Source organism: Bradyrhizobium sp. LHD-71 (genome assembly GCF_031157255.1).
GTDB lineage: Bacteria > Pseudomonadota > Alphaproteobacteria > Rhizobiales > Xanthobacteraceae > P52-10.
In genome coordinates, this window is sequence record NZ_JAVIFX010000011.1 from 57,672 (window position 1) to 113,476 (window position 55,805).

General features: G+C 62.7%; 57 protein-coding genes (1 of these 57 only partly in view). 43 read left to right on the forward strand and 14 right to left on the reverse strand.

Going from position 1 to position 55,805, the window contains the following annotated elements; translation table 11 throughout:
* Positions 1–115: 115 nt before the first annotated feature.
* From secG to RCO31_RS13790, 7 genes are all read left to right on the forward strand, one after another.
* Positions 116–520 carry a preprotein translocase subunit SecG gene (gene secG / locus RCO31_RS13760; protein ID WP_308968970.1) on the forward strand — a complete coding sequence of 135 codons (405 nt, stop codon included), beginning with the start codon at positions 116–118 and terminating at the stop codon, positions 518–520.
* Positions 521–697: 177 nt separating this feature from the next.
* Positions 698–2,329, forward strand: a complete 1,632-nt coding sequence (locus tag RCO31_RS13765; protein ID WP_308968971.1) for a CTP synthase — start codon at positions 698–700, stop codon at positions 2,327–2,329.
* A gap of 209 nt (positions 2,330–2,538) precedes the next feature.
* Entirely contained in the window at positions 2,539–2,865 is a 327-nt protein-coding gene (locus RCO31_RS13770) for an NIPSNAP family protein (protein WP_308968972.1), read from the forward strand.
* A 22-nt stretch (positions 2,866–2,887) separates the two neighbouring features.
* Complete coding sequence (locus tag RCO31_RS13775; RefSeq protein WP_308968973.1) at positions 2,888–3,769, forward strand: VOC family protein; 882 nt, start codon at positions 2,888–2,890, stop codon at positions 3,767–3,769.
* Between the two features lie 31 nt (positions 3,770–3,800).
* The gene (gene kdsA / locus RCO31_RS13780; protein WP_308969102.1) at positions 3,801–4,673 is read left to right on the forward strand and encodes a 3-deoxy-8-phosphooctulonate synthase; all 873 of its coding nucleotides are present in this window, start codon (positions 3,801–3,803) and stop codon (positions 4,671–4,673) included.
* 40 nt (positions 4,674–4,713) lie between these two features.
* Positions 4,714–5,883 (forward strand): MFS transporter, encoded by a 1,170-nt coding sequence (locus RCO31_RS13785; protein ID WP_308968974.1) that lies wholly within the window; start codon positions 4,714–4,716, stop codon positions 5,881–5,883.
* A gap of 188 nt (positions 5,884–6,071) precedes the next feature.
* Positions 6,072–7,286: an MFS transporter gene (locus RCO31_RS13790; protein ID WP_308968975.1), complete on the forward strand. Its 1,215-nt coding sequence runs from the start codon at positions 6,072–6,074 to the stop codon at positions 7,284–7,286.
* Positions 7,287–7,296: 10 nt separating this feature from the next.
* Here the strand turns inward: RCO31_RS13790 and queF are convergent, their stop codons facing one another.
* The 3 genes from queF to RCO31_RS13805 are packed head-to-tail and all read right to left on the reverse strand — an operon-like array spanning position 7,297 to position 9,154.
* Positions 7,297–7,749, reverse strand: a complete 453-nt coding sequence (gene queF, locus RCO31_RS13795) for a preQ(1) synthase (RefSeq protein ID WP_308968976.1) — start codon at positions 7,747–7,749, stop codon at positions 7,297–7,299.
* 38 nt (positions 7,750–7,787) lie between these two features.
* Complete coding sequence (locus RCO31_RS13800) at positions 7,788–8,108, reverse strand: hypothetical protein (RefSeq protein WP_308968977.1); 321 nt, start codon at positions 8,106–8,108, stop codon at positions 7,788–7,790.
* A gap of 50 nt (positions 8,109–8,158) precedes the next feature.
* Positions 8,159–9,154: a lyase gene (locus RCO31_RS13805; RefSeq protein ID WP_308968978.1), complete on the reverse strand. Its 996-nt coding sequence runs from the start codon at positions 9,152–9,154 to the stop codon at positions 8,159–8,161.
* Between the two features lie 168 nt (positions 9,155–9,322).
* On the opposite strand from RCO31_RS13805, the gene eno reads away from it, so the two are divergent.
* The 12 genes from eno (at position 9,323) to RCO31_RS13865 (ending at position 21,714) form a co-directional block, all read left to right on the forward strand.
* Complete coding sequence (gene eno, locus RCO31_RS13810) at positions 9,323–10,603, forward strand: phosphopyruvate hydratase (RefSeq protein ID WP_308968979.1); 1,281 nt, start codon at positions 9,323–9,325, stop codon at positions 10,601–10,603.
* 155 nt (positions 10,604–10,758) lie between these two features.
* The gene (locus RCO31_RS13815) at positions 10,759–11,313 is read left to right on the forward strand and encodes an NADPH-dependent FMN reductase (protein WP_308968980.1); all 555 of its coding nucleotides are present in this window, start codon (positions 10,759–10,761) and stop codon (positions 11,311–11,313) included.
* Positions 11,314–11,378: 65 nt separating this feature from the next.
* Positions 11,379–11,696, forward strand: a complete 318-nt coding sequence (locus RCO31_RS13820; protein WP_308968981.1) for a septum formation initiator family protein — start codon at positions 11,379–11,381, stop codon at positions 11,694–11,696.
* Positions 11,697–11,846: 150 nt separating this feature from the next.
* Complete coding sequence (pdhA, locus tag RCO31_RS13825; protein WP_308968982.1) at positions 11,847–12,869, forward strand: pyruvate dehydrogenase (acetyl-transferring) E1 component subunit alpha; 1,023 nt, start codon at positions 11,847–11,849, stop codon at positions 12,867–12,869.
* Between the two features lie 15 nt (positions 12,870–12,884).
* Positions 12,885–14,270 (forward strand): pyruvate dehydrogenase complex E1 component subunit beta, encoded by a 1,386-nt coding sequence (locus RCO31_RS13830; protein WP_308968983.1) that lies wholly within the window; start codon positions 12,885–12,887, stop codon positions 14,268–14,270.
* A 191-nt stretch (positions 14,271–14,461) separates the two neighbouring features.
* A complete protein-coding gene (locus RCO31_RS13835; protein ID WP_308968984.1) occupies positions 14,462–14,884 on the forward strand; it encodes a VOC family protein in 423 nt (140 codons plus the stop codon).
* Positions 14,885–14,899: 15 nt separating this feature from the next.
* Positions 14,900–16,318: a pyruvate dehydrogenase complex dihydrolipoamide acetyltransferase gene (locus tag RCO31_RS13840; protein ID WP_308968985.1), complete on the forward strand. Its 1,419-nt coding sequence runs from the start codon at positions 14,900–14,902 to the stop codon at positions 16,316–16,318.
* A 67-nt stretch (positions 16,319–16,385) separates the two neighbouring features.
* Entirely contained in the window at positions 16,386–17,807 is a 1,422-nt protein-coding gene (gene lpdA / locus RCO31_RS13845; RefSeq protein ID WP_308968986.1) for a dihydrolipoyl dehydrogenase, read from the forward strand.
* Between the two features lie 117 nt (positions 17,808–17,924).
* The gene (locus RCO31_RS13850; protein WP_308968987.1) at positions 17,925–18,524 is read left to right on the forward strand and encodes a DUF4337 domain-containing protein; all 600 of its coding nucleotides are present in this window, start codon (positions 17,925–17,927) and stop codon (positions 18,522–18,524) included.
* A gap of 85 nt (positions 18,525–18,609) precedes the next feature.
* Positions 18,610–18,885, forward strand: a complete 276-nt coding sequence (locus RCO31_RS13855) for a GlsB/YeaQ/YmgE family stress response membrane protein (RefSeq protein WP_308968988.1) — start codon at positions 18,610–18,612, stop codon at positions 18,883–18,885.
* Between the two features lie 251 nt (positions 18,886–19,136).
* Entirely contained in the window at positions 19,137–20,861 is a 1,725-nt protein-coding gene (gene ilvD / locus RCO31_RS13860) for a dihydroxy-acid dehydratase (RefSeq protein WP_308968989.1), read from the forward strand.
* Complete coding sequence (locus tag RCO31_RS13865) at positions 20,848–21,714, forward strand: tetratricopeptide repeat protein (RefSeq protein WP_308968990.1); 867 nt, start codon at positions 20,848–20,850, stop codon at positions 21,712–21,714. The genes ilvD and RCO31_RS13865 overlap by 14 nt, the downstream gene beginning before the upstream one ends.
* 43 nt (positions 21,715–21,757) lie before the next feature.
* Here the strand turns inward: RCO31_RS13865 and xth are convergent, their stop codons facing one another.
* Complete coding sequence (gene xth, locus RCO31_RS13870) at positions 21,758–22,552, reverse strand: exodeoxyribonuclease III (protein WP_308968991.1); 795 nt, start codon at positions 22,550–22,552, stop codon at positions 21,758–21,760.
* A 250-nt stretch (positions 22,553–22,802) separates the two neighbouring features.
* Between xth and RCO31_RS13875 the strand changes: the two genes are divergently transcribed.
* Positions 22,803–23,945 (forward strand): efflux RND transporter periplasmic adaptor subunit, encoded by a 1,143-nt coding sequence (locus RCO31_RS13875; protein WP_308968992.1) that lies wholly within the window; start codon positions 22,803–22,805, stop codon positions 23,943–23,945.
* A gap of 4 nt (positions 23,946–23,949) precedes the next feature.
* Positions 23,950–27,075, forward strand: coding sequence for an efflux RND transporter permease subunit (locus RCO31_RS13880; protein ID WP_308968993.1), 3,126 nt, complete (start codon positions 23,950–23,952; stop codon positions 27,073–27,075).
* A 7-nt stretch (positions 27,076–27,082) separates the two neighbouring features.
* Here RCO31_RS13880 and erpA read toward each other — a convergent pair whose 3' ends face one another.
* Positions 27,083–27,412: an iron-sulfur cluster insertion protein ErpA gene (erpA, locus tag RCO31_RS13885; protein ID WP_308968994.1), complete on the reverse strand. Its 330-nt coding sequence runs from the start codon at positions 27,410–27,412 to the stop codon at positions 27,083–27,085.
* Between the two features lie 105 nt (positions 27,413–27,517).
* On the opposite strand from erpA, the gene RCO31_RS13890 reads away from it, so the two are divergent.
* The 13 genes from RCO31_RS13890 to RCO31_RS13950 all read left to right on the forward strand — a co-directional run bounded on the left by RCO31_RS13890 (position 27,518) and on the right by RCO31_RS13950 (position 40,931).
* Positions 27,518–28,720 (forward strand): deoxyguanosinetriphosphate triphosphohydrolase, encoded by a 1,203-nt coding sequence (locus tag RCO31_RS13890; RefSeq protein WP_308968995.1) that lies wholly within the window; start codon positions 27,518–27,520, stop codon positions 28,718–28,720.
* A gap of 13 nt (positions 28,721–28,733) precedes the next feature.
* Positions 28,734–30,524 carry an arginine--tRNA ligase gene (argS, locus tag RCO31_RS13895; RefSeq protein ID WP_308968996.1) on the forward strand — a complete coding sequence of 597 codons (1,791 nt, stop codon included), beginning with the start codon at positions 28,734–28,736 and terminating at the stop codon, positions 30,522–30,524.
* A 101-nt stretch (positions 30,525–30,625) separates the two neighbouring features.
* On the forward strand, positions 30,626–32,134 hold the full coding sequence (locus tag RCO31_RS13900; protein WP_308968997.1) for an SPOR domain-containing protein: 1,509 nt from the start codon (positions 30,626–30,628) through the stop codon (positions 32,132–32,134).
* Between the two features lie 48 nt (positions 32,135–32,182).
* Positions 32,183–33,211 (forward strand): beta-N-acetylhexosaminidase, encoded by a 1,029-nt coding sequence (nagZ, locus tag RCO31_RS13905; protein ID WP_308968998.1) that lies wholly within the window; start codon positions 32,183–32,185, stop codon positions 33,209–33,211.
* Entirely contained in the window at positions 33,208–34,026 is an 819-nt protein-coding gene (locus RCO31_RS13910) for a ScpA family protein (RefSeq protein WP_308968999.1), read from the forward strand. Before nagZ ends, RCO31_RS13910 begins: the two co-directional genes overlap by 4 nt.
* 18 nt (positions 34,027–34,044) lie before the next feature.
* Positions 34,045–34,758, forward strand: a complete 714-nt coding sequence (scpB, locus tag RCO31_RS13915) for an SMC-Scp complex subunit ScpB (protein ID WP_308969000.1) — start codon at positions 34,045–34,047, stop codon at positions 34,756–34,758.
* Between the two features lie 206 nt (positions 34,759–34,964).
* Positions 34,965–35,207: a twin-arginine translocase TatA/TatE family subunit gene (locus tag RCO31_RS13920; protein WP_308969001.1), complete on the forward strand. Its 243-nt coding sequence runs from the start codon at positions 34,965–34,967 to the stop codon at positions 35,205–35,207.
* Positions 35,208–35,255: 48 nt separating this feature from the next.
* The gene (tatB, locus tag RCO31_RS13925; RefSeq protein ID WP_308969002.1) at positions 35,256–35,675 is read left to right on the forward strand and encodes a Sec-independent protein translocase protein TatB; all 420 of its coding nucleotides are present in this window, start codon (positions 35,256–35,258) and stop codon (positions 35,673–35,675) included.
* Positions 35,672–36,481 carry a twin-arginine translocase subunit TatC gene (gene tatC / locus RCO31_RS13930; RefSeq protein ID WP_308969003.1) on the forward strand — a complete coding sequence of 270 codons (810 nt, stop codon included), beginning with the start codon at positions 35,672–35,674 and terminating at the stop codon, positions 36,479–36,481. Before tatB ends, tatC begins: the two co-directional genes overlap by 4 nt.
* A gap of 144 nt (positions 36,482–36,625) precedes the next feature.
* Complete coding sequence (gene serS / locus RCO31_RS13935; RefSeq protein WP_308969004.1) at positions 36,626–37,963, forward strand: serine--tRNA ligase; 1,338 nt, start codon at positions 36,626–36,628, stop codon at positions 37,961–37,963.
* A gap of 6 nt (positions 37,964–37,969) precedes the next feature.
* Positions 37,970–38,752: a 5'/3'-nucleotidase SurE gene (gene surE, locus RCO31_RS13940; RefSeq protein ID WP_308969005.1), complete on the forward strand. Its 783-nt coding sequence runs from the start codon at positions 37,970–37,972 to the stop codon at positions 38,750–38,752.
* 63 nt (positions 38,753–38,815) lie between these two features.
* A complete protein-coding gene (locus RCO31_RS13945) occupies positions 38,816–39,463 on the forward strand; it encodes a protein-L-isoaspartate(D-aspartate) O-methyltransferase (protein WP_308969006.1) in 648 nt (215 codons plus the stop codon).
* 112 nt (positions 39,464–39,575) lie between these two features.
* The gene (locus tag RCO31_RS13950) at positions 39,576–40,931 is read left to right on the forward strand and encodes a peptidoglycan DD-metalloendopeptidase family protein (RefSeq protein ID WP_308969007.1); all 1,356 of its coding nucleotides are present in this window, start codon (positions 39,576–39,578) and stop codon (positions 40,929–40,931) included.
* A gap of 51 nt (positions 40,932–40,982) precedes the next feature.
* On the opposite strand, the gene RCO31_RS13955 is transcribed toward RCO31_RS13950, so the two are convergent.
* The gene (locus tag RCO31_RS13955) at positions 40,983–41,951 is read right to left on the reverse strand and encodes an ATP-binding protein (protein WP_308969008.1); all 969 of its coding nucleotides are present in this window, start codon (positions 41,949–41,951) and stop codon (positions 40,983–40,985) included.
* A gap of 195 nt (positions 41,952–42,146) precedes the next feature.
* Here RCO31_RS13955 and yajC point away from each other — a divergent pair, with 195 nt between their 5' ends.
* The 5 genes from yajC (at position 42,147) to RCO31_RS13980 (ending at position 46,477) form a co-directional block, all read left to right on the forward strand.
* Positions 42,147–42,488, forward strand: coding sequence for a preprotein translocase subunit YajC (yajC, locus tag RCO31_RS13960; RefSeq protein ID WP_308969009.1), 342 nt, complete (start codon positions 42,147–42,149; stop codon positions 42,486–42,488).
* A 102-nt stretch (positions 42,489–42,590) separates the two neighbouring features.
* Positions 42,591–44,192: a protein translocase subunit SecD gene (gene secD, locus RCO31_RS13965; protein ID WP_308969010.1), complete on the forward strand. Its 1,602-nt coding sequence runs from the start codon at positions 42,591–42,593 to the stop codon at positions 44,190–44,192.
* Between the two features lie 13 nt (positions 44,193–44,205).
* Entirely contained in the window at positions 44,206–45,216 is a 1,011-nt protein-coding gene (secF, locus tag RCO31_RS13970) for a protein translocase subunit SecF (RefSeq protein ID WP_308969011.1), read from the forward strand.
* Positions 45,213–45,602, forward strand: a complete 390-nt coding sequence (locus RCO31_RS13975) for an Mth938-like domain-containing protein (protein ID WP_308969012.1) — start codon at positions 45,213–45,215, stop codon at positions 45,600–45,602. The genes secF and RCO31_RS13975 overlap by 4 nt, the downstream gene beginning before the upstream one ends.
* A complete protein-coding gene (locus tag RCO31_RS13980) occupies positions 45,599–46,477 on the forward strand; it encodes a phytoene/squalene synthase family protein (protein WP_308969013.1) in 879 nt (292 codons plus the stop codon). Before RCO31_RS13975 ends, RCO31_RS13980 begins: the two co-directional genes overlap by 4 nt.
* A 122-nt stretch (positions 46,478–46,599) precedes the next feature.
* Here RCO31_RS13980 and RCO31_RS13985 read toward each other — a convergent pair whose 3' ends face one another.
* The 3 genes from RCO31_RS13985 to RCO31_RS13995 all read right to left on the reverse strand — a co-directional run bounded on the left by RCO31_RS13985 (position 46,600) and on the right by RCO31_RS13995 (position 49,393).
* Positions 46,600–47,673, reverse strand: coding sequence for a serine/threonine protein kinase (locus RCO31_RS13985; RefSeq protein WP_308969014.1), 1,074 nt, complete (start codon positions 47,671–47,673; stop codon positions 46,600–46,602).
* Between the two features lie 7 nt (positions 47,674–47,680).
* Positions 47,681–49,114, reverse strand: coding sequence for a methylenetetrahydrofolate--tRNA-(uracil(54)-C(5))-methyltransferase (FADH(2)-oxidizing) TrmFO (gene trmFO / locus RCO31_RS13990; protein ID WP_308969015.1), 1,434 nt, complete (start codon positions 49,112–49,114; stop codon positions 47,681–47,683).
* 126 nt (positions 49,115–49,240) lie between these two features.
* Positions 49,241–49,393 (reverse strand): DUF1127 domain-containing protein, encoded by a 153-nt coding sequence (locus RCO31_RS13995; protein ID WP_308969016.1) that lies wholly within the window; start codon positions 49,391–49,393, stop codon positions 49,241–49,243.
* A 464-nt stretch (positions 49,394–49,857) separates the two neighbouring features.
* Between RCO31_RS13995 and RCO31_RS14000 the strand changes: the two genes are divergently transcribed.
* Positions 49,858–50,202, forward strand: a complete 345-nt coding sequence (locus tag RCO31_RS14000; RefSeq protein ID WP_308969017.1) for a hypothetical protein — start codon at positions 49,858–49,860, stop codon at positions 50,200–50,202.
* Positions 50,203–50,242: 40 nt separating this feature from the next.
* Positions 50,243–51,262 carry a DUF1775 domain-containing protein gene (locus tag RCO31_RS14005; protein ID WP_308969018.1) on the forward strand — a complete coding sequence of 340 codons (1,020 nt, stop codon included), beginning with the start codon at positions 50,243–50,245 and terminating at the stop codon, positions 51,260–51,262.
* A gap of 73 nt (positions 51,263–51,335) precedes the next feature.
* Here RCO31_RS14005 and RCO31_RS14010 read toward each other — a convergent pair whose 3' ends face one another.
* Complete coding sequence (locus RCO31_RS14010) at positions 51,336–52,172, reverse strand: patatin-like phospholipase family protein (protein WP_308969019.1); 837 nt, start codon at positions 52,170–52,172, stop codon at positions 51,336–51,338.
* A gap of 69 nt (positions 52,173–52,241) precedes the next feature.
* Positions 52,242–53,144 (reverse strand): DUF2189 domain-containing protein, encoded by a 903-nt coding sequence (locus RCO31_RS14015; protein ID WP_308969020.1) that lies wholly within the window; start codon positions 53,142–53,144, stop codon positions 52,242–52,244.
* Between the two features lie 339 nt (positions 53,145–53,483).
* Between RCO31_RS14015 and RCO31_RS14020 the strand changes: the two genes are divergently transcribed.
* Positions 53,484–53,885 carry a DUF3597 domain-containing protein gene (locus RCO31_RS14020; protein ID WP_308969021.1) on the forward strand — a complete coding sequence of 134 codons (402 nt, stop codon included), beginning with the start codon at positions 53,484–53,486 and terminating at the stop codon, positions 53,883–53,885.
* Positions 53,886–53,973: 88 nt separating this feature from the next.
* Here RCO31_RS14020 and RCO31_RS14025 read toward each other — a convergent pair whose 3' ends face one another.
* Together RCO31_RS14025 and RCO31_RS14030 are read right to left on the reverse strand one after the other, a co-directional pair.
* Positions 53,974–54,252: a GNAT family N-acetyltransferase gene (locus tag RCO31_RS14025; RefSeq protein WP_308969022.1), complete on the reverse strand. Its 279-nt coding sequence runs from the start codon at positions 54,250–54,252 to the stop codon at positions 53,974–53,976.
* Between the two features lie 271 nt (positions 54,253–54,523).
* Positions 54,524–54,811: a GNAT family N-acetyltransferase gene (locus RCO31_RS14030; RefSeq protein ID WP_308969023.1), complete on the reverse strand. Its 288-nt coding sequence runs from the start codon at positions 54,809–54,811 to the stop codon at positions 54,524–54,526.
* A 235-nt stretch (positions 54,812–55,046) separates the two neighbouring features.
* On the opposite strand from RCO31_RS14030, the gene RCO31_RS14035 reads away from it, so the two are divergent.
* A complete protein-coding gene (locus RCO31_RS14035; protein ID WP_308969024.1) occupies positions 55,047–55,430 on the forward strand; it encodes an SPW repeat protein in 384 nt (127 codons plus the stop codon).
* A 28-nt stretch (positions 55,431–55,458) separates the two neighbouring features.
* Here the strand turns inward: RCO31_RS14035 and RCO31_RS14040 are convergent, their stop codons facing one another.
* Positions 55,459–55,805, reverse strand: partial view of a zinc-binding dehydrogenase gene (locus tag RCO31_RS14040; protein ID WP_308969025.1) — the 3' portion only. 739 nt of this gene lie beyond the right edge of the window; 347 of the gene's 1,086 nt are visible here — the last part of the coding sequence; the start codon falls outside the window, past its right edge — the gene reads right to left on this strand; it ends in the stop codon at positions 55,459–55,461.

The window sequence follows — 55,805 nt, forward strand, 5'->3', positions numbered from 1 at the left end:
GGCGGGGTGGCAATCGCAACCCCGATCGTGTAGAGACCGCGCAAATTTAAATCGTCAGTGGTCAAAGAAAGCCGTTGCGCGCGGCGGCCATGAGGCCTTGCGCCGGACAGGATCGATGCAAACCGTCATTATCGTCATCCATCTCATGATCGTCGCCGCGTTGATCGGCGTCGTGCTGCTGCAACGCTCCGAAGGCGGCGGCCTCGGCATGGGGTCAGGCGGTGGGAGCGGGTTCATGACCGGGCGCGGCACCGCAAATCTGTTGACGCGCACCACAGCATTTCTCGCCGTCGGCTTCTTCCTCACCAGTCTTTTTCTGTCGTGGCTCGCCGGTCTCGACCGAAAACCCACATCGATTTTGGATACGACGACGCCGGCCGCGCCCCAGAGCCAGCCCGGCTCGCCGGCGCCGCCGCTCAGCAGTGGCGGTTCGGGCGGCGTGCTCGACGCGCTGCGTCAGCAGGAACAGCAGCAGAAGCAGGCGCCGTCTGGTGGTCCACAGGTTCCGCAGTCGCAATAGCACAGCCGCCTTGCAACGCCCGTGCGGCGGGATTATGTGAGCCGCATATGAGCGGCGGCGCGCAACCGCTTGAATTTCCTTAGAGCTTTCACTGTCACGAACAGGATCGGTGAATTGATCCTGAAACCCGCGTTTGGCTTTTGCGAATCGCGCTGGAGGGGTTAAAGGTTGGGTCCCATGGCGCGGTACATCTTCATCACCGGCGGCGTGGTTTCCTCCTTGGGAAAGGGTCTCGCTTCCGCAGCGCTGGGTGCACTCCTGCAGGCCCGCGGCTACAAGGTCCGCCTCCGCAAACTGGACCCATATCTCAACCTCGATCCCGGAACGATGTCGCCGTATCAGCACGGCGAGGTGTTCGTGACCGACGATGGCGCGGAGACTGACCTCGATCTTGGCCACTACGAGCGCTTCACCGGCAGGCCTGCGACCAAAAAGGACAACATCACCACCGGTCGCATCTATCAGGATATCCTGACCAAGGAGCGCCGCGGCGACTATCTCGGCGCGACGATCCAAGTCGTGCCGCACGTCACGAACGCGATCAAGGAGTTCATTCTTGACGGCAATGATGGCTACGACTTCGTCCTGTGCGAGATCGGCGGCACCGTCGGCGACATTGAAGGCTTGCCGTTCTTCGAGGCGATCCGCCAGCTGAAGAACGAATTGCCGCGCGACCACGCGGTCTACATCCATCTGACGCTGCTGCCGTTCATCCCGAGTGCGGGCGAGCTGAAAACCAAGCCGACGCAGCATTCGGTGAAGGAGCTGCGCTCGATCGGCATTCAGCCGGACATCCTTCTGTGCCGCACCGATCGGCCGATCCCGAAGGAGGAGCGCCGCAAGCTTGGTCTGTTCTGCAACGTGCGCGAAAGTGCGGTGATTGAGGCGCGCGACGTCGACAATATCTACGCGGTGCCGGAGGCCTATCACGCCGCGGGGCTCGACGACGAGGTTCTCGCCGCGTTTGGCATCCAGCCGAAAATTCCACCGTCGCTGCAAAGCTGGAACGACATCAACGAGCGCGTCCGCAATCCGGAAGGGCAGGTGACGATCGCCATCGTCGGCAAGTACACCGGCATGAAGGACGCGTACAAATCACTGATCGAGGCCTTGAGCCACGGCGGCATCGCCAACAAAGTGAAGGTCAATCTCGACTGGATCGAGAGCGAGGTGTTCGAGCGCGAGGACCCGGCGCCGTTCCTCGAGCATGTGCACGGCATCCTGGTCCCGGGCGGCTTCGGTCAGCGCGGCGCTGAAGGCAAGATCAAGGCTGCACGGTTCGCGCGCGAGCGGCACGTGCCTTATTTCGGCATCTGTTTTGGCATGCAGATGGCGGTGATCGAGGCCGCACGCAATCTGGTCGGCATCGAAGACGCCAATTCCACCGAATTCGGACCCACGCCGCAGCCGGTGGTGGGTCTGATGACGGAATGGTTGCGCGGCAACGAGTTGGAGAAGCGGACGGCGGCGGGCGATCTGGGCGGCACCATGCGACTCGGTGCTTATCCGGCCACGTTGAAGCGCGGCAGCCGGGTGTCAGGCATCTACGACAACGCGCTTGAGATCTCCGAGCGCCATCGGCACCGCTACGAGGTCAACACCGGCTACAAGGATCGGCTGGAGCAGCACGGCCTGCGCTTCTCCGGGCTCTCGCCCGACGGCGTGCTGCCCGAGATCGTCGAATACGAGGATCATCCCTGGTTCATCGGCGTGCAGTTTCATCCCGAACTGAAGTCGCGCCCGTTCGAGCCACATCCATTGTTCGCATCGTTCATCGAGGCGGCCGTGGTGCAGAGCCGGCTGGTGTAGGGCCGGGCGTCCGCAGGCTCCCTGAACGACAGCGATCCGCAGCAGATGGCACACGTAGGCATGCCACTTGGCCTCGGGCCGGTTTGCCGCCGTCACCCATGGGTCTCGCTTGATTGTCGCGGCATGCAGCTATTCCCTGCGAGCACATTGCGGCGGCGGTTACCTCCGTGTCACAGTCGGCATCCGAACCAAAGCCGTCGGGAGGGAACATGATCTACGAAATGCGTGTCTATGAGGCTGTGCCGGGCCGACTTCCCGACATCATCAAGCGCTTCGAGACCAAGACGATCGCCATCTGGGAAAAGCATGGCATCAAGCAGGCCGGCTTCTTCACGACGATGGTTGGCGAGCACAGCCAGCACCTGACGTACTTCCTAGCCTGGGAGTCGCTTGCCGAGCGCGAAAAGAAGTGGGGCGCGTTCATGGTTGATCCGGAGTGGCTCACGGCACGTGCGGAGACCGAGAAGAATGGTCCGATCGTCGCGCGCGTCAGCAACCAGATGCTCGCTCCGACCGCGTTCTCGGCCGTAAAGTAATCGAGCGTTTCGCAAGATTGAAATGTCGCGCGGTCTCGATCATATCGTTCATGCCGTGCGCGATCTTGACACGGCGGCAGATTTCTACCGCCGCGCAGGCTTCACGGTCGGCGCGCGCAACCGCCATCCGTGGGGTACGCACAATCATATCGTTCAGCTTGCCGGCTTCTTCATCGAGATCCTCAATGTCGCCGAGCCGCACCTGTTGGATCGCGACGACGAGCATCGGGACCTCGCGCGCTTGTTCGGCGTATTCAACCGTGACGCGATCGCCCGGGGCGACGGATTCTCCACGCTGATCCTTGAAAGCAAGGCGATCGCCGCGGACGTTTCGGCCCTTGCAAGTGCAGGTATCGGCTGTTCCGGCGAACTGCGGTTTTCGCGGCAAGCAACGCAAGCCGATGGCTCGAACGTGACCGTGGGCTTTTCGCTTGGCTTCGCAAGCGACGAGACCTCGCCGCATGCGGCCTTTGCGGTGATGCAGCAGCACAATCCGGGAGTTTTCTGGAATGAAAAATTCCAGTCACACACAAACGGGGCGCGTGCCGTTCTCGGTGCCGTACTGATCGCGGACAACCCGACCGATCATCACGTCTTCCTTTCGGCCTTTACTGGCGAGCGGGAATTGCACTCGACCTCTGCCGGCATTGCCGCACGGACGCCGCGTGGCGATGTCGAAATCATCGAACCGGTGGCTTTCCGCGACCGTTTCGGTGTGACTCTTTCGGTCGATGGTGAGGGAATGACGCTGGCAGGCTTGCGCATCGGCGTCGCCGGGCAAGAGGCGCTGGAAGCGTGCGCGCGCGACAACGGCGTCGCGCTGTATCGGCATCTGAACGCGCTCGTCACGGGACCGGCTACGGCGCTCGGCGCAACCCTGATATTCGAGCCGATTGAGGCGTGATCGAGGGTTGATCGGTCGCGTGTCGCCCGGCATGGTCGGGCGAACCTTTAAGGACAGCTACGTGACCCAAACGACTTCCGCCGCGTCCGTCGTGACCGCGGGTTCTGTCAAGTTCGGTAATGCGCTGCCGCTTGCGGTCATCGCCGGTCCCTGCGCGCTCGAGAGCCGCGCCCATGCGTTCGAAATGGCAACGGCGCTGAAGGAGATTGCGACCCGACTTGGGATCGGTCTCGTCTACAAGACATCGTTCGACAAGGCGAACCGCACCAGTGCGAGCGGCGTGCGCGGCATCGGATTGAAGCAGGCGCTGCCGATCTTCGCCGATATTCGACAGGACCTCGGCCTGCCGGTCCTGACCGACGTGCATGAACGGGATCAATGTGCGCCAACCGCAGAGGTCGTCGACATCCTTCAGATTCCGGCTTTCCTGTCCCGCCAGACCGATCTGCTGGTGGCGGCGGCGCGCACCGGCAAGATCGTCAACGTCAAGAAGGGACAATTCCTCGCGCCCTGGGACATGAAGAATGTCGTCGCCAAGCTGACCGGCACCGGCAATCCGAATGTGCTGGTCACCGAGCGCGGTGCGTCGTTCGGCTACAACACGCTGGTTTCCGATATGCGCGCACTGCCGATCCTTGCACGGTCGACCGGTGCGCCGGTGATCTTCGACGCAACCCATTCGGTGCAGCAGCCGGGCGGGCAGGGCACCTCTTCGGGCGGCGAACGGGAGTTCGTTCCGGTGCTGGCGCGCGCTGCCGTCGCTGTCGGCGTCGCCGGCGTCTTCATCGAGACGCACCAGGATCCAGATCGGGCGCCGTCCGACGGGCCGAACATGGTGCCGCTGAAGGAGTTCGAGGGCCTTCTGCGGACACTGATCGCGTTCGACAAACTCGCTAAGACATAGAAACGAACCGCGCGGCCTCGAGCGGCGGCGAACGCGGCAAATGCAGTATCTGCTTCCCATCATTTCCATGGCGACGTTTGCGGGCTCGCTCTCGGTGCGCGCGATGGACCCAGTGCTGCCGCAGGTCGCGACCGACCTCATGGTGACCATCCAGATAGCTGCCACGGCGGCGTCCGCATTTGCCATTACCTTCGCGCTGGTCCAGCCAGCACTCGGCATCATCGCCGACATGTTCGGCAAGCCGAAACTCATCGTCATCTGCCTGATGCTGCTCGGCGCCTCGAACATCGCAGGCGCGTTCTCGACATCCTTCGACGTGCTGCTGATCACCCGCATCCTGTCGGGCGTGGGCGGCGGTGGCGTATTTCCGATTACGCTCAGTCTCGTCGGAGATCTCTTTCCGCTGCGAGAGCGCCAGGTGGCGATGAGCCAGGTGTTGGCCGGCGCAATGGCCGGCAACCTGCTGGGTGCCAGCCTGTCCGGCGTCATTGGTGATTTCATAGGCTGGCGCGGCGTGCTGATCGCGATCGGTCTTCTGGTGCTCGGGGCATCCGTGGCAGTCGGCTGGGGCTTTCGCCACCAGATGCGCATGCCCCGCAAGCGCACGAACTTCACCGCGATGGCGCGAAACTATCGCGATGTCTTCGCGCACCCGCATGCACGCGTTTGCTATGCCGCGGTATTCATCGAAGGGAGCTGCGTGCTCGGCCTGTTTCCGTTTGTTGCCGCCTTTCTCGCCGATCTCGGCGAACCGCGCCTGTCGATCGCAGGTATCGTGATCGCCGGCTTCGCTGTCGGCGGGCTGATCTATACGAGCAGCGTGTCGCGCTTGTTGCCCCGGCTCGGAGAAAAGGGCCTGATGATCGGCGGCGGGGCGCTGGTGGCCTCGCAGCTCGTGGTCATCGCGCTCGGTCCGCCGTGGCAGTGGCAACTCGCAAGTTTTCTGGCGATGGGCTGTGGCTTCTACATGATCCACGGCTCGCTGCAGACCTTTGCGTCCGAGATCTCCGTCGACGCCCGTGGCACGGCCGTAGCCCTGCATGCATTTTTCTTCTACCTCGGACAGACGGCGGGGCCGATCGCCTACGGCTATGGGATCTCACAGTTCGGCAAGGTTCCGACCGTGCTGTTTGCGGCCGTGGTCATGCTTTTGCTCGGAATTGTGTGCTCCCGACTGTTGAAGCACCGGCATTCTCAAATCGTGCAGTAGACGTGAAGACGCGCGTTCTGCTCGTGATCGGTTGCAGGGCGAGGGGCTGGATTTTCCTTTAGTTCATTCCAACGCTTTTTGCCGCAGCGGCATGACCATTGGTCATTGGTCGGAGCTCGCAGCACCTGCTACGCCAGCCTTGCACAGACGATCTCACACCAAACACTTAGCGCTCAACGTTCCGCCGAATGGCACCGCCGTCCCATGCCATGCAGTATCTGTTGCCCATCATCGCGATGGGGAACTTTGCGGCAGGGCTTACGTCGCGTGTCATCGATCCGGTTGTGCCGCAGATCAGCGAGCAACTGGCCGTAAACATCACAACGGCCGCGACGCTCGCCTCTGCCTCGGCCATCGCCTTCGCGTTCGTGCAACTGCCGCTCGGCATGGTGGCCGACCTGTTCGGCAAGCCGAAGGTGATCCTGACCTGCCTGATCGTTCTCGGCATCGCCAATATCGTCGGCTCGTACACCGATTCGTTCGAGCTGCTGTTGGCGACCCGCGTGATCTGCGGGCTTGGGGCGGGTGGTGTCTTTCCTGTGGCCATGGGGCTCACCGGCGATCTGTTTCCGGTCGAGAAGCGTCGCGTAGCGATGAGCCGGATCATGGCCGGTGCGCTGACCGGCAATCTGCTCGGCGCCAGCTTTTCGGGCGTGCTCGGCGATCTGTTCGGTTGGCGCGGCGTGTTGTCGATCCTCGGCAGCTTTATCCTTGTCATGTCGCTTGCTGTCGCGTGGGGCTTTCGCAACCAGCTCACCCTTCCGGGCAAGCCGGTCAATCCGAAATTGATAGCCGCCAACTACAGGCGCATCCTCAGCCATCCGAATGCACACGTCTGCTATCTCGGTGTGTTCGTCGAAGGCATCTGCATCTTCGGCATGCTGCCGTATGTCGCCTCGTTTCTGGCCGACCTTGGCGAACCACGTCTGTCGATCGCGGGGCTCGTGATCGGCGGCTATGCGGTCGGCGGACTGTTCTATGCGGCGACTGTCACCAGGTTGCTGGCGCGATTCGGCGACAACGCGCTGATGGTGCTCGGTGCGATCTTCATCTCTTCGCAGATCGCTATCATCGCCTTCGGTCCGCCCTGGCAGGTGCAGTTCGTCAACTTCGTGGTGATGGGCTGCGGCTTCTATCTGATCCACGGCGGCTTTCAGGTTTTCACCTCGGAGATCGCGCCCGACGCCCGCGCCAGCGCCGTCTCTCTGCAGGCGTTCTGCTTCAACTGCGGACAGTTCTCCGGACCGCTGCTCTATGGCTTCGGGCTGACGTTCATCGGCAAGGTGCCGACACTGCTCACTGCCGCGGCACTGCTGCTGTCGGTCGGAATTCTCTGCGCAAAGCTGCTGCGGCACCGCCATCCGCCCGACATCGGGCCGAAGGACAAGCCCGCGAGTCCCTGATGAGGCCGGCTTACCCGCGTCCGCGATAAGGCGCGACGCCCTGGTCCGGAATCCACACGTCCTTCGGCGTGCGGCCGGTCTGCCAGAATACGTCGATCGGAATGCCACCGCGCGGATACCAGTAGCCGCCGATCCGCAGCCAGCGCGGCTTGATCTCGGCGGTGATCCGCTTGCCGATGCTCACCGTGCAGTCCTCGTGGAAGCCCGCGTGGTTGCGAAAGCTCGCGAGATAGAGCTTCAGCGACTTCGACTCGAGCAGCCAGCGGGCCGGGACGTAGTCGATCACCAGATGCGCGAAATCCGGTTGGCCAGTGACCGGGCACATCGCGGTGAACTCAGGCGCCGCGAAGCGGACGACATAATTCGTGTCGCTCTGCGGATTGGGCACGCGATCGATCTGCGCTTCGGTCGGCGATTTCGGCCAGGCGACAGCGCGGCCAAGTTGCAAGGGTTTTCGGGCCATGATGCCGAATTGCACTCAAAGACGATGTGCGTCAACCGTCAGCGCGCGGCGGGATCGGCCAGAAACTGCACCAGCGCACGGCGGTCTGCGGCCTCGTCGAGGCCACGCGTCGCCATCCAGAGGCCCGGAAACATCTCCGCGGGATCGGCGAGGAAAGTCTCGAGGCGCATCGTGTCCCAGACAATCCCCTGATCGCGGGCGGCGCGCAACGCGGGCGAATAGTCGAAGGCCGGATCGCCGCCGACCTTGCGGCCAAGCAGGCCGGCAAGATTGGGTCCCGGCAAGCCGCGCTCTGCCGGGTCGAGGCTGTGGCAGGCGCGACATGGCTCGAACAGCCGCATACCGGTTTCCTCCGCCATGGCCGAGGTCGCCGTCAGCACCATGCACACAAGAAGAAGCCCTGACTGCGTCACGCCGGTCCGACAGTTTGGATCACGACCAGTCGATTGGTGCCCGACTCGCCGCCCCAGGCTTCGCCCGGCCGGCCATCCATCTGACGCACGTTTGCTCCGGGCCTGTCGCTCGGGAATGAGCTGAACTTTTCCGTCACCGGATCGAAGCGAACGATGGCGTTGGCGCCGAAGTCGGTGAGCCAGACCTTGTCCTTGTCGTCGACATAGACTGAGTAGGTGCGAGGGCTATCGCCCGGCAGCTTCCAGGCTTTCCACGATCCGTCTGCCGGGTTGTGCATCGACACGTTTCCGCTGTTCCACTCACTGACCCACAGGCGTCCCTTGGAATCGGACCAGATCCGCCGCGCTCCCTGGTTCGGGGTCGGCGGCTCGACGACGGTCGCATTGCCGCTCGCAAGATCGATCTTTGCGATGTGGTTGCCGGCAAGAGACGCGTACCAGACGTCACCGGTCGGCGTGACGGTCATGCCGTAGGCGCCGCGGCCGCGTGGCGCCTTGAACACCTGCATGTCGCTCGTTTTCGGATCGAGGCGGCCATAGATTCCGCTCTGCCCGGTGAACCAATAGACTCCGTTCCGGTCAAACACGGCCGTGTTGAGATTGGCGTAGCCGGCGCTTTCCGGCAGCTTGAACAGCGTCACCTTGTGATCCGTCGGATCGACACGGGCGATCGCGTTCTGCCCGCCTTCAGTCACCCATGGTGCTCCGTCTGGCCCGATGATGACGCCATGCGGGGCGGCACCCTTGCCGAGGTCCGTCAGCTTGTAGGAGCCGTCGCGCGGATCAAGCCGTCCGAGCGTGCCATTGCGTTGTCCGCAGAACCAGATGCTGCCATCCGGCGCCGGCGTCACGTCGCGCGACCCCATGCCGGCGGCGACTGGATAGTATTTCACCTTGAACGGGGACTCCTGTTGCGCACGGGCGCCGCGCAGGAGCGTTGGAGCGGCCAGGCTGGCAATCGCGGCCGAGGTAAGAAATTGGCGCCGATTCATGATGATGCCCCATCTCCATGAAGGAAAATGCGAAGCGCGGGACCAACCTCGGTCGAGCATACGCCGAACCATGCGCGGCCGTCAGGGCGAGACGAGCCGTGAAGCGTTCACATTTGCTTGCGCCCCGTGTATAGGCCGCGCAGACAACGACAATCAGGTGGAACTACCATGACAGCTATCGTCGACATCATCGGACGCGAAATTCTCGATAGCCGCGGCAACCCGTCGGTCGAGGTCGATGTCGTGCTCGAAGAAGGTTCGATGGGCCGCGCCGCCGTTCCGTCCGGAGCGTCGACCGGCGCGCATGAGGCCGTCGAACTGCGCGACGGCGACAAGGCGCGTTATCTCGGCAAGGGTGTGCAGAAGGCCATCAGCGCCGTCACCGGCGAAATCTTCGATGCGATCGGCGGTCTCGACGCCGAACAGCAGGTGCTGATCGACGAGACGATGATCACGCTGGATGGCACGCCTAACAAAAGCCGCCTCGGCGCCAACGCGATCCTGGGCGTTTCGCTCGCGGTTGCCAAGGCAGCCGCGCAGGCAAGTGGCTTGCCGCTCTATCGCTATGTCGGCGGCACGTCCGCCCGAACGCTTCCCGTGCCGATGATGAACATCATCAACGGCGGTGTGCACGCGGACAATCCGATCGACTTTCAGGAATTCATGATCATGCCCGTCGGCGGCAACTCCTTCGCCGAGGCCTTACGCATCGGAGCGGAAGTCTTCCACACCCTGAAAGGCGAACTGAAGAAGGCCGGCCACAACACGAATGTCGGCGACGAAGGCGGCTTTGCGCCAAACCTGCCGTCGGCGGACGGCGCGCTCGAATTCGTCATGAATGCAATCACCAAAGCCGGCTACAAGCCAGGCACCGATGTGCTGCTGGCGCTCGACTGCGCGTCGACTGAGTTCTTCAAGAACGGCAAGTACGTCTATGAGGGCGAGGGCAAGACGCGCACACGTTCGGAGCAGGCGAAGTATCTTGCCGATCTGGTCTCGCGCTATCCGATCGTTTCGATCGAGGATGGCATGTCGGAAGACGACATGGAGGGCTGGAAGGAACTGACCGATTTGATCGGCAGCAAGTGTCAGCTCGTCGGCGACGATCTGTTCGTGACCAACGTGAAGCGCCTTGCAGACGGCATCAAGCATGGCCGCGCCAACTCGATCCTCATCAAGGTCAACCAGATCGGCACGCTCACTGAAACGCTGGCGGCAGTGGAGATGGCCTACAAGGCGGCCTACACCGCAGTGATGTCGCACCGCTCCGGCGAGACCGAGGATTCAACGATCGCCGATCTTGCGGTGGCAACCAGCTGCGGCCAGATCAAGACCGGTTCGCTTGCGCGATCGGATCGGACGGCGAAGTACAATCAGCTGTTGCGGATCGAGCAGGAACTTGGAACGCAGGCAAGATACGCTGGGCGGTCCGCGATCAAGGGACAATAGACTTTCAGGGAACAACAGACTTTCGGACAGCGAAAGCTTACGCGAAATTTCTCGGAGTATGCACTTGCATGTTCTTTCATGCAAGTGCATCTATGTGGGGCGCCCGGTGCCGCGGCGATCGCCATCGGCATCTTCCCAATTAGAGGATATTCGTCATGGCCACTCGTAACGTCGCCGTCATTGTCGGCAGCATCCGCAAAGACGCGTTTTCCTTGAAGACCGCAAAGGCGCTCGCGAAACTGGCGCCGCGCTCGCTCACGCTCAACATCGTCACGCTGAACGGACTTTCATTCTTCAACCAGGATCTTGAGGCCAACCCGCCGGCCGACTGGGTCGAATTCCGCGACACGATCCAGAAATCCGACGCCGTCCTGTTCGTGACGCCGGAGTATAACCGCTCGATCCCTGGCGTTCTGAAGAATGCCATTGACATTGCTTCGCGGCCCTATGGCAAGAGCTCATTTCTAGGACGGCCGATCGGCCTTTTCGGCACGTCGCCGGGAGTGCATGGCGGCGTCAGCGCGGTCAAGCATCTGCAGGGGATCCTGCCTGGTATCAGTGGACCGATCATGCAGCAGCCGGAAGCCTATGCAGGCGGGCTTGGCGACGCCTTTGACGAGAAGGGTGAACTGGCCAAGGATTCGTTGAAGGAGTTTCTGACGACGTACATCCAGGCCTTCGCCGCCTGGGTAGAACTGCATAAGAAATAATCGTTTTTCAGAATGCGCGGCCGGGAACTTAAGTTTGCATTAACCCGGCCGTCGCATCGTCTGATATGGTCTCGCATACCCGACTTAAATCGTTTCTGACCGGCCTTGCGCTGTATGTCATGGCTGCCGCGCTGATCGGCTATTTCGGCGTCAACGCTTACACCGGAAAATACGGGCTGCACGCGCAGGCGGCGCTCGATCAGGAGATGGTCGCGCTGACCGCAGAACTTGCGCGGTTGAAGCAGGAGCGCCTCGTGCTCGAGCAGCGCGTGTCATTGCTGCGCGCCGAGAGCCTCGATCCGGACATGCTGGACGAGCGTGCTCGCTTCCAGCTCGAGTTCGCCCACCCGCGCGATCTCGTGCGCGTGATCAATCGCAACTGAACTTTCTTTCAAATAACTCGCGTCCTGCGAAAGTTCATGGCGCTGTACACTGCTTGCTGCACCGCGTCTATTTGCCGGTGCGGGCGATCCTTTCAGGCTTTCCTGAATTAGGATATGCAACGTTCAGTTCCCGCCTACGTTGGATGAGCCATGGCCGTCGCGAAAAAGTCTGCCCCTCCCGCCACCGGCAACGGCAAATCAGGCCCCGCCATCGCAACATTTAGTAAGGAGCAGGAGCTCGAAGCGCTGCGCCTGATGTTGCTGATCCGGCGCTTCGAAGAGAAGGCGGGTCAACTTTACGGCATGGGTGCGATAGGCGGCTTCTGTCATCTCTACATTGGCCAGGAAGCCGTCGTCGTCGGTGTGCAGATGACGCTCAACCCCGGCGACCAGGTGATTACCGGCTATCGTGATCACGGCCATATGCTCGCCTGCGGCATGGACCCGAAGGGCGTGATGGCCGAACTGACCGGTCGACGCGGCGGCTATTCCAAGGGCAAGGGCGGCTCCATGCACATGTTCAGCCTGGAGAAGCACTTTTACGGTGGCCACGGCATCGTCGGCGCGCAGGTCTCGCTGGGGACAGGTCTTGCCTTTGCCAACCGTTACCGCGGCAATGGCAATGTCTGCCTGGCCTATTTCGGTGATGGCGCGGCCAACCAGGGCCAGGTCTACGAGAGCTTCAACATGGCGGAGCTCTGGAAGCTGCCTGTCGTCTATGTTGTCGAGAACAACCGTTATGCCATGGGGACCTCGGTCAGCCGGTCCTCGGCGCAGCAGGATTTCTCAAAGCGCGGCGCGTCCTTCAATATTCCGGGAGAGCAGGTCGACGGCATGGATGTGCGCGCAGTGGCAGCGGCGGGTGAGAAGGCGGTGAAGTGGTGCCGCGAAGGCAACGGACCCTACATCCTCGAAATGCAGACGTACCGCTATCGCGGCCACTCGATGTCCGATCCGGCCAAATACCGGACACGCGAGGAAGTCGATAAGGTTCGGCACGATCAGGATCCGATCGAGCAGGTGCGGCAGCGCCTGCTGGCGATGAATGTTCCCGAAGATGATCTGAAGAAGATCGATGCGCGAGCGCGGCAGCTCGTCAACGAGGCCGCCGATTTCGCGCAAAATGATCCAGAGCCGGATGCGTCCGAACTTTGGACCGACGTGACGCGCTGAGCGAGGGGACGGACGATGCCAGTGCAGATTCTGATGCCCGCTCTCTCTCCGACTATGGAGAAGGGTAACCTCGCCAAATGGCTGAAAAAGGAGGGCGACACCGTCAAATCCGGCGACGTCATAGCCGAGATCGAAACCGATAAGGCGACAATGGAGGTCGAGGCCACCGACGAGGGCACGTTGGGAAAGATCCTCGTGCCCGAAGGCACGGCGGATGTGGCGGTCAACACGCCCATTGCCGTCATTCTGAGCGACGGTGAAGACGAGTCCGCCGTCGCCGAAACCAAACCCGCGCAGCAACAGAAGGCCGCAGAGCAGGCCCCGCCTGCCGAGCCGCAGAAGGTCGAGGCCGCGCCGTCGCCGAAGAGCTCCGCCGTTGCCGCGCCGCCCGAAGATCCCGAGGTGCCTGAAGGCACCGAGATGGTCAACATGACGGTGCGTGAAGCGTTGCGCGATGCGATGGCCGAGGAAATGCGGCGCGACGGCGACGTGTTCGTGATGGGCGAGGAGGTCGCCGAGTATCAGGGCGCGTACAAGATCACGCAGGGCCTTTTGCAGGAGTTCGGCGCGCGGCGCGTGATCGACACGCCGATCACCGAACATGGTTTTGCCGGCGTCGGCGTCGGCGCGGCATTTGCCGGGTTGAAGCCGATCGTCGAGTTCATGACCTTCAACTTCGCCATGCAGGCGATCGATCAGATCGTCAATTCGGCGGCGAAGACGCTCTACATGTCCGGCGGCCAGATGGGGTGCTCGATCGTTTTCCGCGGGCCGAATGGCGCGGCCGCGCGCGTTGCCGCCCAGCACAGCCAGGATTACTCGTCGTGGTACTCGCATATTCCGGGGCTTAAGGTGATCGCGCCTTATTCGGCGGCTGATGCGAAGGGGCTTCTGAAAGCCGCGATCCGCGATCCGAACCCGGTGATCTTCCTCGAGAACGAAATTCTCTACGGCCATAACGGACAGGTGCCGAAGCTCGACGATTTTGTGCTGCCGATCGGCAAGGCGCGCATCGCCCGCAAGGGGCAGCACGTGACACTGGTCGCCTGGTCCAACGGCATGACCTATGCGCTCAAGGCGGCCGATGAACTCGCCAAGGAGAACATCGAAGCCGAGGTGATCGATCTGCGCACGCTGCGCCCGCTCGACACCGACACCGTGATTGCGTCGGTGAAGAAGACTGGTCGCATCGTCACGGTGGAGGAGGGCTGGCAACAGTCGGGCGTTGGCGCCGAGATCTCCGCACGCGTCGTTGAGAGGGCCTTCGACTGGCTCGACGCGCCGCCGGCGCGGGTGTCCGGCAAGGACGTGCCGATGCCTTATGCCGCCAATCTCGAGAAGCTGGCGTTGCCGAGCGTCGCTGACGTCGTCGCGGCGGTGAAGGCCGTGACCTATTCGTGAGGACGAATGTGGCTCAACTTGTTCTCGCGCATGACCCCCACTGTGGCGCCGCTCTGTCAGCGTCGTCGCGGGACGGAAGCTTCGATGCTGCCGAGAAATTGTCCCGCCCCCATTATCGTGGGCCTGATGAAACACCGGCGATAGGCGACTTCGTGTCCGAATCCTCGGTGAATTGCAGGAGGGGTTTGACAATGGCGAAAGGCACGATGAACCATCTCGCACTCACGGTGCGCGATCTGGCGAAGAGCGAAGCGGAATTCTATGCGCCGGTGCTTGGATTTCTCGGCTACAACAAAGTCGAGGACGTTCCCAAGACGATGACGCTCTGGTTCAATGCCGAGGCGAAATTCGCCGTCAATATTTGGCAAGCCCGACCGGAGTTCGCCGCCAAGCAGCATGCGCGCTATGCGTCGGGCTTCCACCATTGCGCCTTCGACGTGGATAGCCGTGCCGACGTCGACGCTCTGCACAGGATTCTGTGCGAGAAACACATCAAGGTGCTCGATGCTCCGGCGGAGTATCCCCAGTACGCACCGGGCTATTACGCCCTCTATTTCGAAGACGCGGATGGTCTTAAGTTCGAAGTCGTGCACATGCCTGAAGTGCCGACCTGAGCCAGGGTTGCAAGAATGCCGATCAACATCCTGATGCCTGCGCTGTCGCCCACGATGGAAAAGGGCAACCTTGCGAAATGGCTGAAGAAGGAAGGCGACGCGGTTAAATCCGGCGACGTCATCGCCGAGATCGAAACCGACAAGGCGACCATGGAGGTCGAGGCGGTCGACGACGGCACGATCGCCAAAATTCTCGTTCCGGAAGGCACTCAGGACGTTGCGGTCAACGACGTTATCGCCGTGCTCGCGAGCGAAGGTGAGGATGTGAAGGCCGCGGGAGCCGGTGCGGCGAAAGCGACGGCTGCCGGGGCCCCTTCACCCGAACCATCTCCCCAGGAGAGCGAGAAGGCGGTCAGCACCGCTCAGCCGACGCCGAGCGCAAAGCCAGCGGCCACACAGCAGGAGTCTCGTGCGAGCACGGACGCTCCTTCCGCGATCCCAAGCGCGCAGATGCCGAAGGCGCCGGCTGAGGGGCGCCAAGCCGTCAACGGACAAGACGGCGCCCGCGTCTTCTCCTCGCCGCTGGCGCGCCGCCTTGCGAAAGAAGCCGGCATCGAGATCGGCCGTATCAGCGGTACAGGCCCGCATGGCCGGGTGATTGCCCGCGACATCGAGAGCGCAAAGTCAGGCAAGGGCGTGAAGACGGCGCCGGCTGCGGCACCGACTGCGGCGGCGGGCGCGGCGCCTGCAGGGCCGAGCGAACAGCAGGTGCGCGCCATGTTCGCCGACGGTACATACGACGTCGTACCACACGACAACATGCGCAAGATCATCGCGCAGCGCTTGTCACAGTCGAAGCAGACGATTCCGCATTTTTACCTGACGATCGACTGCGACATCGGCAAGCTCAGTGCTGCACGCGAAGAGATCAACGCGGCCGCTCCGAAAGACAAGGATGGCAAGCCGGCTTACAAGCTGTCGGTCAACGATTTCGTCATCAAGGCGCTGGCGCTCGCTTTGCAGCGCGTGCCGGACGCCAACGTCACCTGGACCGACGGCGCCATGTTGAAGCACAAGGCCTCTGATGTCGGCGTCGCTGTGGCGATTCCTGGCGGTTTGATCACGCCGGTGATCCGCAATGCGCATTCGAAACCGCTGTCGGTGATCTCGAACGAGATGAAGGATTTCGCCGCGCGCGCACGGGCGAGAAAGCTTAAGCCCGAGGAGTACCAGGGCGGCACCACAGCAGTGTCCAACCTTGGAATGTACGGCATCAAGGAATTCTCCGGCGTCATCAACCCGCCGCATGCGACGATCCTCGCCGTCGGCGCAGGTGAGCAACGCGCCGTCGTGCGTGGCGGCAAGATCGAGATCGGGACCATCATGAGTGCGACGCTTTCGTGCGATCATCGTGCGGTCGACGGCGCCCTTGGGGCGGAGTTCTTGGCCGCGTTCAAAGTGCTGATCGAAAATCCTGTGATGATGGTGGTGTAGCGATCGACGCCCCTGATGCGCATCGATATCCGCAAAGGAAAGTCGAAAGAGTACATGAGTGACTGATATGGCCGATACCTCTTTCGACGTTATCATCATCGGCTCCGGTCCAGGCGGCTATGTCGCGGCGATCCGCGCGGCGCAACTCGGCTTCAAGACCGCAATCATCGAGAACGCTTACCTCGGCGGCATTTGCCTGAACTGGGGCTGCATTCCGACCAAGGCGCTGCTGCGCTCGGCCGAGATCTACCACTATTTTCAGCATGCCAAGGACTACGGGATCTCCGCCGACAACGTGTCGTTCGATCCGAAGGCGGTGGTGCAGCGTTCCCGAGCTGTCTCCAAGCGGCTGAACGACGGCGTTGGCTTTCTGATGCGCAAGAACAAGGTTGCGGTGATCTGGGGTGAAGCCGCGATCGATGCGCCCGGCAAGCTTACGGTCAAGGCCTCGAAGGTTGAGGCGCCGAAGGGCGCGCTTGGACCCGGCGCCTATCAGGCGAAGCACATCGTGCTTGCGACCGGCGCGCGGCCGCGCGTGCTGCCTGGCCTCGAGGGTGATGGCAAGCTGGTCTGGACCTATTTCGAGGCGATGGCGCCCGAACGGATTCCGAAGTCGCTGCTCGTGGTCGGCTCCGGGGCCATTGGAGTTGAATTCGCGTCGTTCTTCCGGACCATGGGCGCGGAGGTGACCGTCGTCGAGGTGCTGCAGCAGATCCTTCCGATCGAGGATGCCGAGGTTGCGACCTTTGCCCGCAAGAGCTTCGAAAAACAGGGCATCAAGATCCTGACGGGCGCCAAAGTGACGAAGCTCGACAAAAAGAGCGACAGCGTCGTTGCCACCATCGACGATGGTAAGGGCAAGACGCAGACGCTTGAGGTCGAGCGCGTGATTTCAGCGGTCGGCGTCGTCGGCAACGTTGAAGGTCTCGGGCTCGAGAAGCTTGGCGTCAAGGTCGAGCGCGGCGCTGTTGTCGTGGATGGTCAATGCCGGACCAACGTGCCCGGTATCTACGCGATTGGCGACGTTGCCGGTCCACCTTTGCTGGCGCACAAAGCCGAGCACGAGGGTGTCATCTGCGTCGAGGCGATCAAAGGTCTGAATCCACATGCGATGGACAGAAACCTCATTCCCGGCTGCACATACTGCCAGCCGCAGATTGCCTCTGTCGGATTGACCGAGGCAAAGGCGAAGGAGCAGGGCCGGGAAATCCGGGTCGGCAGGTTTCCGTTCGCCGGCAACGGCAAGGCAATTGCGCTCGGCGAGGACCAGGGCTTCGTCAAGGTGATCTTCGACAAGAAGACCGGACAGCTGCTGGGCGCCCACATGGTGGGTGCCGAGGTCACTGAGCTGATCCAGGGCTACGTCGTGGCCATGAACCTCGAAACCACGGAAGAAGAGCTGATCCATACGGTGTTCCCGCATCCGACTTTGTCGGAGATGATGAAGGAAGCCGTGCTCGATGCCTATGGGCGCGTGCTGAATTTCTGAACGCAACCAGTCCCTCGTAAGCCTCGCGCGAAAAGTCGCGCCGCTTGTGCTGTGCGTCTCGATGATGACACAGCCGGCTGACTATCGTCGCGCCGCAACCAACAGGATACTGGATCGATGAAAGCCGAAGACGCCGCCGAAATGATGGATCAGGAGAAGCAGAACGATCGCTTCAAGCAGCGCGCCGCGGTTGGCATCGCCATTCTTGCAATGCTGCTGGCAATCACCGGCCTCGGCGGAGCCAACGCCGGCAAGGAAGCCACCAACAACAACGTTCATGCCGCCAATTTCTATGCCTTCTATCAGGCCAAGAACATTCGTCAGACCAATTTCAATCTCGCCGCGGACGCCATCGAACTCGGGCTTCTGCAGGACGCGAGCTTGAACGGGGAGGCGAAGGCGGCGCTGACGTCGAAGGCGGAGGCCTATCGCAAGACATCTGCGCGCTACGAATCCGAGCCTGAGACAAACGAAGGCAAGAAGGAGCTGCTGGCGCGGGCAAAGGACTACGAAACGAAGCGCGATCATGCGCTGAAGCAGGATCCTTACTTCGACTATGCTGAGGCACTGCTGCAGATCGCGATCGTGCTGATCTCGGTTTCGATCGTCGCGACGCTGCCCTGGCTTGCAGTCCTTGGTGGGGTAGTGGGCGCGCTCGGCGCGCTATTGATGATCAATGGTTATATACTTGCGGTTGAAATACCCTTTCTGGCGTAGTCTGTTTTGCAGCGCAGCAAGAGTGCGGGCGGCGAAGGACTCGTTAAGTTAGGTTAATGCGCGCCGACGAAGGAGAGGAACGGCAATGAACGAGGCACAGTCCTTTTTCGCCCAGCCGGGCGTCGGGTTCTTCACCTTGATCCTGATCGGTGCAATTGCGGGCTGGATCGCCGAGCGCGTCACTCAATCCAACCACGGGATCTTCACCAATATCCTGATCGGTGTGGCTGGTGCCTTCGTCGGCGCTAAGCTCGCCGAAGTTGCCGAGGTGCCGGTGTTCGGCTTTGTCCGGACACTGATTTCCGCCTCGATCGGCGCGATCATCATCCTCGCCGCGTGGCGGATGCTGGCAAGGCGGTAGAGATCCGGCGATGCCGATGAAGAATGCTGCGGTGCGTTAGCGGACCGTTGCGTGGTGCCCACAGATGTTGCGACGTTACCACAGTTCCTGAACATTTGATTGCGGACGCCGGGAGCTCTTGCCCGCGCCGCGATTTAGCCACACGCCTCACTGATCTCGTAAAGCGCAAGCCAACGCTGCGGCACGACAGTCCGATTGACCGTTCGCCAAGTTGGGGCGTTTAGTGTGGTTGGTTGGAAATTCGGGTCGCTATGGACGCCAAGACCAACATCAAATCCAGGTTGCCCAGCCGGCACGTGACGGAGGGGCCTGAGCGAGCGCCCCATCGGTCCTACTACTACGCCATGGGCCTGACGACGGCCCAGATTCACCAGCCGTTCGTTGGTGTCGCGTCTTGCTGGAACGAGGCGGCGCCCTGCAATATCGCTCTGATGCGCCAGGCGCAGGCCGCGAAGAAGGGCGTCGCGGCAGCCGGCGGCACGCCGCGCGAGTTCTGCACCATCACTGTGACCGACGGGATCGCCATGGGCCATGACGGCATGCGCTCGTCGCTGCCGTCGCGCGAGGCGATTGCGGACACGGTCGAACTGACCATTCGTGGTCATGCCTATGACGCGCTGATCGGGCTCGCCGGTTGCGACAAGTCGCTGCCGGGTATGATGATGGCGATGGTTCGTCTCAATGTCCCTTCCGTCTTCATCTATGGCGGCTCGATTCTGCCCGGCAATTTCCGCGGCCAGCAGGTGACCGTCCAGGACATGTTCGAGGCGGTCGGCAAGCACTCGGTCGGCGAGATGTCGGACGCTGATCTCGACGAGATTGAGCGTGTCGCCTGTCCTTCAGCCGGCGCGTGCGGTGCACAGTTCACGGCCAACACCATGGCGACAGTCTCGGAGGCCATTGGCCTGGCCCTGCCGTACTCGGCCGGTGCCCCCGCACCGTATGAGATCCGCGACGCCTTCTGCATGGCGGCGGGCGAAAAGATCATGGAATTGATCGAGCTGAATATTCGCCCGCGCGATATCGTTACTCGCAAGGCTTTGGAGAACGCTGCGGCCGTCGTCGCCGCTTCAGGTGGTTCGACAAATGCTGCACTGCATTTGCCTGCAATTGCTCATGAATGTGGGATCAAATTCGATCTATTTGACGTCGCCGAAATCTTCAAAAAGACACCATATATCGCGGATTTGAAGCCGGGCGGCCGTTATGTCGCCAAAGACATGTTCGAAGCTGGCGGAATACCAATTCTCATGAAAACCCTGCTTGATCAGGGTTATCTGCACGGCGATTGCATGACCGTTACTGGCCGCACCATTGCTGAGAATATGGCCAGTGTAAAATGGAACCCCCATCAGGATGTCGTGCGTCCCGCCGACAAGCCGATCACGGCCACGGGCGGCGTCGTCGGATTGAAGGGCAACCTCGCTCCGGAAGGAGCGATCGTTAAGGTTGCCGGCATGAGTAACTTGAAATTTTCGGGCCCTGCGCGTTGTTTCGACCGGGAGGAAGACGCTTTCGAGGCCGTGAAGACGAAGAGTTACAAGGAAGGCGAAGTCATCGTCATTCGCTATGAGGGGCCGAAGGGTGGCCCCGGCATGCGGGAGATGCTGTCGACCACTGCAGCGCTGACTGGCCAGGGAATGGGTGGCAAGGTGGCGTTGATCACGGATGGCCGCTTTTCGGGCGCGACGCGCGGCTTCTGTGTCGGCCATGTCGGGCCGGAAGCGGCGGTTGGCGGGCCGATTGCGCTCATTCGCGATGGTGACATCGTCGAAATCGACGCAGTTGACGGCAAGCTGAATGTCAGGTTGTCGGACGCCGAACTGGCCGAGCGTCGAAAGGGTTGGAAGTCGCGCGCCGAACGGTTCGGGTCCGGCGTTTTGTGGAAATACGCCCAGCAGGTTGGGCCCGCGGTGAATGGCGCGGTCACCCACCCCGGCGGGGGCGCCGAGAAGCAGTGCTATGCGGATATCTAGGCATATCGCATCGTCGGTGATGGCGGGCGCGGCTTTGGCCGCCAGCTCGGCGCTCGCCTTCGAGGGCACGACCCCCGGCGGGCGTCCCGCGGCTGCCTTGTCCGCGCCGGCCGCCGGCCTCGCTGGATCAAACGCGGCCATCCCCGTTCCGCCGATGTCCGTTGCCGCCGGCGCATCTGCTGGTGCGGTCGGTAAGAATGCGGCGCCTCCGGCAAACTCGCTCTCCGCGTTGCAATATGCCGCCGAGGGCGGCCATCCGATCGCTCAGTGGCGGCTCGGACGGATGTACGCCAGCGGCGATGGCGTCGATCGCGACGATCTCCGCGCGTTCGACTATTTCAGCCGCATCGCCAACCAGCATGCGGAGGACAGCCCGTCGGCACCGCAGGCACAGATCGTGGCGAACGCGTTCGTTGCCCTCGGCCGCTACTATCGCGACGGAATTCCAAACACGCGCGTTAAGTCGGACCGCGAACGCGCGCGAGAAATGTTCCACTACGCTGCGACGTATTTCGGCAATGCCGATGCGCAGTACAACCTGGCGCGGATGTATCTCGACGGTGTCGGCTCGCCGCGCGATCCGATCTACGCGGCGCGCTGGCTGTCGCAGGCAGCTCAGAAAGGCCAGTACCAGGCCCAAGCCCTGCTTGGACAGATGCTGTTCAACGGCGACGTGCTGCAGCGCCAGGCGGCCCGTGGCCTGATGTGGCTGACCCTCGCGCGCGAGAATGCCGGCCCCGACGAGCTCTGGATCAACGAGGTTTACACCAGCGCGCTGAAGCGGGCGACCGAGGATGACCGCGCCATGGCCGGACGGTTGCTGGAGCGCTGGGTGCAGGGGCGGCGCGACTGACGCCGTAGGCCGCTGCTTTAAAGCCCGCCCGGCGATTTCGTTTTTAACCTTTGGTCTCGAAATCCAGGTCAACCCAGACGGGGACATGGTCTGACGGCTTTTCCCAGGCCCGGACCTGCTTGTCGATTCCGGCCGTCACCAGCCGATCGGAGGCCTGCGGCGACAGCAGCATGTGGTCGATGCGGATGCCGTTGTTCTTCTGCCAGGCGCCGGCCTGATAGTCCCAGAACGTGTAGCGTTTAGGCTCATCGGTGACGGCGCGGAGAGCATCCGTCAGGCCGAGATTCGTCAGCGCGCGAAAGCTTTGACGCGTCTGCGGAAGGAACAGCGCATCGTTTACCCATGCGGCAGGATTATGCACGTCCTCAGGCGCGGGAATGACGTTGAAATCGCCGGCGAGGATGAACGGCTCCTCGGTCTTCAGCCGTTCGACAGAATAGTCCGCAAGTCGCTTCATCCATTTCAGCTTGTACGAATATTTTTCAGTCTCGGGCGGGTTGCCGTTCGGCAAATACAGGCAGGCTATTCTGAGCACGCCACGCTTCAGCGAGACGATGCCTTCAAGAAATCGCGCCTGCACATCTTCCTCGTCGCCTTCCAGCCGCGGCCGCGTTTCGTCGAACGGCAGGCGTGAGAGCAGGGCGACGCCGTTGAAGGTCTTCTGGCCGTGCGTCACGACGTTGTAGCCGAGCGCTTCGATCGGCTCGCGCGGAAACGCCTCGTCGGTGCACTTGATCTCCTGCAGGCAGGCGACGTCGGGCGCCGTTTCCTTCAGCCAAGAAATCACGTGATCCACACGCTGGCGTATCGAGTTCACATTCCAGGTGGCAATGCGCATCTTTGCAACCTATTTCGTTGGCGTCTTGCGGAAAGACCCATGGTTAACTTTTCTTCACTTGGTTGTGCAGTTTTCGACTGGCATGAGAGTGGTCGATTCCAGCTGTCGTTACTGCGCCGCCCGCCCAGGTGTGATAATTGCTTCTGGAATATCATGCCAAGAGCCCGGGTTTAACGGGTCTGGGGGGAACTTAAGTTTTTTGGGGGCAGACTGCGGAGCGGCGCGAGTTCGCGCTGGCGAATACGAGATCATGAAAACGCGCAGTTCGATTATCGTCTTTTGCCTCGTGGCGGCAGCCGGCGCCGCAGCTTACGCAACGCGTTCGACCTGGATGGCTCCGACTGGTGCGAGCAAGGCGCAGGCCCAGGGGCAAGCCAAGGGGCGCGCGATCGCCGTGCAGGTCGCCGATGTCGTGCGCAAGAAGGTTCCGGTCGAGGTCGATGCCATCGGCACGGTTTCGCCGATTGCGAGCGTGGCGCTGAAGGCGCGGGTCGAGACCACCATCCTGAAAGTGCATTTCGAGGACGGCGCGCGCGTGAAGGAAGGCGATGTTCTGTTTACGCTCGATGCGCGCCAGATCGACGCGCAAATCGCCCAGGCAGAGGCAACGCTCGCGCGGGATCGTTCGCAACTTGCCGGCGCGGAGCGGGACCTCAGGCGGTACAGCGAGCTGATCGTCAAGGGCGCGACCCCGCAGATCAATGTCGACAATGCGCAGACGCAGAGGGACATTCTGCGCGGCACCGTGCGAGCCAATGAATCCGTTCTGGACAATCTGAAGGTCCAGAAGACCTACACGGTGATCCATGCGCCGATCTCGGGCCGCATCAGTGCCGCCAACGTCAAGGTCGGCAACTTCGTGCGTCCAGCCGACACCACGCCGCTCGCCATTATCAATCAGATTGCGCCGATCTACGTCACGTTCGGTGTCCCGCAACGCGTGCTGCCCGATCTGCGCGATGCGCTTAAGAGTGGCGTCGCCAGCGTCGTTGCGTCGATGCCGGGAAGCAGCCGGCAGGAGACCGGCAAGGTCGCGATGATCGAGAACACCGTCGACACGGCGACCGGAATGGTGACCGCGCGCGCGGTCATGGACAACAAGAGTGAAACGCTGTGGCCAGGCACGCTGGTGACGACCAAGCTCAGCGTGCGCAGCGAGAACGCGATCGTCATACCGTCGGTCGCTGTGCAGCGAAGCCAGACCGGAAACTTCGTGTTCACGGTCAAGGATGGGAAGGCCACCGTGCAGCCAGTGAGCGTTGCGCGCACGTTCGAAGGGCTCTCGGTGATCGAAAAGGGCCTCTCAGGCGGTGAAACCGTCGTAACCGACGGTCAGATGATGTTGTCGAACGGTACTGCGGTGGATATCCGCGAACGCAGGGCGGGAGCCTGACGTCATGAACCTGTCGGAGATGAGCATTCGCCGTCCGGTCATGACGACCATGCTGACGGCGACCATTATCGCGCTCGGTGTCTTCGGCTACCGCCTCCTTCCGGTCTCCGCGCTTCCCAAGGTTGATTTTCCGACCATCGCGATCACGGCGACGCTGCCTGGCGCCAGCCCAGACACCATGGCTGCCTCCGTCGCAGGACCCATCGAGCGGCAGCTCGCGACGGTGCCCGGCATCTCGTCGATGTCGTCGCAATCCTCGCAAGGCTCGACCTCGATCACCGTCCAGTTCGATCTCGATCGCAACATCGACGCCGCCGCCCTCGACGTCCAGACCGCGCTGACGATCGCCGAGCGCCGGCTGCCGATCGAGATGACCACGCCGCCGAGTTTCCGGAAAGTCAACCCGGCCGACTTCCCGATCCTGTTCATCGCGCTCTCATCATCGACGCTGCCGCTGTCGACGGTGCACGAATATGGCGACATTTACATCGGCCAGGCGCTGTCGCAGATCGCCGGCGTCGCCCAGGTGAGCATCTACGGTGGGCAGAAATTCGCGGTGCGGGTGCAGGCGGATCCGGAGGCAGCTGCCGCCCGTGGCCTGTCGATGGACGACATCCGCGACGCCGTGCAGCGGGCCAATTCGACGACGCCGGTCGGGACGCTGAACGGACCCAGCCAGAACGTAACGCTGCAGGCATCGGGCCAGCTCGACAAGGCGGATATGTACCGCAACATCGTCGTCGCCTGGCGTAACGGCGCACCGGTCAAGCTCGACGAAGTTGCGCGGATCTACGACAGCGTCGAGAACGACAAGACGGCGACCTGGTTCAACGGCAATCGCTCGATCGTGCTGGCGATCCAGAAGCAGCCCGATGCCAACACCGTGGCGGTGGTCGACGCCGTCAAGGCGCGTCTGCCGGCGCTGCAGGCGCAACTGCCGCCGTCGATCGAGACCAACGTGACCATGGATCGCTCGATCTCGATCCGGCAATCGGTGTTCGACGTGCAGGAGACGCTGGCGATCGCCGTCATCCTCGTGGTGCTGGTGATCTTCCTGTTCCTGCGGTCGGCGTCGGCGACGTTCATTCCTGCTCTGGCGGTTCCGATCTCGCTGATCGGCACCTGCGCAACGATGTATCTGCTGGGTTTCTCGATCAATAACATGACCTTGCTGGCGCTGACGCTTTCGGTCGGCTTCGTCGTCGATGACGCCATCGTCATGCTCGAGAACATCGTCCGTCACATCGAAAACGGCATGCGGCCGTACGAGGCGGCGCTCAAGGGCGCGCGCGAGATCGGCTTCACCATCATGTCGATCACGTTTTCACTCATCGCGGTGTTCATCCCGGTGCTGTTGATGGGGGGCATCGTCGGGCGCGTGTTCCGCGAATTTGCGGTGACCATCGCGGTGGCGATCGTCGTGTCCGGCTTCGTTTCGCTCACGCTGACGCCGATGCTGTGCGCACGCGTCCTGAAGGCCCACGACCCGCACAAGCGGCCCAACATCGTGCTGCGCATTTTCGAGGCCGTTTTCAACCAATGGCACCGCGTTTACGAATGGACGCTGGACAAGGTTCTGGCCGCGAAAAGCGTGATGCTGATCGTCACGCTCGCTACAGTAGTGGCGACCGGCTACCTCTATTACGTGGTGCCGAAGGGCTTCTTCCCGCAGGAGGATACGGGCTTCCTGTCGGGCGTCTCGGAAGCGGCGACAGACACCTCGTTCGACGCCATGGTCGAACGCCAGCAGAAGCTCGATGAGATCGTCCGCGCCGATCCGGCGGTCGAATTCCTGAACACGACGGTGGGCGCCGGTGGGCCCAATCCGACGGCGAACTATGCGCGCATGTTCGTCGGCTTGAAACCGAAGGCCGAGCGCGATCCGGCTCCGGTCGTGATCGCGCGGCTGCGGCAGGCGACCTCGCAGGTCCCCGGCATGCAGACGTTCTTCCAGAGCATCCAGAATCTGAACGTTGGCGGCCGGTCGTCAAAAAGCCAATACCAGTACACTTTGCAAAGTAGCGACATCAACCGGCTGTACACGATTGCGCCGGAGATGCGGGACAAGATCGCGCAGATCCCCGGGCTGCTCGACGTGACGACGGACCTATACATCAAGAACCCGGAGCTGACCGTCGAGATCGATCGCGAGAAGGCGGCCGTCTACGGCATCACCACCGAACAAATCCGCAGCCAGCTGTTTAACGCATTTGGCGCACGACAGATCGGCACGATCTTCAAACCGTCGAACGACTACCAGATCATCCTGGAGGCGCAGCCGCGCTTCCGTGTTGATCCCTCCGACCTGTCGAAAGTCTACCTGAAGACGGCCAACAACCAGACCATCCCGCTCGATGCGGTCGCGCGCATGGTGCCGACGGTTGGTCCGCTGCTGATCAATCATCAAGGCCAGCAGCCCGCGGTGACGATCTCGTTCAATCTCGCGCCGAACGTGTCGCTGGGCTATGCGGTCGACGAGATTGCCGCAGTCGAGCGTGCTTCGAACATGCCGCCGACGATTGTGACAGGGTTCTCGGGGACCGCGCAGGTGTTCCAGGATTCCTTGCGCGGGCAGGGCGTGCTCATTCTCGCCGCCGTATTCGCTGCGTTCGTGATCCTCGGCGTCCTCTACGAAAGCTTCGTCCATCCGATCACGATCATTTCCGGCCTGCCATCGGCAGGTATCGGCGCGATCCTGACGCTGATGCTGTTCAATATGGAACTGTCCGTGATTGCCATGATCGGCATCGTCATGTTGGTCGGCATCGTCAAGAAGAACGCGATCATGATGGTCGATTTTGCGATCAGCCGTCGTGCGGTAGGTCTCAGCGCCGAGCACGCGATCCGCGAGGCGGCATTGTTGCGCTTTCGCCCGATCATGATGACGACGTTCGCGGCCATCTTCGGCGTGCTGCCGATCGCGCTCGGCACCGGCGCCGGTGCCGAACTGCGTCAGCCGCTCGGTGTTGCCGTGGTCGGCGGCCTGATCGTCTCGCAGCTTCTGACGCTGTACATCACGCCGGTGGTCTACATCTACCTCGACCGCATCGACCGCAAGCTGAAGCGTCGTCTCGAGCCGGAGCTGCAGGAAGTCGAGGAAGACCGGCCGCGTCAGGTCGCGGCGGAGTGATCGCGGATCAGATCGAGAAGCTGGTGCCGCAACCGCAGGAGGCGGTCGCGTTCGGATTGGCGACACGGAACGACGCGCCGATCAGATCGTCGACGAAGTCGACTTCCGAGCCCGCCAGGAACGGCACCGATGCCGGATCTACCACCACGACCGCACCGTCACGCGCGATCACCAGATCGTCGTCGGCGCGGGTTTTCTCGATGTCGAACTTGTACTGAAAGCCGGAGCAGCCGCCGCCCTCGACGCTGATGCGCAACATTGCGCCGTCGCCTTCCGATTTCAGGATCTGTCCGATGCGCCGGGCAGCCCGTTCGGTGATGATGACGTCTCCGCTCATTGCACGCTCCAGGATGACCTTCAGGGGTTTGATCGCCCCGCAACTCATAGTTAAGTGCGGCAGGGTTCAGAATCAAACCGAATTCGTACAGTTTAGAGGTAAATGATGGCGGTCGGCATGGCTGCGCCTCGCGCGCCTTACGCCTGCGATCCGGAACGGAGCCGCGGGAGGCTGTATCCTGAGCCGCCCAGCAGGACCCGTAGCGACTTCCGCCGCGATTGTGACCGGGTGATCCATTCGACGGCATTCCGTCGCCTGAAGCACAAAACCCAGGTCTTCGTGTTCCATGAAGGCGATCACTACCGGACGCGGCTGACCCACTCGCTTGAGGTGGCGCAGATCGCACGCGCGATCGCGCGGCAGCTCGGCCTCGACGAGGACCTGACAGAGACGCTGGCGCTGGCGCACGATCTTGGTCACCCGCCATTCGGCCATGCCGGCGAGCGCGCGCTTGACGCCTGCCTGCGCGACTGGGGCGGGTTTGACCACAACGCGCAGACGCTGCGTGTCGTCACCACGCTCGAACGGCGATACCCGGCCTTCGATGGGCTGAATCTTACATGGGAGTCGCTGGAAGGCATCGCCAAGCACAATGGTCCGCTGATCGACCGGGCCGGCCAGCCGCTTGAGCGTTTTGGTGAAACCGGTGTGCCGCCGGCGATCGCCGGCTATGTGCATGGCCATGACCTCGAGCTCTGGACCAATGCCGGCCTGGAAGCGCAGGTCGCGGGCCTCGCCGACGACATCGCCTATGACGCGCACGACATCGACGATGGCTTGCGCGCCGGCTTGTTCGTGATCGACGATCTGAATGAGGTGCCGATGATCAGCCGCATCATCGGCGAGATCGATGCGGCCTATCCGGGATTGGACGAGGGGCGGCGAGGCGCCGAGCTTGTACGTGAATTGATTTCCCGTCTCATTGGAGACGTTGTCGCTGAAGCCACGCGCAGGCTCACGGAGGCGGCGCCCGGTTCCGCCGATGCCGTCCGGGGTCATAGCCGCCCGATGGCGGCATTCTCGCAGGCAATGGTCGAGGCCGAGGCACAGATCAAGGCGTTTCTTTACAGCCGGATGTACCGGCATTTACGGGTGATGCGGATCATGGGCGACGCGGCGACCATCGTCACAAACCTGGCGGGCCATTATCTCGCCAACCCGGATGAGCTGCCACCGGGCTGGCTTGCCGAGGGGGCTGCCGCCGACGAAATCGCCCGCGGCATCGGCGATTTCATCGCCGGCATGACCGACCGGTTTGCGATTGTCGAGCACCGCCGGATTTTTGACTCGACCCCTGATTTGCGTTAGGCGCGCGTGCGTCATGACCCAGACAAATACCCAGCCGCACCTTTTTGCCGACGTCCTTTCGCGCGTCCAGGCCGTTTGCCGCTCGCTTTCGGAGCAGGGCGTGCTGCCTGCTGGGATCGACCTTTCGCGCATTGTCGTCGAGCCACCCCGAGATTCGGCCCACGGTGACATGGCGACGAACGCAGCGATGGTGCTGGCGAAGGACGCGAAAGCCAAGCCGCGCGATCTTGCGGAGCGTATCGCTGCGTCACTGCGCGCCGATGCTCTGGTCGAAGCTGCCGAAGTGGCCGGACCCGGCTTCATCAATCTGACGCTGAAGGCGCAGGTCTGGCCCGCGGTGCTCGCCTCGATCGTGCGTGACGGAAGGTCGTACGGCCGCGGCAATATCAGCCGCGCCGAAAAGATCAATGTCGAGTACGTGTCCGCCAATCCCACCGGGCCAATGCATGTCGGCCATTGCCGGGGCGCCGTGTTCGGCGACGCGCTGGCAAGCCTGCTGCAGTTCGCGGGCTATGATGTGACACGTGAGTACTACATCAACGACGCAGGCGCGCAGGTCGATGTGCTCGCGCGTTCGGCGTTCCTGCGCTACCGCGAGGCGCTGGGCGAGACAATCGAGATTCCGGACGGGCTTTATCCGGGCGACTACCTGAAGCCGGTTGGCGCGGCGCTCGTCGCCGAGCACGGCGATAAGCTCGCACAGATGACTGAAGGCGCCTGGCTTCCGATGGTGCGCGCCAAGGCCATCGAGATGATGATGGCTGAAATCCGCGATGACCTCGCGGCGCTCAACATTCGCCACGACGTGTTCTTTTCTGAACGCTCGCTGCAAGGTGCGAACGGCGGCGAGGTGGCCGCGGTGATCGACGGCTTGCGCAAGCGCGGCCTGGTCTATGAGGGGCGGCTGCCGCGACCGAAGGGGGCCGTTGACGAGGATTGGGAGGATCGTGAGCAAACGCTCTTCCGGGCGACCGATTTCGGCGACGACGTCGACCGGCCGCTGTTGAAGTCCGACGGCTCCTATACCTACTTCGCCTCCGACATCGCGTACCATCGCTCAAAGTTCGACCGCGGCTTCAAGAAGATGGTCGACGTCTGGGGCGCCGACCACGGCGGCTACATCAAGCGGGTGCAGGCGGCGATCAAGGCCGTCACCGAAGGCAAGGGCGATCTCGACGTCAAGATTGTTCAGCTGGTGCGACTGCTGCGGGCCGGCGAGCTGGTCAGAATGTCCAAGCGAGCCGGGGACTTCGTCACTCTGCGCGAGGTTGTCGACGAGGTCGGGGCCGATGCTGTCCGTTTCATGATGCTTTACCGCAAGAACGATGCGGTGCTCGATTTCGACCTTGCCAAGGTGATTGAGCAGTCGCGCGATAATGCGGTTTTCTATGTCCAGTATGGACACGCGCGCGGGCATTCGATTTTCCGTAACGCTCGCGAGGAATTCCCGGACCTGCCGGAGGATGCCGCGGCTCGGGCCACATGGCTGGCCGAAGCAGACCTGGGGAGGCTGACAGACCCAGCCGAAATCAGCCTGTTGCGCCGTTTGGCGCTGTTCCCGCGGTTAATCGAGAGTGCCGCCGAGGCCCATGAACCGCACCGGGTTGCCTTTTATCTCTATGATCTTGCCAGCGAATTTCATGCGCTTTGGACCAAGGGGCGGGATTCGCCTCATTTACGCTTCATTATCCAGAATGATGCAGAAATAACAAAGGCGCGATTGGCCCTCGTTCAGGGCGTCGTGTCGGTTATCGCCACCGGTCTCGCGATCCTGGGAGTCCAGGCGCCGGACGAGATGCGATAATCGGGGAACCGTCGTTGTGGGGCGACGGATTTGCAGCGGCTGGACACGCCTGGATACGTCCGTGCGAGCTGTTCAGCCTTTCCTGATGGGGACCACATCAGATGGCGGATCGACATCAATATCGTCCCGACGCCGTCGGCGTTCGCGACAACCACAATGCACGCTCTGTTGAGGGTGACCCTCTCGCCGAACTTGCGCGGCTGATTGGGCAGAACGACGCGAACGTCGCCTTTGGCCGTTCGAAACGTGCGGACGCTCCGCAGCCGGCGCAGGCGCCGGCGAACGAGCCGCGCATGGACCACGACCCTTATCGGGACCAGGACCAGTATCAAGAACAGCAGGACGAATATCAGGAGGAGGCGGAGCCGGCCGCAGCGGAGCCCGCACGGCCATCCTGGATGCGCACGGCTGCGAGCACCGGCTGGCCACGACACAACGTGACGGCCGCGCCTCCTGCCGCACAGGAGCCGCACTACGCCGACGAGCAGGCCGAACTTTATGACGACACGCCGGCTTTCCTGCGCAACGCACGCCAGCACGATCAGGCCCGCTACGACCACGACCAGTCGCGCTACGACGACGTGCTCTACGATCAGAATTCGCAGAACCTGCAGCAGCAATACGCTGACCCGCAGTATCAGGATGGCTATCAGGATCAACCCGATCCAAACGGCTATCCGCCGTTCTACGGAGACTTCGAGCAGGAGGAGCCAAAGCGCAGGCGCGGCGGATTGATGACGGTGGTTGCCGTGCTGGCGCTGGCGGTGGTCGGCACCGCGGGCGCTTACGGCTATCGCTCCTACACGGGATCCCCGCGCAGTGGGGAGCCCCCGGTCATCAAGGCCGAGTCCGGCGCGAACAAGATCGTGCCGCCGACACAGACGGCCGATGCTTCCGGCAAGATCGTCGACCGGATCGGCGGTTCAGCGAACGGCCAGGAGCGCGTGTTGTCGCGTGAGGAGCAGCCGATCGACATCAACGGCCGCCATGCGCCGCGGGTCGTCTTTCCGCCGCTGAATCAGGGTGGCAGCTCTGCGTTGCCGACCGGAACGACGGCACCAACCTCGTCGTCGGCTCCGACCGCGCAGTCCCAGGTGGCGTCCAATGGCGCACTTGGCGACGAGCCGAAACGCGTCCGCACATTCGCGATCCGCCCCGATCAACCGGATGCGGTGCCGTCGCAGCCGGCGGCACAGGCACAGGCACAACCGACGCCGGCACAACGCACTGCTTCGGCCTCGTCGGCGCGCGCTCAGGCAGCCGCACCGGCGGCAAATGGGCCTATGTCGATTTCGCCTCAATCGGATCCCGCTCCGGTGCGCACGGCAGCGGTGCCAGCCGCGCCGCCACCGGCGACCTCGGGTGGCTACATGGTGCAGGTCTCCTCGCAGCGAAGCGAGGCCGACGCGCAGGCCGCTTACCGGTCCCTGCAGTCGAAGTACCCCAGCGTGCTTGGTTCCCGATCGGCCTCGTTCCGTCGCGCGGATCTTGGCGACAAGGGTATCTATTACCGTGCCATGGTTGGGCCATTTGCCGCCGCCGAAGACGCTGGACAGCTCTGCAGCAGCCTGCGATCCGCCGGCGGCCAATGCGTCGTCCAAAGGAATTGACGGCCGTTTCCTTGACCCTGGACACCGGCGCGAGCTAATCGGCTCGCTATGGGCATCAAGGCATTCATCTGTGGGGTTGGGGGCTTGGCGCTCACCGAGGCTGAGCGTGGGTTTCTGCACGCCGAGCAGCCATGGGGTTTCATCCTTTTCAAAAGGAACGTCAGTAACCGCGCACAAGTTATTGAGTTGGTTTCGGAACTGCGAAGTTCCGTCGGCCGCCCTGATGCTCCCGTCCTGATCGATCAGGAAGGGGGACGGGTACAGCGGCTGGGGCCACCCGAATGGCCGACCTATCCGTGTGGCGATGTGTTCAGCCGCCTTTACGACGAATCAGCGGAACTCGGTCTACGCGCCGCATATTTGACCGCACGTCTGATCGCTGAGGACCTCGCGGAACTCGGTGTGACGGTCGATTGTTTGCCTTTGGCGGATGTACCGGTTGTGGGAGCCGACGCCGTGATCGGCGACCGGGCCTACGGGACGGAGCCGGCCAAGGTGGCCGCAGTCGCACGAGCCGTCGTGGACGGGTTGGAAGCCGGCGGTGTGCTGCCTGTCCTGAAACACATCCCCGGGCACGGACGCGCCACGGCCGACACGCATCACCTGCTGCCGGTCGTCGATACGCCGCGGGCGGAGCTCGAGCGGACCGACTTCGCCGCGTTCCGGCCGCTCACGTCCTTGCCCATGGCGATGACTGCACATGTTGTGTTCAGCGCGCTCGATCGTGCCCAACCGGCGACGACATCTGCGACAATCATAGCTGACGTGATTCGCGGCTCGATAGGGTTCCAAGGTTTGCTGATGAGCGATGACGTGTCGATGAATGCCTTGCAGGGAACAATCGCCGAGCGTGCGCGGGCAGCCATCGCCGCAGGCTGTGACGTCATCCTGCATTGCAACGGCGACGCCGACGAGATGCGACAGGTCGCGGCCAATACACCGGTGCTGGCCGGTCAGGCGCTTGCACGGGCAAATGCCGCGCTTGCCGCGCGCAAGGTTCCTGCGCCGCACAATCGTGACGAGGCGCGCACCGAGCTTGATGAACTGATCGCCCGCGCCGGAGGGCTGATCGCATGACCGCTGAAATCCTTGCTTTCGAAAGCGCTCAGGCCGATCGCTCACCGGAAGAGCCGACGCTGGTCGTCGATGTCGAGGGTTACGAAGGTCCGCTCGATCTGTTGCTCGCGCTGGCACGGAACCAGAAGGTCGATCTCGCGAAGATCTCCATTCTGGCGCTTGCGGATCAATACCTGAATTTCATCGAGGCTGCGCGCAAGCTGCGGCTCGAGCTTGCCGCGGACTATCTGGTGATGGCCGCCTGGCTGGCCTACCTCAAGTCGCGGCTGCTATTGCCCGAGCCGCCATCGGCCGAAGGTCCAAGCGCCGAGGACATGGCAACCGCGCTTGCCAACCGCCTGCGGCGCCTTGAGGCGATCCGCGAAGCCGCCAAGGTCCTGATGACGCGGCCGCAGCTCGGGCGCGATATCTTCGCGCGCGGCGCGCCGGAGGCGATCGCCGAGATCAAGCACCAGAGATGGACGGCGACGCTCTACGACCTGCTGACCGCCTACGCGTCGCAGCGCCAGCGCCGCGTGCTGGCGAGCGTGCACCTCGCAAAGCGCACCGTCTGGTCGCTGAACGAAGCGCGCGCCTCGCTGGAGCGGCTGGTCGGCGCGTCCGAGGACTGGAGCTGCATGGATGACTACCTGATGAGCTACGTAGTCGAGCCGTCGCAACGCGCTACCGTTTTTGCCTCCAGTTTCGCGGCGGCGCTGGAGCTCGTGCGGGAGGGCCAAGCCGAGCTGCACCAGCAACAAGCCTTTGCGCCGATTTTCGTTCGTAAGCGGCCGCCGACACCGGCTGCCGGGCTCGCGCCGCAAGACGCGGGCTAAGTGCAAGGAGAGCAGCCGATGCCAACTAATTTGGCGGAGAAGCGTATCGAAGTCGACGACGATCCAGTGGAGGCGCCAGCGATGCGCCCCGAGGAACTGCGGCTGCTCGAGGCGATGCTGTTTGCGTCCAACGAGCCGCTCGATGAGCCGACGCTCAAGAAGAAGCTGCCGGAGGGGATCGACATCAAGGCAGCACTCGAGCAACTGCAGTCGGATTACGCCCCGCGGGGCGTCAATCTGGTCCGCATCGACGGCAAGTGGTCGTTCCGCACCGCTTCGGACCTGTCCTGGTTGATGACGCGCGAGAGCACCGAGACGCGCCGGCTGTCCCGGGCCGCGATCGAGATGCTGGCCATCATCGCCTACCATCAGCCGGTGACGCGTGCCGAGATCGAGGAGATCCGCGGCGTCGTCACCTCGAAGGGGACCCTGGACGTGTTGCTCGAGACAGGCTGGATCCGGCCGCGGGGTCGCCGAAAGACCCCCGGCCGTCCGCTTACCTTCGGCACCACCGAGCAATTCCTGTCGCAGTTCAGTCTGGAGGCGGTCGGGGACCTCCCGGGTCTCGACGAATTGCGTGGAACCGGGCTCTTGGATTCGCGTCTTCCGGGCGGCTTCACCGTACCGAACCCGTCGGACGACCCGCAACTGCGGGAGGATGAGGATCCGCTGGAGCCCGGTGACCTGGACCTGGCGCTGGCGCCCGCGGTCGAGCCCGAGACGAAGGAATAGCCGGGCCCACATCGGTGAACGAGCGCAGGCGCGTGCGAGGGACGCGCGTCCGTCACCGGATGGCTTTAACCAAGCCGTGACGGCCCTGAAATGCGCTAAGATGTGACAAGCCCAAGTCCTTGTTTTTACCTTCCCCGGGGCCTAGCTTCGCTGGGAGAGCAGGGCTATACGCACGGCCAAAATCCAAGCGTTTTCAGGAGAGCAGCATGGGTTCAATGAGCATCTGGCACTGGGTCGTGGTGATCGCAGTGGTCCTGCTGCTGTTCGGCCGCGGCAAGATTTCCGACCTGATGGGCGACGTCGCCCAGGGCATCAAGGCCTTCAAGAAGGGCATGTCGGACGACGACAAGACCGCCGAGAAGACCGGCGAGCCGATGAAGACCATCGAGAATGCGCCGCCAGGCTCGGCCGCGGCGCAGCCGACGGACGCCAACCGCAAGGCGGTTTGAGCCGCCGCTGACCGCGGTTCGGCGGCAGGGGCGCGAGCGGAAAGATCTATGTTCGACATCGGGTGGTCTGAACTGATCGTGATCGGGGTCGTAGCGCTGATCGCGATCGGCCCGAAGGAGCTGCCTGGCGTGCTGCGGATGGTCGGTCAATGGATCGGCAAGGCGCGGCGGATGGCCGGTGAATTCCAGAGTCAGTTCCAGGAGGCGATGCGCGAAGCCGAAGTCGCCGACCTGAAGAAGCAGTTTGACGATGTCTCGCAGGCGGCTTCGAACGCCGCCAGCGGTAACGTGCTGACCTCCACCGTCAAGGACGTCGAAGAGGCGCTGAAGCTCGACACGTCGTCGGTCGCGACCCCGACGACGCCGGAACCGCCGACCGCCGAAACGCAGAAGGAAGCGACCGTTCATGAGGCGGAGTCCCCGCCGCCGCAACCCGAGACGTTGCAGCCGGTCGACAAGGCATCATGACGCAAGAAGACATCGACGCCTCCAAGGCCCCGCTGCTCGATCACTTGATCGAGCTGCGCTCGCGCCTGATCAAGGCGTTGCTGGCGTTCGGCGTCGCGTTCATCTTCTGCTTCTTCTTCGCCAAGCAGATCTACAACGTGCTGGTGTGGCCGTTCACCTGGGTCGCCGGCGTCGGCAACTCGAAATTCATCTACACGGCACTGCTCGAATACTTCATCACGCAGCTCAAGCTTGCGATGTTCGGTGCGGCGTTCATCTCGTTCCCGGTGATCGCCACGCAGATCTACATGTTCGTCGCGCCCGGCCTCTACCGCAACGAGCGGCAGGCGTTCCTGCCTTACCTGATCGCGACGCCGGTCTTCTTCGCGCTCGGCTCGGCGCTGGTCTATTTCGTCGTATTGCCGATGCTGGTGCGTTTCTCGCTCGGCATGCAGCAGGTCGGCGACGGGCAGGCGGAGATCGCCTTGCTGCCGAAGGTCGGCGAATATCTATCGCTGATGATGTCATTGATCTTCGCCTTCGGCATCGCCTTCCAGCTGCCGGTGATCCTGACGCTGCTCGGCCGCATCGGTGTGCTCACCTCGAAGACGCTGAAGGAGAAGCGGCGCTACTTCATCGTCGGCGCGTTCGTTATCGCCGCCGTGTTGACGCCGCCGGACATCATCAGCCAGTTCTCGCTGGCGATCCCGCTGATGGTGCTCTACGAGGGCTCAATCTGGGCGGTCCGCATGGTCGAGAAGAACGCCTCGGCCACCGCCGCGGCCGGCTCAAACCCGTCCACCGGCTCCGCGAGCCCAGCGGAATAGGGATCCACCGCTCGCATCACCTGCAATGCGAGTGATCCAGGATCGCGGGTGTTTTCATCCGAGACCATTCGGGTTACTGGATGTCCCGCCGTTGACATTTTGCAATTATGCATACTGTCAACAATCGAAACGGACTTCCATCAAATGCACGACATTCGCTGGATCAGGGACAACGCCGTAGCCTTCGACGCCGCGCTGAAGCGGCGCGGGCTGGAGCCACAGTCGCCGTCGCTGATCGCGCTTGACGAGAAGCGACGCGCGGCGATCGTGACGGCCGAGCAGGCGCTGGCGCGGCGCAACGCAGCGTCGAAGGAAATTGGCGAGGCCAAGAAAGCCAAGGACGAGCCGCGTGCGAATGCGCTGATGGCAGAAGTCGGCGAACTGAAGACGAAGCTGCCGGAGCTCGAAGCAACGTCGAGGGCTTCGAGCGAAGAGCTCGATAGGCAGATCGCGGAAATTCCGAATCTGCCGTTGCCGGCGCCGGAAGTCCCCGATGGCGCCGATGAGCACGGCAATGTCGAACACCATCATTTCGGCGCGAAGAAAGTCCTCGGCTTCGCACCGAAGCAGCATGACGATCTTGGTAGGGACCTCGATGACATGGACTTCGAGACGGCCGCAAAGATTTCCGGCGCGCGCTTCGTCGTCCTGAAAAAAGGGCTCGCCCGACTTGAGCGCGCGCTCGGCCAGTTCATGCTCGACGTGCACACCGGCGAACATGGCTATACCGAGGTCAATCCCCCGTTGCTGGTGCGCGACGAGGCGATGTTCGGCACGACCCAGCTCCCAAAATTCGAAGAGGATCAGTTCTGGGCGATCTCCGGCGAAGTGCTGAACCTCGAGCCTGCTGAGATCAAGAGCAGACGGCTCGGGCTCATTCCCACTGCCGAAGTCTCACTTACGAACCTCGTTCGCGAATCGATCCTCGACGAAAAAGAACTGCCGCTGCGGTTCACGGCGCTGACGCCATGCTTTCGCGCGGAGGCAGGCGCTGCGGGCCGCGATACGCGTGGCATGATCCGCCAGCACCAGTTCAACAAGGTCGAGCTGGTCTCAATCACCACGCCGGAAACGTCGAAGGACGAGCACGAGCGCATGCTCTCCTGCGCCGAGGAGATCCTGCGTCGCCTCGGCCTGCACTACCGCGTGATGACGCTCTGTGCCGGCGACATGGGGTTTGCCTCGCAGAAGACCTACGACATCGAGGTGTGGATGCCGGGGCAGGGTGACGGCGGCATGTACCGCGAGATTTCGTCCTGCTCAGTCTGCGGCGATTTCCAGGCCCGGCGCATGAATGCGCGCTCGCGCGGCCCCGACGGCAAGCCGCGCTTCGTGCACACGTTGAACGGTTCAGGCACGGCCGTCGGCCGCGCGCTGATTGCGGTGATGGAAACCTATCAGCAGCAGGGCGGCTCAATCGCCGTGCCGGACGTGCTGCAGCCCTATATGGGCGGCCTCAAAGTCATCGAGAAAGGCAACTGACGCCTCATGCGCATTCTATGCACCAACGACGACGGCATCAACGCGCCGGGCATCGGCATTGTCGAGGACATCGCCAAGCAGATTTCCGACGACGTCTGGGTGGTGGCCCCCGAGAGTGACCAGTCCGGCGTGTCGCATTCGCTGTCGCTTAACGATCCGTTGCGCCTGCGCGAGATCTCGCCGCGGCATTTCGCGGTGCGCGGCACGCCGACCGACTGTGTCATCATGGGCGTGCGGCACATCATCAAGGGCAAGCGGCCGGATATCGTGCTGTCTGGTGTCAATCGCGGGCGCAACGTCGCCGAGGACGTGGTCTATTCCGGCACCATCGCCGGTGCGATGGAGGGCGTGATCCTCGGCATTCCTTCATTTGCACTGAGCCAAGAATTCGGCGTCGAGACACGGCAGAAGCTGCCGTGGGACAACGCGCTGGCGCACGGGCCTGAAATTATCAAGCGGATCTTCGAGACCGGCGTGCCGCCCGACACGGTTATCAACGTCAACTTCCCGAACTGCGGGCCAAATGAGGTCCAGGGCGTCGTCATCAGCCGGCAGGGCAAGCGCAATCAGGGCTTTCTCAATATCGAGGGCCGCAAGGACGGGCGTGGCAACGATTACTTCTGGATCGGCTTCGAGCGCGCCCTGGCGGCCGAGCCGCCGGGCGAGGGCACAGACCTGGAAGCTCTGGCGCGCAAATGCGTGTCGGTGACGCCGCTACGCCTGAACCTGACCGACGAGGTGTTCTCACGAACGCTCGCCGACGTATTGAAAGATCGCGCGCCGGGGTAGGATGTAAGCGATTCTATAGCCTGCGGGCCGCCCGTGTCGTCCGACGACCCATCGCATGAACGGATGAACTTCCAGCTGCTGCTGCGGCGGCGCGGGATCGTCGATCATGCGGTGCTGAAGGCGATGGACGAGGTGCCGCGCGAAGACTTCGTCGAGCCGATCACGCGCGACGACGCTTACGCGGATGTCGCGCTGCCGATCGCCTGCGGCCAGACCATCAGCCAGCCTTTCGTCGTCGCCTATATGACCGAGCAGCTGCAGCTGCGGCGCTATCATCGGGTGCTCGAGATCGGCACCGGCTCCGGCTATCAGGCGGCGGTGCTGTCGCACCTCGCCGCAGAAGTCGTCACAGTGGAGCGCTACCGGACGCTTGCCGATCGGGCGCGCCTGCGCCTGCGCAGGCTCGCCCGCGACAATGTCGAGGTGCTGACGGCGGACGGTTTCGACCTGCCGGACGAACTCGGTCTGTTCGATCGCGTCATGGTCACCGCGGCGATGGAGGAGGTTCCGGAATCGCTCAAGGAACGACTGACGAAGGACGGCGTGCTGCTTGCGCCGGTCGGGCCTGACGGAGGGGTCCAGGTGCTGATGAGGATCCGGCGCAGGGCCCCGGATTCCGCGGCAGACTCTGCGTCGCAAGGCTTTGCAACGGAGGAGCTGCTTGAAGTGCGATTCGTGCCGGCGCTGAAGGGCATCGCGAGGCAGCTCTAAGGACAATGCTCCACTCTCGCGAGAGCTCCCGGAGAATTGCGGCCAATTAAAGGGTTATTTACTGCCGCCATGTTAACTCAAATGTGTTCGAGTTGCGTACGAGTGAGTAACCATGTCCCGTGTCGCCCAGATGTTTCGTGCGCGCCGTGCGTCGCCGGCCGCGGTTATTGCGCTGGTGTCGGCCGGCCTTGCCGGCTGTAGTGCCGATTCGCACCGCTTCGCAGAAAACCCTTTCAAGTCACGTCAGGAAGTGACGGGCTCCGTGCCGCAGTCGCAATATGTGCCGCCGGCGCCGGCCGCGCCGTCGGCGCGTATCGAAAGCCAGCCGCTGCCGCAGTACCAGCACAGTTCCCCGCCGCCGCAGACCGCGCCGGCGTACGGTTATCAGCGCCAGAGCAGCAATCAGTCATCCGGCATCTCGGGTGGCGGACGGGGCATCGCTTCCTACGCACCACCCTCGCGGCCGATCGAGACAACGGCAACGAGCGCGCCGCGCTCGATTGCCTCGAACGGAAGCTGGAGCACCGCGGAAGGTTCGACCATCATCGTCGGCACCAACGACACGGTCGAAAGTCTGGCGCAGCGCCACAACGTGCCGGCGCGGGAAATCATGCGCGCGAACGGCCTGCCGTCGCCGCGTAACCTGCAGCCAGGCCAGTCGCTGGTCATTCCGCGCCAGGTCGTGGCTTCGCCGCCGACCATGTCAGCGCCGCAGACGCGGCCGGCCGATGTGGCATCGTCCTCGGGTGGTGTTCACGTCGTCAATCCAGGTGAGACGCTGTACAGCATTGCCCGCAAGAACAACATTTCGCCTGCGGCGCTCGCCAGCGCGAACAGCCTGTCCCTGACCACCCAGGTCAAGACGGGCATGAAGCTGACAGTGCCGGGGATGAAGGCGGTTGCAGCGGCGCCCGCACCGCAGCAGAAAGTCGCGGCTGCCGCGCCGCCGCCCGCCAAGCCTGCTGCTACCCAACCGCCGGTGACAGTGGCAGCGGCCGAGTTGCCCGCGGCGAAAAAGGAAACGGCGAATCTCGCGACCGAGACCAAGGAAGTCGAAAAGGAAGCCAAGCAGGATGCGACTGGCGGACTGCCGTCATTCCGCTGGCCGGTGCGCGGCCGGGTGATCGCGGCCTACGGCGCGAAGACCAGCGGCAAGCAAAACGACGGCATTAACCTCGCGGTGCCGGAAGGTACGCCGGTGAAAGCCGCTGAAGACGGAGTGGTCACGTACTCCGGCAACGAATTGAAAGGCTATGGCAATCTGGTCCTGGTGCGGCATTCCAACGGTTACGTCACCGCTTATGCCCACGCGAGCGAGCTGATGGTGAAGCGCGGCGACACGATCAAGCGCGGACAGACGATCGCGAAGGCGGGCCAGACGGGTGAGGTGTCGTCACCGCAACTGCATTTCGAGATCCGTCAGGGTGCAACGCCAGTCGATCCGTCGAAATTCCTGAACGGGACGTGAGGGGCGAATAGGGTGAGTGGATCCGCTACTACTCACCATTCGCCACTGTTGTCAGCTCAGCGCCAGCCGGACCTTTAATCGCCCCGCGAGATCCTGCACGAACTGCCAGGCGACGCGGCCTGAGCGCGAACCGCGGGTGGTCGACCATTCGAGCGCGTCCCGCTCGAGCGCGTCCTGAGCAATCTTGATGCCGTAGTGATCGCAGTAGCCGCGCACCATGGCGAGGTATTCGTCCTGACTGCAGCGGTGGAAGCCTAGCCAGAGGCCGAAGCGATCCGACAGCGAGACCTTTTCTTCGACCGCTTCGCTGGGATTGATGGAGGTCGAGCGTTCGTTTTCGATCATGTCGCGCGACAGCAGGTGCCGGCGGTTCGACGTGGCGTAGAGGATCACGTTATCGGGGCGGCCTTCAATGCCGCCTTCGAGCACAGCCTTCAGTGATTTGTACGAAGCATCATTGCCGTCGAATGAGAGGTCGTCACAGAACACGATAACGCGCTCGGCTGCACCGCGCAGCAATGACATCAACGCGGGCAGGCTTTCGATGTCCTCCCGGTGAATCTCGATCAGCTTGAGATTGCCGTCTACGTCCGGCCGCTGATTGACGCTCGCATGCACAGCTTTCACCAGAGACGATTTTCCCATGCCGCGCGCGCCCCAAAGCAGGGCATTGTTGGCGGGCAGGCCGGTGGCGAATCGTTCAGTATTCTCCGTGAGAATGTCGCGCATGCGGTCGACGCCTTTCAGCAGCGACAGCTCGACGCGGTTGACGCGCGGTACGGGAATGAGCCGTCCGGAGGGATTCCAGACGAAGGCTTCCGCACCTTCGAGCGGGTTCGACGAACGTCCGGCCGCTTGAGCGCCGTTCAGGTGCGATGCGATCGTCTCGAGCGCGAGCGCAATCCGCTCATAGGCGCCAGTCGGAACCGTCGCATGCCGGGCGAGGCCTGTGGTGTTCGGGCGACTGCGCTTGGCGGGGCGGGCGCGCCCGGCTGCTTTTCGAGGAGCTTTCTTGGCCATCTGATGCTTCCTTCCGCCGCACCCATAACGGGCCTGTGTGGACCGGGCAAGCGGCCTAGAAATCAAGACCTTAGCTGCCGTTGCAATTGGGACCGCGACCGCTATAGTCCGCGCGAATTTTGGTCAAGTCGGCTGATTTGACCGCTCGCAAAACCGCTCACAAGCCATCCCTGTTGCTCGTTTTAAGGATTCTCCATGCTGATCACTCCTGCGTTTGCGCAAGCTCTCGGTGGCGGCGACGCCACAAGCTTGATGACATCGCTGCTGCCGTTCGCGCTGATCTTCGTCATCATGTATTTCCTGATTCTGCGCCCGCAGCAGAAGCGGGTGAAGGACCATGCGGAGATGGTCAAGAACGTGCGCCGCGGCGACACCATCGTCACGTCGGGCGGGCTGGTCGGCAAGGTGACGAAGGTGGTCGACGACGATCAGGTGGAGATGGAAATCTCCGACGGGGTCCGCATCCGGCAGATGCGCCAGATGATCACCGCCGTGCGCGCCAAGGGCGAGCCGGTGAAGGATGAGGCCGCGAGCTAGGACAGAGTCCAAAAAAGCGCCTCTGATTTGATCGGGAGGCGCCGGTTTTCGGACCAGAATGTCAAAGATAGACGACCGCGCCAGGCACCACAGCAGGCAACCATGCTCTATTTCTCCCGCTGGAAGATCGCTGCGATTACGCTGACTGCGCTGGTCGTGTGCCTGTTCGCCCTGCCGAATTTCTTTCCCGAAGCGACGGTGAAGACCTGGCCGCAGTGGGCGCAGCGTCACATCGTGCTGGGCCTCGATCTGCAGGGCGGTTCGCACCTGCTGCTCGAGGTGGATTCGAACGCGGTGAAGCGGGAGAAGCTCAATCAGGTTGTCGACGATGCACGACGGACGATGCGTGAGGCGCGCATTCGCTTCACCGGCGGCATCAACGTGCGCGGCGACGTGGTCGAGGTGCGTGTGGCGGAGGCCGATGTGCCGGCCGCGCTCGCAAAGCTGCGCGAGCTGTCGCAGCCGCTTGGCGGTCTTCTCGGCTCAAGCGGCCAGCGCAGCCTCGAGGTTCAGGATGCCGGCGGTGGCCTGATTCGTTTGGTCGTGCCGCAGGCCGCCATTACCGAGCGCGTTCGCCAGTCCGTCGAGCAGTCGATCCAGATCATCGAGCGCCGGGTCAATGAACTCGGCACCGTCGAGCCATTGATCCAGCGTCAGGGCATCGATCGCATTCTCGTGCAGGTGCCGGGTTTGCAGGATCCGACACGATTGAAGGAGTTGCTGGGTAAGACCGCCAAGATGGACTTCCGGATGGTCGACACCAGCATTTCGCCCGAACAGGCGCAGCAGGGGCGTCTGCCGTCGGACTCCGAGCTCCTGATGAGCGCGCAGGCGCCGAAGACGCCTTATGTCATCAAGAAGCAGGTGCTGGTTTCGGGTGGCGATCTCACGAATGCCCAGCCCGGCTTTGACCAGCGCACCGGCGAGCCGATCGTCACGTTCCAGTTCAACTCTTCGGGTGCGCGGAAATTCGCTCAGGCGACATCGGAAAACGTGGGCCTGCCATTCGCAATCGTTCTCGACAACGAGGTGATCTCGGCACCTGTGATTCGCGAGCCGATCACCGGCGGCTCGGGCCAGATTTCCGGCGGCTTCACTGTGGAACAGGCTAACGACCTGGCGATCCTGTTGCGCGCCGGCGCGCTGCCAGCACCCTTGACGATCATCGAGGAACGGACGGTCGGACCGGGCCTCGGCCAGGACTCGATCGAGGCGGGTGAGCTTGCCTCCTATGTCGGCTCGGTGCTTGTCATCATCTTCATGCTCCTGACCTACCGCCTGTTCGGCTTTTTCGCCAACGTGGCGGTGGTCATCAACGTCGCCATGATTTTCGGCATCCTCTCGCTGTTGAACGCCACATTGACGCTGCCGGGCATCGCAGGTGTGGTCCTGACGGTGGGCATTGCGGTGGATTCCAACGTGCTGATCTACGAACGTATTCGCGAAGAGTTGCGCGCCGGCCGCAGCGCGATCTCGGCGATCGACGCCGGCTTCAAGCGTGCGCTCGCCACCATTCTCGACTCAAACATCACGACATTCATTGCGGCTGCGGTGCTGTTCTGGGTCGGCACGGGTCCGGTGCGCGGCTTCGCCGTGACGCTCGGCATCGGCATTCTCACCACCGTGTTTACCGCCTTCACCGTCACGCGACTGATCGTTGCGATGTGGGTGCGGTGGAAGCGGCCGCAGACTGTGCCGATTTAGGAAAGAAGCGCACGTGACATTCTGGATTATCCTTGCGCTTGCGGCGTTCATTCTCGTCCTGACGGTCGTCAGCATCTACGGTCTGCTTCCGGCGATGCGGATCGTGCCGGATGATACGAAGTTCGACTTCACCCGCTTTCGTCGCATCAGCTTTCCGATCTCGGCAGCGCTGTCGATCTTCGCGATCGCGCTTTATTTCACCCACGGCCTGAATTTCGGCATCGATTTCCGCGGCGGCACGCTGATCGAAGTCCAGCAGAAGGGGGGGCCCGCCGATATCGCACAGTTGCGCTCGACGCTTGGAGGCCTCGGGCTCGGCGACGTACAGCTGCAGTTGTTCGGCGGTCCGTCCGACGTGCTGATCCGCATCGCCCAGCAGCCCGGCGGCGATGCCGAGCAGCAGGCGGCGATCCAGAAGGTGCGGCAGGCGCTAGGCGATGCGGTCGAATATCGCCGTGTCGAAGTGGTTGGGCCGCGCGTTTCGAGTGAACTGCTTGCCTATGGTGTCGGCGGCCTGATGCTCGCGATCCTTGGCATCCTGATGTATCTCTGGTTCCGCTTCGAGTGGCAGTTCGCGCTCGGCGCCATGATCGCCAACGTGCACGATCTCGTGCTGACACTGGGCTTCATGTCGATCGCGCAGATCGATTTCGATCTGACCAGCATTGCCGCGCTGTTGACGATTCTCGGCTATTCGCTGAACGATACGGTCGTCATCTACGACCGGATCCGCGAAATGCTTCGCCGCTACAAGAAGATGCCGATGCCCGAACTGTTGAACGTGTCGATCAACTCGACCCTGTCGCGCTCGATCATCACCCACGTCACGGTGACGCTCGCCCTGGTGGCGCTTCTCCTGTTCGGCGGCAAGGCGATCCACAGCTTCACCGCAACGATGATGTTCGGCGTGGTTCTGGTCGGCACCTACACCTCGATCTTCATCGCAGCTCCGATCCTGATCTATCTCGGCGTCGGCACCAGCCGTATCGACGACGACACGCTGGCCAAGCCGCCGCGGCCGTGACGGGGACCCCCGAGGCCGGTGGGCGCCACCTGCCGCACGCGGCCGCGATCGACGCGTACGGCAATGGCGGCTTCCGCTTCGCCGACATGTCGCATCGCGGCTCGCTCCTATGTATGCCGGACGGCATCTGGGCCTGGCCGGTCGAACGCCCCGACCAGATCGACGAGAAATCGTTAGCACTGGTTTTCGCGCGCGCGAGCGCACTGGACACGCTGATTATCGGCACCGGCAGGGAGATTGCGCCGTTCCCGGAGACGCTTCGGCAGGCGCTGCGGTCGGTCCATGTGGTGGTCGACGTGATGCAGACCGGTCCGGCCATTCGTGTCTACAACATCATGATCGGCGAGCGCCGCCGCGTCGCCGCCGGTCTGATTGCCGTGCCATGAGCGTGGTCGCGCAGGATCGATCCGGCGCCGACTATTGCGCGAGCCTGGTCCGGGGATCTGATTTCGAACGCTACGCGTCGACGCTGTTTGTGGCGCAAGACCAGGATCAGGACATCCGTCGGACATTGCTGGCGCTGTTTGCCTTCAATATCGAAATTGCGCGGATCCGCGAGCAGATTACCCAGCCGCTGGCCGGCGAAATCCGCCTGCAATGGTGGGCCGATCTGCTTGCAGGCACGTCGCACGGCGACGCTGCGGGCAATCCGGTCGCTGCCGAGTTGCTGCAGGCAATCGATCGCCACGCGCTGCCGCGCGAATTGCTCGGCGGCCTGATCGATGCCCACCGCTTCGACCTCTATGACGAACCGATGCAGACGATGCAGGAACTGGAAGCCTATCTTGAGGGCACGGCCTCGGCGTTATTCCGTCTGGCTTCACGCGTGCTTACAGGTACTGCGCAGCCTGACGATGACCTGATGCGCCACTCAGGCCTGGCGTTCGGGCTGACACGCATCGTCGAGGCGCTGCCGCGGCACGCCTCACGCGGACAAATCTACCTGCCCGTGGACGAATTGGACCGCGCCAATGTTGCGGCTCAGGACGTTCTCGCAGGTAAATCCACGCCTGAGCTGAAGGCTCTGCTACGCGAGTTGGCAATACAAGCCCGACAGCATCTGACGCTGACGTTGGAGCATCTGTCACGCGATCGCACTCCGGTACGCACGGCCTTGCTTCTCCTCGCCTTGCTCGATCGCAAGCTGCAACGGATCTCCTCTGCCTCCTTTGATCCGTTCGAGGTTCGGCGGCCTGCCGCCAATCTCGCCGTCCTGTGGACCTTGTGGCGCGCCTCGCGCCGTGAACCGTTCAGAGCTTAGCGCGCGAACAGCTGATTCCGGCCGCTGCCGCAGAATGCCTAGAGACTTGCTTGTTGCATTGATGAGGGCTGTTTCGCGGAGGGGCGGCCTACCCAGACGTCACCCGCTGGCCAGGCCGACATCTAAAAGCTGAACCGGTCCCGCAAGTTCTTTCGCGCATCGCAGATCGCCTGTACCAACTCGCGTTCCGCAGGCGCCTGGATCAAGGGCTCGATCAGGTCGACCTGATTCATCGCGATCAACTGCAGGATCTCCTTGCGAATGGCGCCTTCGCGATCGCGCGGGAGGGCCGGCGCGATCTGGATATGCTCGGGCGGGTGTGGGGTCTTCGAGCCCGCAAGGGTGGAACGAAGGCTTGCCTCGAGATTGTCGCCGCCACCCTCGACAAAAGCGTAGAGGCCGACGCCGGCGCGGCGGTCGGCGAAGGCGACGATCGCCACGTCGCGCACGGAAGGGTTGGCCTTCATGCGCGCGATCAGAACCGGCGCATCGTTGACGAGCCGTTTTCCACCACCTTCGCGGTCGGTGAAGTTGAACAATCCGCGGGTGATCGCGACATAGACTTTCTTTCCGGTCATCAGCCAGAGCCGGGAGAAGATCGACTTTCGTCCCAGCACCTTGCGCTCTTGCGGCGTCAGCGCCGAAGGCGCATAGCGACGCTTGTGTTTCAACAGGTGCCGCAGGTCTTCATAGGCAAGGATACGAAACAGTTTGCCGCGCCGCCTGAAGCTAGCTGCGAGCTGAAAATCCGTGACGTAGGCCTTGCCGTCGGTCCCGCGCAGCCAGTTCTGTTCCTTGGCAAGGTCGTTGTGACAGATGCCCGCACGGCGCAGTTTTCGCAGCGCGGCCTTCGCCGTCCTGAAATAGGCGACATCGCCCTCGGGCTTCGCCAGATGCAGCGCGACGCCGTCAATAAAGCCGCGCACCAGGGCGTCGCGCCCGCTCCAGAGCAACTCGGGACCAACGCCCATGCCGCGGATGGCTGTGAGGGCTTTTCTTTCGCGGCTGAACAGATGATTGGCGAGGGGACGCGACCACCACGGCACCTGATCGAGCCGTCGCAGGATGGCGCCGGCGTCGCCGTCCGCAGTCCGAAACCGCCCGCGCTCGACGGTCGAGAACACGTCGCGTTTGAGCAGCGCGCCGGCTGACCAGCGCTCGGCCAAAACTTTTGCGTCGTCCTCGGGCAGGCGCATGCGATGGTCAGGCCACGGCCGGGGCACGCATGTCGGCAATCCAGTGGTCAAGATCGCGCAGCGCGCGTGCGCTCAAGCCCTGCTTGCGTGCAATCGATTTTTCCGTGCCGCGCAGGCGTTTGCCATCCGAGCCTTTGGTCGGCGCGGACGCAAGCGGCGGGAAGAGCCCGAAGTTGATGTTCATCGGCTGGAACGAGCGCGGCCCGTTATCGATCGTCTCGATATGCCCGCCGGTGATGTGCCCCAACAGCGAACCCAGCGCCGTGGATGGCGGCGGTCCCATTACTTGCGCGTCGGTGGCGTCAGCAGCGGCGAACAGGCCAGCCATCAAGCCGACGCTGGCAGATTCGACATAACCCTCGCAGCCGGTCATTTGTCCGGCAAAACGCAAGCGCGGTTCGCTGTGCAGGCGCAACTGGCTGTCGAGCAGCACCGGCGAATTGAGAAACGTATTGCGATGCAGCCCGCCGAGCCGCGCGAACTCGGCATTCGCAAGGCCTGGAATGCTGCGGAAGATGTGCACCTGCTCGGCGTGCTTCAGCTTCGTCTGGAAGCCGACCATGTTGTAGAGCGTGCCGAGTTTGTTGTCCTGGCGCAGCTGGACGATCGCGTAGGCCTTCACGGTCGGATTGTGCGGATTGGTCAAGCCGAACGGCTTCATTGGACCGTGCCGCAGCGTCTCGCGTCCACGCTCGGCCATCACCTCGATCGGCAGGCAACCGTCGAAGTAGGGCGTGTTGGTCTCCCACTCACGAAAACTGGTCTTTTCGCCGGCCAGCAGCGCATCGACGAAGGTCTCGTACTGCTCGCGCGTCATCGGGCAATTGATGTAGTCGGCATCGCCGCCACCCGGACCTACCTTGTCATAACGGGACTGAAACCATGCGACGTTCATGTCGATCGTGTCGCGATAGGCGATCGGCGCAATCGCGTCGAAGAACGCAAGCGAATCCTGGCCCGTGAGCTTGCGGATTTCGTTCGCAAGTGCTGCGGAGGTCAAGGGACCGGTGGCGATGATGACATTCTGCCAGTCAGCAGGCGGCAGGCCTGTGACCTCTTCGCGGCGGAGTTCGATCAGGGGGTGCCGCTCGAGTGCGGTCTGAACGGCGTTCGAGAAGCCGTGCCGATCAACGGCAAGCGCGCCGCCGGCCGGTACCTTGTTAGCGTCAGCTGCGCGCATGATCAGCGAATCGAGCCGGCGCATCTCTTCGTGCAGCAGGCCGACGGCGTTGGTGGTCGCATCGTCGGAGCGGAATGAATTGGAGCAGACGAGTTCCGCGCAGCTGTCCGTAACGTGCGCCTCCGTCGTCCGCGATGGACGCATTTCATGCAGCACCACGCGAACGCCACGGTTGGCGATCTGCCAAGCGGCTTCGGAGCCTGCGAGGCCTGCACCGATCACGTGAATTGATTTGTCGCGGAGATTCGTGGCTGACGTCATGGCCAGACACGTAAAGGGCGCGCATCAGCGGCGCAACCGCGGAAGCGGGAAGGGTGCTCAAAACGACAGCGCCCGCTCGAGGCGGGCGTTATCGTTTCGCTTGGGTCGCTCGCTTCCTTGAGGTCTTTAGTCGAGGGCCTGGCCGGCTGCGACGCGCGGGATGTCAGCACGGTCAATGCCGATGTCGGCAAGTTCACGATCCGTCAGCTGGGACAGTTCCCGCAGATTGCGATGATAGTCCTTGAAGGACTGAATCGCCCGAATAATACTGAGCAACATGATTTCGATCTCCTTCGTCCCGGTCAGGGCTCAACCTACCGTTGGAACCTATATAGATCATTCTTTCGCGATGCAGCAGAGCAAATGTTGCGATGCAGCTAAGCGAGGAATGCATAGGGCGTTAAGGGCTGATTAATCATTCAGCGAATCGCCAAAATTTTCATGAATGGCCATTAATCGACTGAAACAGTTTAATATTTGAACTTCGTTGGGACAGAATTTCATATCGAAGGAACGGTTCCTGTCGAATATTCTTTCGCGGAACAGATCCTTAGCTATGCATTCGCTTAACAGAATTGCGAACGTTAAAATGAATCACTGCTCATTTAAAGCCTGAACGGCAGCAACAGCGCTACCACAGTCGCTGCCCGCCGTTGCCATTCGTGCTCGCCATTGCTCGCTCACCGTGCGATAGCAGTCGTATGCTGCGGAGAACGTCTCTGAGATCCAAGCTGAGTAGAATCTTGCTCGCCTACGCGTTGGCATTGCAGGCGCTGCTTGGCGCTTGGGTCGGGCAGGCGGCCGCGGCAAGCTCGGCATCGTTGGACCCCGCAGCAGCCTTATGCCGCACGCTTGCGGGCGACGACACGCCGCAATCCGGAGATGAACACGCTCCAGCTGCACATTGTGCGCTGATGTGCCTGACAGGCGTCTGTGCGGCGGGCGATCCGCCTGCAACGCTGGCGATGAGCATCGACTTTCCGGCCGGCGGCATCGTCCTCGGCTCGATGCCCGACATCGGGCGTCTGCTGGCGACTTTGGCGCCGGGAGGCGGATTGAATGCGCGAGGTCCTCCGCAGATTGCGTGAACGTGCCGCTCACCAGTTCACTCGATCCTCGGAGACCATCATGACCAACATTCAGGCCGGCTGCGCGCGACCATTCAAGACGTTGTCGTTTGTCGCGGCTTTCACGGGCATTGCAATGTCGGGCGCCGCAGCGCACGTCACGCTTGTTACGCCGGAAGCGAGGGCGAATAGCCAATACAAGGCAGTGTTGCAGGTGCCGCACGGTTGCGATGGTGCGGCGACCATTGCCGTTCGTGTGCAGATCCCCGACGGGGTCATCGCCGTCAAGCCGATGCCGAAGGCTGGCTGGACGCTGAGCACCACGCGCGGTGCGTACGCGAAGGCTTACGAAAACCACGGCCGCGAGGTGACCGAAGGCGTCAGGGAGATCGTCTGGTCCGGCGGGAATCTGGCCGATGACCATTTCGACGAATTCACGTTCGCAGCAAGGATTGCGACCGACGGCGGTGCGGCCAAAGCGGTCTATTTTCCGACCGTTCAGCAATGCAGCAAGGGTGAGGTGGCCTGGACGGAAATCCCTGCAGCGCAGCAGTCGCCACACGGTTTGAAGAAGCCGGCACCGTCGCTGAGGATTTCAACAACGGTGGCGCAGGCGGGTGGCGGGCATGAGCATCACGGCGCGGCCGCCGCGTCGGGTCCCGACACGTTCAAGGTCGGCGACATCGCGATCGCAGCTCCCTGGACACGGGCGACGCCCAGAGGTGCGAAAGTGGCCGGCGGCTATCTGAAGGTGACGAACAACGGCGCGGCCGCCGACAGGCTGGTCGGCGGAACGACCGATATCGCCGGGCGTGTGGAATTTCATGAGATGTCGGAGAGCGGCGGGGTGATGCGGATGCGCGCGCTCGATGCGGGGCTGGAGATCAAGCCGGGCCAGATGGTCGAGCTCACCCCGGGCGGCTATCACGTGATGTTCATGGATCTGAAGCGGCAGCTCAAAGCGGGCGACACCGTGAAGGCGACCTTGCGGTTCGAGAAGGCTGGTTCGGTCGAGGTGACCTTCCAGGTCGGCGCGGTCGGTGCAGGCAGCGGCCCGTCCACGCCACACCATCATCACTGAGGCGCATCCCTATTGCGAGCCATCCCAAGTGGCTCGCTATGGCCGCTCGAGGACGGCGTCGCTTTGCTGCGCGCTACCGGCCGAAGGAGGCCGCAAATGCGTCGCCGTCTCTCAATCCGAGTTCGTAGGCGGCGCGAATGCCGTCCGGGTTGGTGATGTCGAACTGGCCGACGCCGATCTTTCGTGATGGTTGCGTATAGGTGCGGCCGGCGACACGGGGAATCTGTTTGTAGACGCGCGTAAGCAACACCAGCGTGCGCCCACCCTTGGCCTCGACGTCGGCAAGAGGCTCGACCGGCACGTTGTCGACTAGTCCGCCGTCGAAGGCTGGGCGCCCGCTGACGAGCGTGACCGGCATGAACGGTGGCACGCCGCTTGTCGCCATCAGCGCGAGTCGAAGCGGCTCGGCTTCAGCGAACTCGCGGACACGAACGAACTCGGACTTGTAGCCGAGCTTGCGGCCGAACCGCGGATGCACCGGATGCAGCAGCTTTTTTTCGATCTGATAAGCGGCGATGCCGAGAGCGGCGCCGGAGACCGGCGATAGCCAGCGTGGCAGGCGCGATATCGCGAGCCGCAGATCAGTTAGCGTGTTCAGGCGGGCGAGGGCGGCCTCGTCGATGACGCGCTCCAGCAGATCGCGATACATCGGACCAACAGGGCAGAGTGGTTTTCCGCGTCGCCAGGCGGCGACGTCGAAGTTCTTCAGGTGATCGCCACAGCCGCCGATAACGAGCTCGCGCACGCGGTGGCCGGCGCCGAGCAGCGAATAGCAGGCCGTGAACGCGCCCGCGCTGGCGCCAACCACCAGCGCGGGCGTGAGGCCAAGTCGCTGCGCGGCCGCTTCGTAGAAGCCGCCTTGCCAGTAGCAGCGGTTACCGCCGCCTGCGAACGCGATTGCATCGAACATGAAAAGCTGCCCCGTCAACTCATACAGGACGAGGCAGCTTCCATGCCAAACGTGTTGCGAACAATCAACCTAGTGCTTGTCGCGCGCCCAGGGGAAGAGCGAGACAGGGAAATCCGCGGCCGGATGGTGGACCTTTGGCGGCGGCTCATAGGGCGGCCGTGTGTTGGGCTCGACCGCCATTCGGTAAAGGTGCCATGTCGCGTGACCAAGCACCGGGATCACCACGGCAAGTCCGAGGAACAGCGGCAACGTGCCGATGACCAGAAGAGACGCCACGATCAGACCCCACATGGCGATCACCAGGGGGTTACTGAGGACGACCCGCAGCGAGGTGACCATCGCTTCGGCCGCGCCGGCGTGCCGATCGAGCATCATTGGGAACGACACCACGCTCACACACAACGAAACCAGCGCAAACAGGAAGCCGACGCCGCAGCCGACGATGATCAGCGTCCAACCCTGCGGGGTTGTCAGCACGCGTCCGATAAAGTCGGGGATCGTTGCGGCCGGCGCATTCCCGAACGTCCAGACGTAGATCGCCTGCGCGGTCATGATCCAGGCGACGAACAGCGCCAGCAGAATTACGCCGAGGCCGACCATCGCGCCGAACGACGGCGAACGTAGCACTTCGAACGCGTGCCAGGCGGACGCGTCTTCGCCGAGCTCCCGCCGGCGGCTCATCTCATAGAGCCCGATGGCTGCGAACGGTCCGATCAGTGCAAAGCCTGCGGCCAGCGGAAACAGTAACGGCATGACCGAGTAGCCAAGCACGAGCCGCGCGATCACGATGCCGAGCACCGGATAGATCACGCACAGCACCACCGCGTGGCTCGGGACTGCCGCGAAATCGTCGAGGCCGCTCCGAAGAGCCGTTCCAAGATCGGCCAGCGCCAGCTTGCGAACGGCCGGCGCAGCGCCGTCGGTCGCACGGACGCCAATCGGCGTAACATTGCCGGAGAATGAAGTTGCCATGGTCGCCATCTCCTTAAGCGTCCGAGGCGGAGACGGCACAAGTGATCGCGTATGCCCGTCCCGGACATCGAAGCCGCGACCAGTAGCCAAGCGCGAGCGAGAGTGCCGTGTTGGCAAGCCGCGACCTGTTGCATCAAGGATACCGCAGCTTGGAGCAGATTGCACGCACTGTTCAGTCAATGGGTTTGGCGCAGAGCAAAACGGGAAAGTTTATTGAGCTTTGGTCACATTCCGGTAGGGATTGGCTTGCACTGATCATGACTTAAGGGATCGCAATCGGCATCCCGACGACCTAAGTTTTCCTGGCCGCATCTTTTTCATCTGAAACGGGAGTGTCTCATGAGCATCTTCGATAAAATCAAGAACGCAATCTTCGGCAAGGCCCACGCTGCGCCGGCGGGTAGCGGTGCAGCCGCAGCACCGGGGGGCGCCCCAACGAGCGCACCGCCAGCAGGAGGCGCTACCACGGGCACTGCGACCGCAGCACCGGTCGATGTCGCCCCCATTCTCGATCAGGCGGTGGCCGCGAAGAAGGAGAAGCTGAACTGGCGCGTCTCGATCGTCGATCTGATGAAGGCGCTCAACCTTGATTCGAGCCTCGACGCGCGCAAGGAACTCGCCAAGGAGCTTGGCTACACCGGCGATACCGGCGACTCGGCCAAGATGAACATCTGGCTGCACAAGCAGGTGATGATCAAGCTTGCGGCCAACGGCGGCAAGGTGCCGGACGATCTGAAATAAGGCCTCACAAGGCGCCGCATCGCGAACGGCAACAAAGCCCGCCCTGTTTGGCGGGCTTTTTCGCATGTGATCGACCGATCGGCCGCGGCTAATTGACGAGCGCTGCGAACTCGGGATGCTTCTTGATGTAGCCGGCGAGAAACTCACAGCGTGGCTCGACCTTCAAGCCTTGTGCGCGGACGTTCTCCAGCACCGCCTTGGCCAGGATCGAGCCGATGCCGCGACCGCCCAGCTCCTTGGGCACCTCGGTGTGCAGCAGCGTGATAGAGCCGCTGGAGGACAGCGCATATTCGACGAACGCCAAATGATCGTCGATCTCCAGTTCGAACCGGCTCTTGCTCTTGTTGTTGCGGAGCGTGCTGGGCATGACGTCGATCCTTCTTCTTCTTGGCCGATTGCTCGGACGCGATTCCAGTGCGCTGGATTTGACGTTCGTATCAGCGCTTGCCGCGAGTCCCGCGTACGAACGTCCCAATCCAAAAACGCACCAGCATTTTAGTTGCTAGTGTCTCTCTTGGTTCTAACGTTCGCATACGAAGTTGCCGCAAGTCGCGAACGCTAAAACCGGGACACTAGAGCATGAGTGGTTCGGCGAAAGGCCAAACTGTGATGGTGGCCATTCATGCCGCGCATGGTGATCAGCCTTGCGAGCGTGGCGCGACCAGGTCGTGAAATTCAGGGTGGGCGGCGATATGTTCGCTAACGTACCAGCAGTGCGGCACGACCTTCATCTGCTGGGCGCGCGCGTATTCCAAGGCGGCCTGTACCACGCGCGCGGCGAGACCGCGCCCACGCAGGGCCGGCGGCGTCAGCGTGTGGAAGAATGTCATCACACCTGGAGATAGGCGGTACTCGGTGAAGGCTATCTCGCCATCGGCATCGAGTTCGAAGCGTTGCTTCGCCGCGTTATGAACGACCGTATCCATATGCTCGCAAGCTCACCTTCCGTCGCCGATGCATCACCAGATAGCGTTTTGTGCCGGCTGCGCAAACGCCGTGCGTGCACGGCCGCCACACCGGACGCGGCGGTGCGAAGATTTTACGCTCTTGCAAAAAGTTCCCTTGCGCCTAGCTATTTAGGAGACATGCGCCACGGCTCGGCCGTTGGCATTCTGAGCGGTCCGGCCACAGACGTATGCCTCTTCGGCAAAGGAGGCTTCGATGTCGATAACGCGCTTCTTCGGCACTCATAGAACCTGGGAGGACTGGTGCGGCATGGCGCTTGGCGTCATGATCCTGCTGTCGCCGTGGTTTACGACCCGACCGGATCACAACGAGGTCATTGTCAACGCCCTTTGTGTTGGCATCCTCGTCTTCGGTCTGTCCCAGCTGGAATATCTCGCGTTGCAGCGTTGGGAGGAGGCGGGTGCGTTGGCGCTCGGCTTCTGGCTGATCGCCTCGCCGTTCATTTTCAACTATGCTGGTGCCGACGCATTGCGGTACTGGCACTTCGTGCTCGGCGGCCTGGTCGCCGCGCTTGCGCTGCTTCAGCTCTGGCAGGACTGGCTGCGGAGCGACCAGGAATTGGCCCGGCACAACAAGTAGCTGGCCCGGCGCAGTTTTGACGAGCGGATCACCGCCACGGCTCGACGAGGATTTTGGTGTGCCGTTCCGGATTACCGAGATCGGCGAACGCCTGCGCGACACCCTCGATGCCGACCTTGCCGGTGATGAGGGACGCCGCATCGACCTTGCCATCCGCCAGAAGCTGCAGCGAGCTTGCGAATTCGAGAGGCGTGTAGCCCAGCACGTACTGCACGTTCAATTCTTTCATGATGCCCAGCATCGGCTCCAAGCGATCGGTTTCCATGCAGACGCCGACGACGACGATGCGTGCGTCGCGCGGCGCTCCCTCGAATATCTGCTGGATCACGCCGGGCACGCCGACGCATTCGAAGATCAAGGCGCCCTTCAGGGCCG

Coding starts and splice junctions, on each gene's coding strand:
- secG (WP_308968970.1), top strand. CDS start 116: ATGCAAACCGTCATTATCGTCATCCATCTCATGATCGTCGCCGCGTTG.
- RCO31_RS13765 (WP_308968971.1), top strand. CDS start 698: ATGGCGCGGTACATCTTCATCACCGGCGGCGTGGTTTCCTCCTTGGGA.
- RCO31_RS13770 (WP_308968972.1), top strand. CDS start 2,539: ATGATCTACGAAATGCGTGTCTATGAGGCTGTGCCGGGCCGACTTCCC.
- RCO31_RS13775 (WP_308968973.1), top strand. CDS start 2,888: ATGTCGCGCGGTCTCGATCATATCGTTCATGCCGTGCGCGATCTTGAC.
- kdsA (WP_308969102.1), top strand. CDS start 3,801: ATGGTCGGGCGAACCTTTAAGGACAGCTACGTGACCCAAACGACTTCC.
- RCO31_RS13785 (WP_308968974.1), top strand. CDS start 4,714: ATGCAGTATCTGCTTCCCATCATTTCCATGGCGACGTTTGCGGGCTCG.
- RCO31_RS13790 (WP_308968975.1), top strand. CDS start 6,072: ATGGCACCGCCGTCCCATGCCATGCAGTATCTGTTGCCCATCATCGCG.
- queF (WP_308968976.1), bottom strand. CDS start 7,749: ATGGCCCGAAAACCCTTGCAACTTGGCCGCGCTGTCGCCTGGCCGAAA.
- RCO31_RS13800 (WP_308968977.1), bottom strand. CDS start 8,108: ATGGCGGAGGAAACCGGTATGCGGCTGTTCGAGCCATGTCGCGCCTGC.
- RCO31_RS13805 (WP_308968978.1), bottom strand. CDS start 9,154: ATGAATCGGCGCCAATTTCTTACCTCGGCCGCGATTGCCAGCCTGGCC.
- eno (WP_308968979.1), top strand. CDS start 9,323: ATGACAGCTATCGTCGACATCATCGGACGCGAAATTCTCGATAGCCGC.
- RCO31_RS13815 (WP_308968980.1), top strand. CDS start 10,759: ATGGCCACTCGTAACGTCGCCGTCATTGTCGGCAGCATCCGCAAAGAC.
- RCO31_RS13820 (WP_308968981.1), top strand. CDS start 11,379: ATGGTCTCGCATACCCGACTTAAATCGTTTCTGACCGGCCTTGCGCTG.
- pdhA (WP_308968982.1), top strand. CDS start 11,847: ATGGCCGTCGCGAAAAAGTCTGCCCCTCCCGCCACCGGCAACGGCAAA.
- RCO31_RS13830 (WP_308968983.1), top strand. CDS start 12,885: ATGCCAGTGCAGATTCTGATGCCCGCTCTCTCTCCGACTATGGAGAAG.
- RCO31_RS13835 (WP_308968984.1), top strand. CDS start 14,462: ATGGCGAAAGGCACGATGAACCATCTCGCACTCACGGTGCGCGATCTG.
- RCO31_RS13840 (WP_308968985.1), top strand. CDS start 14,900: ATGCCGATCAACATCCTGATGCCTGCGCTGTCGCCCACGATGGAAAAG.
- lpdA (WP_308968986.1), top strand. CDS start 16,386: ATGGCCGATACCTCTTTCGACGTTATCATCATCGGCTCCGGTCCAGGC.
- RCO31_RS13850 (WP_308968987.1), top strand. CDS start 17,925: ATGAAAGCCGAAGACGCCGCCGAAATGATGGATCAGGAGAAGCAGAAC.
- RCO31_RS13855 (WP_308968988.1), top strand. CDS start 18,610: ATGAACGAGGCACAGTCCTTTTTCGCCCAGCCGGGCGTCGGGTTCTTC.
- ilvD (WP_308968989.1), top strand. CDS start 19,137: ATGGACGCCAAGACCAACATCAAATCCAGGTTGCCCAGCCGGCACGTG.
- RCO31_RS13865 (WP_308968990.1), top strand. CDS start 20,848: ATGCGGATATCTAGGCATATCGCATCGTCGGTGATGGCGGGCGCGGCT.
- xth (WP_308968991.1), bottom strand. CDS start 22,552: ATGCGCATTGCCACCTGGAATGTGAACTCGATACGCCAGCGTGTGGAT.
- RCO31_RS13875 (WP_308968992.1), top strand. CDS start 22,803: ATGAAAACGCGCAGTTCGATTATCGTCTTTTGCCTCGTGGCGGCAGCC.
- RCO31_RS13880 (WP_308968993.1), top strand. CDS start 23,950: ATGAACCTGTCGGAGATGAGCATTCGCCGTCCGGTCATGACGACCATG.
- erpA (WP_308968994.1), bottom strand. CDS start 27,412: ATGAGCGGAGACGTCATCATCACCGAACGGGCTGCCCGGCGCATCGGA.
- RCO31_RS13890 (WP_308968995.1), top strand. CDS start 27,518: ATGGCGGTCGGCATGGCTGCGCCTCGCGCGCCTTACGCCTGCGATCCG.
- argS (WP_308968996.1), top strand. CDS start 28,734: ATGACCCAGACAAATACCCAGCCGCACCTTTTTGCCGACGTCCTTTCG.
- RCO31_RS13900 (WP_308968997.1), top strand. CDS start 30,626: ATGGCGGATCGACATCAATATCGTCCCGACGCCGTCGGCGTTCGCGAC.
- nagZ (WP_308968998.1), top strand. CDS start 32,183: ATGGGCATCAAGGCATTCATCTGTGGGGTTGGGGGCTTGGCGCTCACC.
- RCO31_RS13910 (WP_308968999.1), top strand. CDS start 33,208: ATGACCGCTGAAATCCTTGCTTTCGAAAGCGCTCAGGCCGATCGCTCA.
- scpB (WP_308969000.1), top strand. CDS start 34,045: ATGCCAACTAATTTGGCGGAGAAGCGTATCGAAGTCGACGACGATCCA.
- RCO31_RS13920 (WP_308969001.1), top strand. CDS start 34,965: ATGGGTTCAATGAGCATCTGGCACTGGGTCGTGGTGATCGCAGTGGTC.
- tatB (WP_308969002.1), top strand. CDS start 35,256: ATGTTCGACATCGGGTGGTCTGAACTGATCGTGATCGGGGTCGTAGCG.
- tatC (WP_308969003.1), top strand. CDS start 35,672: ATGACGCAAGAAGACATCGACGCCTCCAAGGCCCCGCTGCTCGATCAC.
- serS (WP_308969004.1), top strand. CDS start 36,626: ATGCACGACATTCGCTGGATCAGGGACAACGCCGTAGCCTTCGACGCC.
- surE (WP_308969005.1), top strand. CDS start 37,970: ATGCGCATTCTATGCACCAACGACGACGGCATCAACGCGCCGGGCATC.
- RCO31_RS13945 (WP_308969006.1), top strand. CDS start 38,816: ATGAACTTCCAGCTGCTGCTGCGGCGGCGCGGGATCGTCGATCATGCG.
- RCO31_RS13950 (WP_308969007.1), top strand. CDS start 39,576: ATGTCCCGTGTCGCCCAGATGTTTCGTGCGCGCCGTGCGTCGCCGGCC.
- RCO31_RS13955 (WP_308969008.1), bottom strand. CDS start 41,951: ATGGCCAAGAAAGCTCCTCGAAAAGCAGCCGGGCGCGCCCGCCCCGCC.
- yajC (WP_308969009.1), top strand. CDS start 42,147: ATGCTGATCACTCCTGCGTTTGCGCAAGCTCTCGGTGGCGGCGACGCC.
- secD (WP_308969010.1), top strand. CDS start 42,591: ATGCTCTATTTCTCCCGCTGGAAGATCGCTGCGATTACGCTGACTGCG.
- RCO31_RS13980 (WP_308969013.1), top strand. CDS start 45,599: ATGAGCGTGGTCGCGCAGGATCGATCCGGCGCCGACTATTGCGCGAGC.
- RCO31_RS13985 (WP_308969014.1), bottom strand. CDS start 47,673: ATGCGCCTGCCCGAGGACGACGCAAAAGTTTTGGCCGAGCGCTGGTCA.
- trmFO (WP_308969015.1), bottom strand. CDS start 49,114: ATGACGTCAGCCACGAATCTCCGCGACAAATCAATTCACGTGATCGGT.
- RCO31_RS13995 (WP_308969016.1), bottom strand. CDS start 49,393: ATGTTGCTCAGTATTATTCGGGCGATTCAGTCCTTCAAGGACTATCAT.
- RCO31_RS14005 (WP_308969018.1), top strand. CDS start 50,243: ATGACCAACATTCAGGCCGGCTGCGCGCGACCATTCAAGACGTTGTCG.
- RCO31_RS14010 (WP_308969019.1), bottom strand. CDS start 52,172: ATGTTCGATGCAATCGCGTTCGCAGGCGGCGGTAACCGCTGCTACTGG.
- RCO31_RS14015 (WP_308969020.1), bottom strand. CDS start 53,144: ATGGCAACTTCATTCTCCGGCAATGTTACGCCGATTGGCGTCCGTGCG.
- RCO31_RS14020 (WP_308969021.1), top strand. CDS start 53,484: ATGAGCATCTTCGATAAAATCAAGAACGCAATCTTCGGCAAGGCCCAC.
- RCO31_RS14025 (WP_308969022.1), bottom strand. CDS start 54,252: ATGCCCAGCACGCTCCGCAACAACAAGAGCAAGAGCCGGTTCGAACTG.
- RCO31_RS14030 (WP_308969023.1), bottom strand. CDS start 54,811: ATGGATACGGTCGTTCATAACGCGGCGAAGCAACGCTTCGAACTCGAT.
- RCO31_RS14035 (WP_308969024.1), top strand. CDS start 55,047: ATGTCGATAACGCGCTTCTTCGGCACTCATAGAACCTGGGAGGACTGG.